Source organism: Dactylosporangium sp. NPDC051087, assembly GCF_055586325.1.
In genome coordinates, this window is record NZ_JBVJIJ010000030.1 from 1 (window position 1) to 57,224 (window position 57,224).

The following is a 57,224-nucleotide window of genomic DNA, read 5'->3' on the forward strand; positions in this document are numbered from 1 at the left end:
GCCGCGGCCACCAGCGACGGGTTGTCGCTCTGCTCGGCGAAGTTGGTGAGCCGGTCGGTGACGTCGCCGACCCGGTCCTGCACGGCCGTCACGGCGCGGCGGCCCAGCGCGGAGGCGAAGTTCCGTGACTCCTGCACCAGCAGCCGGGACAGGTGGGCGCCGATCCCGCCGCCGGGTGCGGCGCCCGCTTTGGCGTTCATCGTCGCCCCGCTGGGCGCCGGCGGCGGACCGGCGGCTCGGCCTCGGGCTCCTCGTCGGTGTCCTCGTCGTCGGCGCTCTCCTCACGCGTCTGCCGCGCGCGGGACCGGCGGCGGGCCGCAGGGGGTGGCGGCGCCTCCTCGGGCTCCTCCGGCTCCTCAAGGTCCTCGTCCTCGTAGTCGGCGTCGTAGTCCTCGTCCCGGCCGCGGTCCTCCTCCTCGTCGCGGCGGCCGCGCCGGCCACCCGAGCGCAGCGTCTCGCTGCGGTCCCGGAGCCGGTCACTGACGGAGTCGATGCGCTGCGACACGGCGGTGCGGGCGGCCGCCCGGCCGGCGTCGACGAGCGGGCGGGCAAGTCCGGACAGCTCGCCGAGGACCGGCGAACCGCCGACGAGCTTCCGTCCGCGAGCCAGCAGTTCGGTCGGGTTGCCGCCGTAGCGCCCGGCCGCGGCGGCGGCGCCGAGCAGCATCGCCGTGCGCAGCTGGCGGCGCCGGCCCAGTACGTAGCCGACCATGATGGCCAGCGTCATCTGCAGTGCTCGTTTCATGATGCGACCCTCCGGGCGCTGTCGCGGGGTGGTTGCGCCCTTTGGGCGGCCCTACCCGGATGTCGGGCGGCAAACCCGCCCGCACCGAGTCGACCGAAATCCCCCGGGAATTCGCCGGGACCCGCGCCGCCGACGACACCGCGGGCCGGCGGCCACGTCCCGATCGTCTCCCTGGCCCCGTCCGCGGTGCCGCGACGCGCGTCGTGACGGCGGCCCGGGTGCCGCGCCCTACTTCTTCACCACGGGCTTGCCGTCGGGGCGCACGACGCTCCAGTTGCCGCCGACGCCCTCGCCCTTGGTGTCGGCGGGCGAATCGTCCTGCTTGTAGAGGTACAACGGCCAGCCGTCGAGCGTGACCTGGATGAGGCCGTCGGCGCGCCGGACGGTGCCGACGAGAGCCTGGTCGACGCCGGTGAGCTTGACCGGGCTGCCGTCGGTGAGCAGCGGCGGCCAGATCACGAGGCAGTCGCCGGCGCAGTTCACCTTCGGCGGCCTGTTCTCGTCGGCCTCGAAGCGGTAGACGACGCGGTCCTTGAAGCGCACGACGGCGGCGTCGGCGCCGGCGACCTCGGCCCTGCCCGCGGTCAGCGCGATCGGTTCGGGCTTCGGCGTCGGTACCGCCACCGCCGGGCCATCGGTCAGGTCCACATCGGACGGTGCGACGGCCGGCGGGTTCGCGGCGGGCGGCGCGTCCGACCCGCATGCGGCCAGGCCGCCGAGCGCGACGGCGAACACGAGTGCGGCGGTAACGGCTCTCACTGGAATTCTCCTCGGGTGGGTTCGGTGCGTTGCCCGTACACACGCGGCATCCCGAGGACCGGTTTGACCGGCCGCGGTCAGCTAGCCGACATGACTCCTCAACTCGTGCCAGCACCACATCGCCGGTGAACCGGGCGGCCGACGCGGGCCGTGTCTGGTCGCGAACCGCCCTTTCCCATTCGCCAGAAAGCGAGCAGACACCATGCGTACCAACACCTTCCGCCGGACCGTCACCCTCATCGGCGGCGCGGCCCTCGCCTCCGGGCTCCTCGCCGGCCTCAACGCCGCGCCGGCCGCCGCGGAGGACGTCCTGCCGCCGGTGAAGAGCCAGGTCATCGAGCCCTTCCAGACCGCGGACGTGCTGCAGCCGGACGGCGCCAGGGCAGGCTCCCGGATCGTGTCGAGGCCGCGCGTCGGCAAGGCCGGGCAGACGCCTGACTCGCAGGTGTGGACGAAGCTGTTCCCGAAGGTCATCGACGCCAACGGCAAGGTGATCCGGGGCGCGACGTCCTACGCCTTCCAGCCCAGCCTGCAGCCGGGCGGCCGGCCGCTGTGCATCGACGTCACCGGCGACTCGCAGCAGGCGGGCGCGGCGCTGGAGCTGCGCCCGTGCGACGGCACGCCGAGCCAGGCGTGGGTGTTCCTGAACAACGCGATCCCCGGCTTCGTGCAGAACGTGGGCAGCGGCCTGGAGATGACCGTCGAGACGAACGGCACGGTGGTGCAGCGCGGGTTCTTCAAGCGGGTCCCGAACGAGAGCCGCGAGCAGACCCGTGAGCGCAACCGGCTCACCAACACCCAGCTCTTCCGGGTCGGCCCGCGTGAGGTCGGCGTCGGCGGCGCGTGACCGTCCACAGTAGAAAGGCCCGGTCCCTGGCGGGGGCCGGGCCTTTCGCCGTCCCTGCTACTGGAAACGCCAGGTCTGGTTGGACTGCGCGGTGCCGCAGTCCCAGATGATGAGCTGGGTGCCGTTGGCGGTGCCCCAGTTGTCGGCGTCGAGGCACTTGCCGGACTGCGGGTTGCGCAGGTTGCCGTTGACGAGCTGCCACTGCTGCGCGCCGTTGTTCAGGCAGCCCCACAGCTGCACCTTCGTGCCCGCGGCGGTGCGGCCGCCGGCCACGTCGAGGCACTTGCCGGTCCTGCTGTTGACCAGCGTGCCGCCCTGCCAGCGCCAGCGGACCTCGGGCCCGCCGTGGCAGTCCCACAGCTGGATCTTCGTGCCGTCGTCGGCGCGGCCGCCGGACACGTCGACGCAGCGGTTCGAGCCCGCGCCGACGATCATCTGACCGGCCGGGGTGTCGTTGACGCCCCGCCGGTTGCCCCGGCTCCACGCCTTCAGGCCCAGGCCGAGGTTGCCCTGGATGGTGCCGTTGAGGTAGTCGCGGTACCAGCCGAGCCAGAACGGCAGGCCGCCGCTGTTCTGGTTGTACCCGTAGGCGCCGCCGTCGTGCACGGCGACCTCACCGGGCACGCGCAGCTGCTGGAAGTAGAACTGCTCGCCGAGCTGGTGCAGCATCTCGTGCACCCACCCCGCCACGGCGTCCTGGTTGTAGCCCAGGTCGTCACGGGCGTTGATGCTGGTCCACCCGGTGTTGTACGGGCCGGGCGAGCCGCTGGAGAAGTACGCGTGCGGGCGGAACGCGTTGTAGACGAAGACGCCGTCCCATTCCTGCGGGTGGACGTACTGCGCGACGTCGTCGGGCACGTTGCCGGGCTCGACCATCAGCCCCTGGTAGCCGATCGACGTCAGCGGGCGGGACGACACGGCCACGGACGTGTTCAGGTCGACGACGCCGCCGGTCATGTCCTCGACCATCCGCGGGAACGTGGACAGGAACGCGGTGCGGGCCGCGTCGATCTGGGCCTGGTTGAGCGTGGCGTTCAGGCCGGGCACCTGCGACACCGGCTTGATGATCATCAGGAAGCGGAGCGTGACCGCCGGGGCGGCGGCGGCCTGCGCGGCCGGCATCGCCGCCGCGCCGGTGAACCCCAGCAGCACGCTCAGCGCCGCCAGGATCATCGACAGCCGGGTCCGTCTGGGCCGTGCTCGGTGCATATGGACAACCTCCGATCGGGTGACCGCCAGCATCGGCGACGGCGTGACAGAACCCATAGAGGTTTCGCAAAGGTTTCGATGCCGCGACCTGCGACGAGTCCCGATCGTTGAGCCCGCGGACCCACGCGAAGGAGGCAGTCGATGCAGCTGCAGCACGCCGACGTGTACCGCTACTGCGTCGTCCTCGCGTGCGGCGACGAGGCGGTCGCCCGCACCGCCACCGCGGCGGCGACCACCGACGCGGCGACCGCGGGCGGGCCGGCGGCGGTGTTCGCGGCGGCGAGGGCCGCGGTCAAGGAGGAGCTGCGGGGCCGGCCGGCGGGACCGGCACCGGACGCGCTCTACGCCGCGCGGCCGCTGCTGGAGGAGCAGCACTGGGCGCTGCTCGCCCTGGTGCTGCCGGAGTACGCCCAGCGCCCCCGCCACCGGCAGGTCGACCTCAGCGTGGTCGCGGCCGCGCTCGGCAAGAAGGCCGACGTCACCCGGAAGGCGGTCGACCGGCTGGTGGAACCCGGCGGTTACCTGGACGTCGCCCTGTTCACCGCCGGCGCGGCGGCCCGGTCCGGCGAGGGCTGCCCGGAGCTGGCGGGGATCATCGCCGGGTCGAAGCGGCTGCGTCCCGCCGTCCGCAAGGCCGTGGCGGCGCACCTGCCCGCCTGCGCCGCGTGCGCCGAGGCCCGGGAAGCGCGCCCGTCCGCCGTCACCGTGCTGGGCGCATTCCCGATGCCGGCACCGCCCGCGGATCTGACCGGCACCCCGGCTCCGGACGAAACCGCGACCGTGACACCCGCGGACCCGACCGGCGCGCCCGCTCCGGGCGAGGCCGTGACACCCGCGGACCCGACCGGCACACCGCCTCTGGACGAGACCGCCGTCGCGGTGCCCGCCGATCCGGCCGGCGCCCCGGCTCCGGACGAGACCGATGCCGCCGTGCCCGCGGACCGGGACGGCGACGAGCGGGGACCCGTCCGCTCGGACGACGTCCCGGCGACGGACCCGGAGCCCTGGGAACGTGGCGCCGTCCCGGCCGTCGAGGGCACCGCGGCGACCGACGTCACCGTGGAGCTGGCGATCGTGGATCAGGCGCCCCCGGGGCACGTCCCGGTGGCCGCCGTCTACCGCACGACACCCGCCGTTCCCGTGGCCCGGGTGCCGTGGCTGCGGCGGCCGCCGGTGCTGCTCGCCGTCATCGCCGTCCTGCTCCTGACCGCCGCCACCGCGGGGATCCTCGGCGTGCGGACCGGGTCGCCCGGCGGCCTCGCGGGCCCGCCGGCCACGACCGCGGCGGCCGCGGCCGCACCGGCACCGGCGTTGTCACCGCCCGCCGCGGCGGTGTCCGGGTCGGTGGGCGCCGGCCGTACACCTGCCGCATCCGGACACGCGAAACCGTCGACGGCACCGTCCGCCTCGCCGGCCGCCTCCGCGCCGGGTGCCGGCGCGCCGCTCGTCCCCGCCGCGGACCGGCTGCGCGAGGTGCTGCCGCTGGTGGTGAGGGCACCCGGGTGCCCGGGGCAGACGTTCGGCGGGGCGTGCTACTCGATCCAGCCGTTCACGCTGCCGCTGTCGGTGGCGGTCCCGGCCGGGTTCGACGAGGGCCGGCTCGCCGACGCTCTGCAGTGGACGGTGCGGACGGAGACGGTGCTCGGGCCGGTCGCGTTCCACGCGCGGGGCAACCACGCCCGCGTCACGGTCACCGACAACGGCCAGGCCACCCCGCCCACGGTGTGGGTCGTGCGGGCGGCGCTGACCGTCAACGGCGAGACGCACCTGAGCGACGAGGTCACCCTGCGCGTGTACGCGACGACCTGAGCCTGTCAGGCGAGCTGCGTCAGCTTCCACCAGTTCACGTCGAAGCCCCCGGCGGAGGCGTAGAGCCCGAACTGGTGGGTGCCGGCGGGCACCTGCACCTCCCGTGACACGGTCCGCCACTGCGTGGCGCCGCCGGTGTTCGGCAGCGTCACCTCGCCGAGCGGGGTGGCGCCGGCGTTGATGTCCAGCGACAGCCGGGTGTTGCTGTTCGGCGTCGCGACGCGGTACTCGACGAGGTAACGCGCCGCCTTGGGGACGCTGACGTTGCCGAACGCGATCCAGTCGCCCGTGTCGAACCGGGTCGCCTGTCCGCCGCCGGTGTCGGTGGTGGCGACGTTCGTGACGCCGCTCATCTGCGTGTACGCCTCGGCCTGGAAGCTGCGGGCGTGGCAGCCGCCGCTGAGCTCGCAGATGTCGGTGCGGGCCGTGGAGACCTTCAGGTCGTCGTACCAGATCCAGGAGTCGTTGGCGGGGGCGAACGACGCGGTGGCACCGCCGGCGAACGACGAGAAGTACGCCTTGTCGACCTGGTCGGTGTTGGTGACGAAGCGCAGCCCGCGGATCGCGGCCGCCTGGACGCCGTTGTACCAGATGTCGATCTCACCGTCGGCGTTGGCGGCGCCGGCGGTGACCGTGTTGACCCGCAGCCGCTGGACCAGGTTCACCCATTGACCGCGCGGGTAGTAGATGAGCGAGCCGTCAGGGCGGGTCAGGTCGACGAAGTCGCCGTACTGACCGGCGTGGCCCATGTGGTAGTAGTAGATCGCGGCCTTCCCGCCGGACCGCCAGATCATGCGGGAGCTGAAGCCGTTGCGCCCGTCGCAGACCTGCCCGCCGGAGCAGGCGCCGCCACCGGCGAGCCCGAGGCCGACCTTCCCGGCGAATTCGGTGGTGCCCCAGCTGAAGTCGCTGCTGAAGCGGACCCAGTAGGACATGAAGTATTCGCGGCCCTTGGTGAGCTGCAGCGGCGCCTGCGCGCCGGAGTCCTCCGGGCCGATCTTCCCCTTCGGGTAGAAGACCCGCAGCGACTGCCCGCCGGAGTGGCTGAAGTTGTAGCCGTCGATCCAGGTGCGGGTGCTCATGCCGAGCTCCCACGGCGCCGTCCAGCCGTCCTGGGCCCAGGCGCCCAACGTGTAGGCGCTGCCCCGCTCGGGGCGTTCGAAGGTGTTGTACCGCAGGCTGCCGCTCGCCGCGGCGGCCGGCGGGGCGATGCCGAGCGCCAGCAGCAGGCAGGTGACGAGCGCGATTCGGAGCATTCGCATGGTTCACTCCTCGGTCAAGGTGTGACGTCGCGGATGAGGGTGCTTCCCCAGGCGTGGCGGTACGCCTCGGTGAAGCCGAGCGCGGTGTAGAAGGCGACGGCCCGCGTGTTCGCCCCCGCCACGCCCAGGTGCACACCCGCGACGCCACGGCGGTGGAGCGTCGCGAGGACGGTGCCGATGAGCCGCCGGCCGCAGCCCTGACCCTGCAGCCGGTCCGCGACCTTGATGTGCAGGTGCGCGGGATGGGTGTCGAACCACGGCCGGTGCGGGCCCGGCCCGGCGTGGAACGGGTGGTCCGGTTGTGGATAGCGCCGGCGCAGCCTGGGCCACCAGTGCGACTCCAGCCACGCGTTGAAGCGCACCGTGTCGGCGGTCGCGCTGATGTAGCCGCCGACGCCGGCGCCGTCCTCGACGACGAACGTCAGGTCCGGGTCGGCGGCCAGGTACGGCCCGGCGTAGAGGTGCCCGGGCAGCTCCGGGGGTCCGGGCCCGGGCGGGAGGCCGCGGCCGGTCGCGTCGGTCGTCGCGCAGATCCGGTACACGGCCGCGATGTCGGCCCGGCGGCACGGCCGCACCCACGCGTCCCGCCCGACCACGCCGCGTGTTCCGCCGGGGGTCATGGCCGGCTCATGACGCCGACCGGTTGCGGGCTGCCGCCGGAGGCGGCGGAGGCGTAGACGGCCAGGACCGTCGCGACGACCGAGCGGCCGTAGTCGCCGCCGGTCTCGGGCGGGCGCCGGTCGCGGCACGCGGCGACGAAGTCCCCGAGCTGCGCGGCGAACGCCGCCCCCGGGCCGTCGCCGGGTGCGGTGAGGCGCGTCTCGGCGGCACCGTCGCGGCTCACCCAGGTGCCGTCGGTCGCCGACCAGCGCAGCGTGCCGCGTTCGCACACGACGGTGGTCTCGTCGTGGAAGCGGCCGCCGGCGCTCGTGAGGAGGAACCCGGCCCGCACACCGCTGGACAGCGTGACCGTCCCCATCGCGTCGGTCTCCACGGCGAGGCCGTCGCGGTGCCACACGTGCGCGGCGGCCGTCCCGGCGGTGCCGGCGCCGGTCCACTGGATGCGGTCCAGGCCGTGGATCCCGACGTTCATCACGATGCCGCCGCCGGCCGCCACCGGGTCGAAGAACCACGCGGGCCGGGACCCGCGCCGGTAGTGGGCGGTGCGATGGTGGTGGACGGCCAGGACGTCGCCGAGCTCCCCCGCGCGCAGGAGCCGCCCGACGCGGCGCGCGGCCGGGTCGTGCCGCACGACGTGCCCGACGGCGAGGACGACCCCGGCGGCCGCGCAGGCCTCGAGCATCGCGGTGCAGTCGGCGACCGCCGTGGCCATCGGCTTCTCGACGAGGACGTGGACCCCGGCGGCCGCGGCGTCGAGGGTCATGCCCGCGTGCAGGGCGTGCGGCGCGGTGATGACCACGCCGTCGAGGGGCTCGCGGGTCAGCATCCGGCGGTGATCGGTGTAGGGCACCGCGCCCGCCCCGGCGGCGGCCCGCCGGGCGGCGTCCTCCTGGATGTCGCAGACCGCGGTCACCCGCACGCCGGGCACCGCCCGCGCCGCCTCCAGGTGCAGCTTCGCGACGATCCCGGTGCCGATGACGCCGAGCCGGAAGTCGCTCACGTCCGGGCCCCGGCGCGGGCGCGGCGCGGGGTGCCGCACGAGCCGCGGACCGTGAGCCTGGGCTGCAGCTCGATGCGGTGCGCCGGCGTGGTGGGGTCGTCGATGAGCCGCAGCAGCAGCCCGGCCGCGAGCGCGCCGAGCTCGGCCCTGGGCGGGGCGACCGCCGTCAGCGGAGGGTCGGCGAGCTCCGCGACGTCGTCGTCGTACGCGACGAGCGCCAGGTCCTGCGGCACCCGCAGCCCGAGCCGGCGGGCCGCGGTCACCAGGGCCACCGCGTCGCGGTCGCCGTGGCAGAAGACGGCGGTGACCCGGTGCGCGTGACAGGTCCTGGCGTACTGCGCGATCTGCTCGGGCGTCCACTCCTCGTGCAGCACCCGGGCCTCGGGCACCGCCGCGGCGCCGAGCGCGGCGGCGGCCCGGTCGAAGCCTTCGGTGACGACCGCGGACGTGCCGGTGCGGATCCGGCCGAGGAACCCGATGCGGGTGTGGCCGAGGCTGACCAGGTGCCGGACCGCCGTGTGCACGCCGCCGAGGTGATGGGTGGTCACGAACGACACCGGGTCGTCCGGGTCCGGCGCCGGGGGCCGCCGCTCGACGAGCACGTACGGCACCGGCAGCGCCCGCAGCGCGTCGACGTGCGCCTGCGGGTCGTCGGCGACGTGCAGGTTGGGCACGAGGATCAGCCCTTCGACGCCACTGTCGAGCAGCCGCCGGATCTGGGAGCGTTCGAGGTCGGGGCGGTTCTCGGAGCCGGCGAGCATGACACCGACGTGGGCGGCGGTCAGCGCGCGTTCGATGCCCTCGACGACCTTCGGGTAGTAGTACGACGTCGAGGGCACGACCACGCCGACGGTCCGGCGGGAGCCGGTGGTCACGGTCGCGACGTAGGTGCCCGAGCCCTGCCGCCGCACGACGACGCCCTCGGCGACCAGCAGGCCGACGGCGCGCCGCACGGTGTTGAGCCCGACGCCGTAGCGGGACACGAGCTCCGGCTCGGTCGGCAGCCTGGCGCCGACGGGCTGGCCGCTGTCGGCGATCCAGCGCCGCAGCCGCTCCGCCACCGCCTCGGTTTTCATTCCTCTATGGAATGACTCGCTCTCCGGGTGTACCGCCATGCCGGAATGATGCCCGCTCTCATGGGCGGCGTCAATGCATCAACTTCGATGGCATGAATTCATTCCTTGAGGTGGACGACCTTCGCCCAGTCGGGCGGCGGCTCCGGGATGTAGTCCGGGTCCTCCTCGTCCCAGCCGCCCTCCCTGGCGAACAGCCCGACCACCGTGCGGCACCGCGGCCGGACGGTAGGCCACGGCGTCTGCCCGTCGGTCAGGACCACGACGACGTCCGGGGGCGGCGTCGTGCGCAGCGCCCGCTCGAAACCGGCGCGCAGGTCCGTCCCGCCACCACCGATCAGCGGGATCCCCTCGGCCTGGCACAGCGGGTACGCGACCCCGGCCGCCGCGTCGCACGACAGCACCCGCACCAGGTCGCGGCGGCCACCGACGGCCCGGCCGATCGCGGCCACCTCCAGCAGCGCGCCGCCCAGCTCGGCGTCGCTGACCGACCCCGAGGTGTCGATGACGACGCTGACCTGCGGCGGGTGGCGGCGCAGGCTCGGCAGCACCACCCCGGGCAGACCCGCGGAGCGCCGCGCCGGCCGCCCGTACGTGTAGTCGTCCGCCCCGGCGGCGCTCGCGGCGGAGCGGACCGCGGCGCCGAGCAGGTCCCGCCACGCCTGCGGCGGGTGGAACGCCTCCTCCGCCCAGCGCCGCCAGCCCCTCGGGACCTCGCCGGGCCGCGCCTTGATCGCCTCCGCGACCCGGAACCGGACCGCGTCCAGCTCGTGGCCGCGCAGCCCGCGGGCGCAGTCCCCGCCCTCGCCCAGCTCCCACTCGCGTTCGAGGCCGTCGGCGCCGCTGCCGCAGTCCAGCCACACCATGCCGGCGGTGTGCGCGCCGAGCCGGAACCGCCGCAGGTAGTCCTCCATCAGCTGCCCGTCGCCGAGGCCCAGGTCCCCGGCGGCGATCGCGCCTTCGGGGCGGGCGAGGCCGTCGCCGTAGATGTCGTCGTTGATCTCGCAGTCGGCGGCGATGTTCATCCGCAGCCGCTCGCCCGGCCCGTGCAGGTCGCGTTCGGCCGCCACCCGGTCGCTGCGGCCGTGGTGGTCGCGCAGCAGGTGGGAGACCTCGTGGACCCACACCCCGGCGAGCTCCTCGACGGGGGTCATGTCGACGAACGCCGGCGACGCGTAACAGCGCCACTGCCGGTCGACGGCCATCGTCGGCACCCGCCGCGACTCGACGACGTGCAGGGCGAACAGCGCCGTCGCCAGGTACGGCCGGACCTTCGCCGCGTGCAGCCGCGCGGTGTACAGCTTGTCCAGGTCCAGGGTCATGCGGCCACCCGGTCGGCGCGCTGCGAGATGGCCACCGCGCCGGCGAGCCGCTCGATCAGGTCGGGCACGTCCCAGTCGACGCGGCGCTGCGCGGCGAGCGTCGCCGCCGGCACGACGACGAGGTCCGGGGCGCCGGTGTCGACCGCCAGGGCCAGGATCGCCCACGCGGCGTCCCACCGGGCCTTGTCGGGGCGCTGGCGGACCGCCTCGACGACGCCGTCGAGGACGGCCTGGCGCAGGTCGCCCCGCTCCGGCAGGGTCGCGGCCGCCGGGTCCGCCAGCAGCGTCTCGGGATCCGGCAGGTCGAGCCGGTCCAGGCCGGCCAGGAGCTCCAGGCCCGGGCCGTCGCCGACGGTGCCGCGCACCAGCATGGAGAGCACGTCCCGGGACGTACCGGCAGCGGTGGCGAACGCTGTCAGCCGCAGCGCCATGTCCCAGCTTCTCGGCGAGGGCCACGGGCCGCCGCGGCGCGCCTCGCTGCCGGGCAGCTGGTGCACCAGGCGCGGGCGGGCGGTGAGCAGCCCGCACACGGCCCGCCGGGCGAACGCGACCGCGGCGCCGAGCCGCTTCGGGTCCAGGCGCGGCAGCGACGCGCGGGGCCAGGTGCCGCCGAGCCCGCGGACGACGACGTCGTGGTCGTGCACCCATTGCAGGTGCACGAACCGGTTGGCCAGGGGCGCGCTGAGCTCCCAGCCGTCGGCGGCCGAGGACCGGGGGTTGGCGGCGGCGACGATCCGCACGCCCGGCGGCAGCCGCAACGCGCCGACCCGCCGCTCCAGGACCAGCCGCAGCAACGCCGCCTGGACCGCGGGCGGGGCGGTGGACAGCTCGTCGAGGAACAGCAGGCCGCGCCCGGCCTTGACGAGGCGCACCGCCCAGTCCGGCGGGGCCATCGGGACGCCCTGCGCCGCGGGGTCGTCGCCGACGACGGGCAGCCCGGAGAAGTCCGACGGCTCGTGGACGCTGGCGATGACGGTGGTCAGCGGCAGGTCGAGCTCCTCGGCGAGCTGGGTCAGGGCGGCGGTCTTGCCGATGCCGGGCTCGCCCCACAGCAGGACGGGCAGGTCCGCGGCGACGGCGAGGGTCAGCGCCTCCAGCTGCGTGTCGGGGCGCGGCTCGGTGTCGGTGTCGTGCAGCAGCGCGAGAAGTTCGGCTGCGACGTCGAGCTGGTCAGCGAACAAAGACATGGGTCATCACCTTTCGTGTGGGAGGTCGTTCCGGCGCACCGCATACGGCGGCGCGACGGGATTCGGCAAGCGGCGGTCCCGGTCACCGCATGCGGCGGCGCGACGGGGGGGTCAGCGAGTGGCTTCGCGGCGGGTCCGGCGGGCCCGGCGGTCCTGGCGGGCCGGCGCCGGGCCCGTTCCGGCCAGTCCGGCGCGGAACAGTCCGTGCGCGACCTTCCGCCGCGCCGCGTCCTCCAGCGCTTCGCGCAGCGCGCCGTGGCGGAGCAGCGCGTCGGCGCCGAGCAGCCCTTCGACCGCCCTGAGGGCACCTTCGGCGTCGCCGTGCTCGAGCCGGGCCCGCACGTCGAGGAGGCACTCCGGCCGGCGGTGCGCGTCGTCGATCGCCTGCAGGCACGGCAACGGCGTCCCGCCGAGGGCGGCCAGAAGCTCCTCCCGGCGCACCTCGGCAGGATCGTGGTCGAACGCGACCAGCACGCCGCCCACGAGCCCGATCCGGTGCCGGGCGCCACGACAGTCGACGATCCGTGGCGCGCCGGGATCGTCCGGCCGGCGCGCGGTGTCCGGTGGCTGCCGCGGTACCAACGCCGCGGCGACCAACGGGTGCAACCGGTCCGCGCCGATCAGCCCCGCACCCAGCAGCTCCAGGTCGGGCAGCACCCACGTCGCCGCGTCCGGCAGCACCGGCCCCGCACCGCCGCCCCGCCCGCGGATCGGCGTGACGCTCGGCGCCGCACCGTGCCCGGCGCGGACGACGACGCGGCGGCGGGCGCCGAGCCGCACGGTCACGGCGCCGTCCCCGCCGTCCAGCAGGATCGCGGCCTCGGCCGCCCACCGGTCGGTGGCGCACCCGAGCCCCGGTGGCACCGCCGGGTGCCGGCCGCCGCGTCCCGCCCGGACCCGCAGCTCACCGGCCCTGCGCGCGTCCCAGAGGTGGCGGTGCAGGTCGAGCCGGAACCGCTGGTCCGGGTGTGGATGCGGATGTCGTACGCGCAGCGAACCGTCCCACAACGCGAGGCTGATCCGCTGCCCGGCGGCCGCCCACGCCGGCGGCGTCCGGGCGACGAGGTGCGTGCCGCCGTACCGCGCGAGCGGCACGGTCAGCCCGGGCCGCAGCAACCCGTCGGGGGCGATCCGCGGCATGTGCCAGCGCAGCAGGTCGGGGGCGAGATGTCGCAGGTCGGCCCGGATCCGCGCGGCGAGCTCCGCGCCACCGCCCCGGGCGACCGCCTTGAGGTCGAGATCGACGTCGACCCGCGCGGCGGCGCACGCCCCGGCCCAGTCACCGGCGTGCCGGCGGGCGGTCGCGGACTCGATCATTGTGTGCGGCACGGCGAACTCGCGCACGCGCTGCCAGAAACTGCGGCGGGTGTCCCCACTCGCGTCAGGAGAATGCATCAGCACTCACCTTGCGCGGATGGGACCCCCAATCTACGACGAGAGGTAGTCATCGGCGCGAGCATACAACATCCGCACCGCGTCGGGACGGGGTTGCAGGCTTCGACGGGCTTCAGTACGTTGCACGCATTCCGTCTTCAGCAGCCACGGGGGGCTCATGTTGACCAAACGGTTCCGCACGCTCGCGTTCGCCCTGGGCGCGGTGCTGCTTCTGCAGATGTTCCGGCCGGTCCCGGCCGTCGCGGTCGCCGAGCCGGTCGCCGACGACTATCAGTACGCGCTCGGCTTCGCCGAGACCAAGCACACCAACGAATGGTCCTACCTGCAGTGGAACGGCTCCGCCTACAGCGAGATGGAGTGGCGGGCGCAGGAGCACCGGTGGCGCGGCGACTGCCAGTTCTGCATCATCGCCCGCGACGGGATGCATCCTGACGTCAACGACGCCGTGATCGGCTGGACGGCTCCGCGCGGCGGCACGGTCACCGTGCGCGGCACCATCGACAGCCGCGACTACGGCGACCCGGCCAACGCGAGCATCGACGGCATCCACGCGTTCGTCCGCCTGCGGCACGAGGGCGCGCTCACCAAGGTCTGGCCGTCCGACGACTTCCAGGTGGTGCGGACCGGATTCATGGCGCAGCACATCTTCCAGGTCACCGTCGCGGCCGGCGACCAGCTGCTGTTCCACGTCAACAAGAACGACACGACGTACAACGACAGCACGGCCTGGTTCCCGCGGATCAGCTACGACTACCAGCCGCGGTTCACCCTCGACCAGGCCGAGCTGGTGATGGACCCGGCCGCGTTCGGGCACGTCGGGATCGACGACGCGCTGGACGGCAGCGTCTCCGTGCTGCCGCACGGCACCGAGTTCGACTTCTACCACTCCTCCGGCGGGCGGGCGCAGAAGTGGCGCGGCGACCTGCGGCACCCCGCGCAGACCCCGGTCTACCACGAGCCGGTCGCCAACCGGTTCCGCAACCCGCACGGCCTCGACGGCACCTGGTGGATCGAGAACATCTACCGCACGTCCGAGGGTCACCTGCTCGCGTTCTGCCACATCGAGAACGCCAACCCGGCCACGGCCGGCTGGTGGGCCGGCGGCCTGGCCTACTCCACCGACGACGGCGAGCACTTCACGCTGCTGGGCAAGACGATCGCCGCCGAGGTCAAGCAGCCCAACGGCAACGCCGGCAACATCGGCGGCATGCCGTTCGTCGAGAAGGACGGCTACTTCTACGTCTACTTCACCGAGCCCGGCGTGCCGTCCGCGGCCCGGGCACCGGTCGACGAGGTCCTGGCGGCCGCCCGCAACGGCACCGTGAGTGAGTGGAAGAAGATCGACGGTGCGGGCAACTTCACCTCGCCCGGCCTGAACGGCCCGGCCGGCAACGTCGTCCAGGCCGGCGAGACCAACGACTACGGCACGCACGGCGACGCCGCCTACAGCACCTACCTCGACAAGTACGTGCTCACCGGCAGCAGCGAAGGTGCCGGGCAGGGCGTGTTCCTGGCCTTCGGCGACGACCCGGCACACTTCGAGGTGCCGCACTGGATGCTCAACAGCGACGCGACCAACAAGCAGGTGCTGTCGCCGTACGAGACGATCGTCAACATCGACGGCTCCGACAACGGCATCGTCGGCCGGGAGTTCTACGTCTACTTCGGCTACTACTTCGTGTGGCCCCGCAACGAGCAGACCACGGACATCAGCAAGGAGTTCCGCTGGCTGTACCGGCAGAAGGTGACGCTGCACGCGGCCGGCTTCGACCGCTCCGCCGTCAGCCTCGGCACCGACTACACCAGCAAGCAGAACGAGAACGGGCTGCAGTACCTGACGTACTCCTCGCCCGGCTTCCCGTACGGCAACATGCAATGGAACGACCAGGACAAGCGCTGGCACGGCGCGGAGCAGTTCCTGCTCGTCGACTCCTACGGCATGCACCCGGGCAACTACAACGACGCGGTCCGCGCCTGGCAGGCACCGCGGACGGGCACGGTGCGCGTCACGGCGGGCGGCGGCGCCATCCGCACCAGCACCGGCCCCGGCGCCGACGGCGTGGGGGTCAGCATCCGCAAGACGTCCGGGGCGTCGACCACCAGGGTCTGGCCGGAGACCATCTCGTTGTCCGGCTACGAGTTCGTCTCGCCCGGCACCGCGCTGCCATTCGCACCGATCGACGTCTCGGTCGACAAGGGCCAATGGCTCTACTTCCACGTCAACAAGTGGGGCAACACCGGCTACGACACCACCCTGTGGGTGCCGCAGATCGCGTACCTGCCTGCCTGAGCACCACGCACCGCCTGACGGGCGGCGGGCAACACTGCGCCCGCCGCCCCCGCGGCCGGGGTATGTTCGCAGGCATTGGAGGCGAACATGCGGACGGTGACGCGACGGACGGCGTTGCGGCGGGCTGACCTGGACGGCGGCGGGTGCGACGTGCCCGACGAGTGCGTCGAGGCGCTGCGCCGGCTGTCGAGTGTCCCGGTCGCGCTGGAGCACAAGGTGCACGGGGTCACCGCCACCCGGCAGGTGTTCGCCGCGACGCTGGAGCAGGAGATCGGCTGGCGGTTCACCGGCATCGAGTGGCCGCAGGACGTGCACGCCGGGGTGCTCGTCACCGTCATCTGGCGGGCGGCGAAGGACGAGGTGGTGGTGCGCACCGCGCCGCTGCCCGAGCCGATGCGGGTCGACGGCGTCACCTACTTCCACGACTACGACCCGAAGGTCGTCACCCGCGAGCACCGGCCGGGCGCCGCGAACTGGTCGAAGGTCCTGTACACGATCCGGCACTCAGGCAACGTCCTGCCCGACGGCAGCGCCGTGTTCGCCGAGGCGGACCTGGCCAAGCGCAGCGGGCTGGGCAAGGGCAACCGCGGCGCGTTCCTGCTGCGCAACGCCGTCGACCAGCTGCTCCGCGAAGGGTACGTCACCCGGGTCGAGGGCAGCGTCGACGCCACCGGCCACCCGTCCTACCCCGCGGTCGGCGGCGACGAGCCCGCGCAGATGCTGCTGTACGCGCCGCTGGTCGAGCCCGGCTCGGTCCCCGACGGGCCGCCCGGCGAGGGCAGCGACCGCCGCGAGCACTGGGTCAACGGCTTCCTGCGCCGGCTCCCGCCCGGCGCGCAGCCCTCGGAGCGGCAGCTGAGCCTGCACCAGCAGACCGTGGAGCACGAGGAGCTCGACGACGCCCCGCTGCCGCCCGGGTACACGTTCGTGAAGAAGCACCACCGCAACGGTTAGCGGACCCGCAGCGCCGGGGTGTAGTCCGGCAGGTCGAACGCGCCGGCCTTCGCGAACTGGCCGGCGAGCAGCTGCTTCACCGGCCAGCGGGTCATCATCCGCATCGACAGGGCGCGCAGCCGGATCATCGTCGCGGAGTCCGGCGCGTACCCGCGGATCCCGCCCGGCGGCAGTTCGGTGCCGGCGTCCACGTAGCGCTGCAGCCGCTCCTGATACGCGGCGCACCCGGCCCGGACGCCGCCCGAGGCCAGCTCACCGGCCAGGACGTAGGCGCCGACGAGCGCCATGCTGGTGCCGAGGCCCGCGAGGGGTGAGCCGCAGTAGCCCGCGTCGCCGAGCAGGACCACGTGCCCGCGGGTCCAGCGCTCGACGCGCACCTGGCTGAGGGAGTCGAAGACGAAGTCCGGCGCGGCCGGCATCGCGGCGAGCAGCGCCGGCACCCGCCAGCCCGCCCCGGACAGCCGCTCGGCCACCAGCCGCTGCTGCTCGCCGACCGGGAGCCGTTCGAGGCCCACCTCGCCGGACAGGAAGCTCAGGTACGCCTTCGCGACACCGCCCCGCTCCGGCCGGATGCCCGCGGCGAGACCACCGGGCGCGTTGTACATCAGGTACCAGTGCTCCAGGTCGCCCGGGTCGGGGACGCTGAAGTACGAGATGTAGCCGCCGATCGGCCGTATATAGGCCGCCTCCGGGCCGAAGGCGAGCGCACGCACCCCCGAGTGCACGCCGTCCGCCCCGACGACGAGGTCGTAGTGCCCGGCCGTCCCGCCGGCGAACTCGGCCGTGACGCCGCCGGGCTCCTGGTGCAGCGCGGTGATCCGGTCGCCGAAGCGGTATTCGACGTCGTCGCGGGTCGCCTCGTGCAGCAGCCGCGTCAGGTCGCCGCGCGAGATCTCGACCTCCGCGACGAACCCCTCCCCGTCGAACGCGTCGGCGGGCATCTCGGAGGTCCGCCGGCCCTTCGCGTCGACGGTGGCGATGCCGCGCTCGTCGATGCGCTCGGCCTTGATCCGGTCCATGAGTCCCATCCGGCGCACGACGTCCTTCGCGGCGCCCCGGACGTCGACGGCCTGCCCGCCGGGGCGCGGCCCGGCGGCCAGCTCGACGACGGTCGCGTCGATCCCGTGCCGGTGCAGCCAGAACGCGAGGGCCGGGCCGGCGATCCCCGCCCCGGAGATGAGCACGCGCATCCGTCGCTCCTTCGTCGTGTGTACTGCGTACGCCGAAGCTAGCGGCAGCGCTCGAAGTAAGGCAATCGCTACTAGTACACCTGCCACTTTGCAGGGCCTCGACCGTCTGGTGTACTAGTAGCGTGACCGACCAGCCCCCGTATCGAAAGGTCGCGGCGGACATCCGGGAGCGCATCGACGGCGGCGAGCTGGCGCCCGGCGACCTGGTGCCGTCCGCCCGGCAGATCACCCGCGACTGGGGTGTCGCGATCGCCACCGCGACCAAGGCCCTCGCCGTCCTGCGGCAGGAGGGGCTGACGACCGTCCGGCCCGGCATCGGCACCGTCGTCGCCGCCCGCGCCCACCCGCCGTCCGGCGCACCGCCGTCCAGGGCGCCCGAGCTGACCCGCGCCCGGATCGTCGCCACGGCGATCGGCATCGCCGACCGGGAGGGCTTCGCCGAGGTGTCGATGCGCCGGGTCGCCGCCGAGCTCGGCGCCGCCACGATGGCGCTGTACCGGCACGTCGCGAGCAAGGACCACCTCGTGCTGTACATGATCGACGCGGCGTTCGCGGGCGCGCCGCTGCCCACCGTGCCGGCGGCCGGCTGGCGACCGCGGCTCGAAGCGGCCGCCGTCCTGCTGTGGCGGCTGTTCCGCAGGCACCCGTGGCTGGCGCCGACGATGTCGCTGACCCGGCCGCAGCCGACGCTGCACGGCCTCAGGTTCACCGAGTGGGTGCTCGCCTCGTTCGATGCCGTCGAGGGCACCCCGCTGCGGATGGCCGACCGGATGCACGTCCACCTGCTGCTGTTCGCCTACGTCCGCGGCCTCGCCACCACCCTCGAGCTCGAGGCGGACGCCGAGCGGGAGACCGGGATCACCGGCGCCGAGTGGATGGACCAGGGCTTCGGCGGCGCCGAGCTCCCGCCGGACGCGCCGATCTTCCAGCGGCTGGTCGAGGTCGGCGACTTCGACTTCGACCTGGACCGGTTGTTCGTCTTCGGCCTGGACCGGCTCCTCGACGGGCTGACGGTCTTCATCGCCGGCGCGGACGCCGCACCGCGCGGCACCGGGCGGCCGCCGGCAAGGCCCACCTGACGGATCCCCGCCGGCGAGGCGCGCCGCTACGGGCGCGCCGACGCGGGGTGGGGCACCCCCGCCACCAGGTCCCAGAAGCCCAGGAACCGCAGGCGGGGGTCAGCGCTCAGGAGCTGGTGCAGCTCCACCATCAGGCCCTTCCACAAGACCGCGGTCGGCCGGCACTCCAGCACGACCTGGACCACGCCCTGGCCGGCCGGTTCGACGGCCGGCGGGGTCGCGAACTCGGTTGCCGCGTCGAGCCGGTCGCGGTCTGCCTTCACCGCGATCCAGGCCGACACGCCGTCCTGGATCGCGGTGGTCGCGTCGCCGTCCGGCACTGCGTACCGGATGGCGACCGCGAAACTGCCGTCGGCCCGCCGCTGCGGGAAGAGCGTCGCGTCCATGTCCATCCAGCCTCCGCTCGTCGTGATCGTCACGCCCAGCCGCGCGGCGTCATCCCTGATCCGGATGCCATTGTCCCGCCGGACGGCAATGGGCTTGCGTGGAGACGAACGGTCGTGCTTTTCTTGTCGGGTGGGTAAGGGCGAGGAGACCAGGCTCGCGGTGCTCGACGAGGCCGCCAGTGTCGCGCGGGCCGTCGGGCTCGGCGGGCTGACCATCGGCACTCTCGCCGAGCGCACGTCGCTGTCCAAGAGCGGGCTCTTCGGTCACTTCAAGTCGAAGGAGTCGCTGCAGGTGCAGGTGCTGCAGCACGCCCGGGCGCGGTTCGTCGACCGGGTGGTGCGGCCCGCGCTGGGCGCGCCGCGCGGTGAGCCGCGGCTGCGGGTGCTCTTCGACGGGTGGCTGCGGTGGGAGGCGGCGCCCGGCGGGTGCCTGTTCGTCACCGCCGCCGCCGAGTTCCACCACCAGCCCGGCGTCGTGCGCGAGGAGGTCGTCCGGGGTGAGCGCGACATGCTGGAGATGATCTCCACCATGTTCCGCGCCGGGATCGCCGACGGGGCGTTCCGCGCGGACCTGGATCCCGACCGGGCCGCGTTCGACTACGACGGCATCCTTCTCGCCTTCCATCAGGCGTTCCACCTGCTCGAGGACGAGCGGGCCGAGGCGCACGCCCGGGCCGCCCTCGACGCCCTGTTCGCCCACTGCTCCTGACTCACTGCTCCCGACCCGCCGCTCCTGAGGAGAGTCCCCCGATGACCGCTGCCGCAGTGTCGGTACAAAAAAGCACGAACGATCGGTTTTTTCGAGCCCCGCAGCCGCTCCGGCTCGCGTTCCGGTTCCTCGACCACGCCGCGCCCGCCCTCGGTGCCCGGTGGGCGGAGCGGATCTGGTTCCGGCTTCCGACCAGGGCCGCGCCGAGCACGACGACCGGGGAGCCCTTCGTGCTCGGCGGCATCGCCGGCGCCACCTCGGGCGACGGGCCCAACGTCTACCTGCTGCACGGCTGGGCCGGGCACCGCGGGCAGCTGGAGCCGTTCGTCCCCGGGCTCGTCGAGCGCGGCTACCGGGTGATCGCGTTCGACGCGCCCAGCCACGGCGCGTCCGCACCCGGCGCGTTCGGCCCGCACTCCTCGTCCATCCCCGAGTTCGCCGACGCGCTGAACGCCGTCGTCGCCGAGCACGGTCCCGCGGAGAGCATCGTCGCGCACTCCCTCGGCTCGGTCGCCGCCGCCGTGGCGCTGTGCGACGGACTCCGGACCGACCGGCTCGCCATGATCGCCCCGATGGCGTCGATGGCGTCCTACGCCCGGCACTTCGCCGACGTCCTCGGCTTCGGCGAGCGGACCCTGACCAGGCTCACCCGGCGGGTCGAGCGCCGCGTCGGGGCGCCGCTGCACCACTTCGACGTCCCTGCGATCGGCGGCGCCGTAAGGATGCCGCCGACGCTGATCGTGCACGACCGCGAGGACCGGTCGATCCCCGTCGGCAACGGCATCGCGATCGCCGAGGCGTGGCCGTCGGCGCGGCTGCACGTCACCACCGGCCTCGGGCACCGCCGGCTGCTGCGCGAGCCCGCCGTGGTCGCCGAGGTGGTGGAGTTCATCAGCGCGAGCACCTGACGCGCACGCAGTGGTGCGGCTCATATACCCTCGGTGCCGACGACGAGGGTCTATGAAAAGGGACGGTTCCGGGTCTTGACGCACCTCTCCGACGCGCGCCGGTCGCGTGTGGTGCTCGTCGGCTCCAGCACCTACGACAACTTCCCGGCCATCCCCGCCGTCACCAACAACCTCACCGCGCTGCGGGACGTGCTGATCGACCCGGACCGCTGGGGGCTCGACCCCGACGCGTGCCGGGTCGTGCACAACCCCGAGACCCCGCGCGACGTGCACGCCGTCATGCGCCGCGCCGCCGCCGAGGTCGACGTGTCCGGCCTGCTGCTGCTCTATTTCGCCGGGCACGGCGTCATCGACCCCGACACCGGCGTGCTGCACCTCGCGGTCGGGCAGACCATGCCCGACTCGGCGTATTCCAGCGCCGTGCCGTTCGACTGGGTGCGCCGCCTCGTGCAGGGCAGCCGCAGCGCGCACCGGGTCGTCATCCTCGACTGCTGCTACGCCGGGCGGGCCATCCCCGGCCTCGGCGCCGGCGACGACGCGGCGCTCGCCACCCAGGTCGAGATCGACCGCAGCTGCGTGCTCGTCGCCGCGTCCGGCAACCGGATCGCGCTCGCGCCGCCGGACGAGCCGCTCACCGCGTTCACCGGCGTGCTCGTCGACCTGCTCCGCGACGGCGTCGAGGGCGGGCCGGCGCTGCTGGACCTGGGCACCCTGCACGAGGAGATCCGGCGGGTGCAGCGGGCCCGCGGCCGCCCCATCCCGGAGCTGCGCGCCCGCAACGGCGGCGACCACATCCCCATCGTGCACAACGCCGCCGCGCCGCTGCCGACCGCCGCGCCCCCGCAGCCGCCCCGGCCTCAGCCGCCGCGGCCCGACAGCTCCCTCGTCGGGCGGGTCCTGCGCGGGGCGCCGGGCGCCGTCGACCCCGAGCTCGCCGGGGACGTGGCGATCCTCGCCCACTCGCCGATCGAGGGCGCCATCGGCGTGCGCCTGGACCGGCCCGCGACCCGCTCCCCCGCGCACGTGCTCGGCGACCAGCTCGCCGGGTCGCTGCACGTCCACGCGGTCCTCGACGGCGGCCCGGTCCGCGACGTCATCCTGCTGCTCGGCGTGCTGCGGCCCGGGTTCAGCGCCCCGGACGGGTGGCGGGTCGTCGGCGGCGGGCTCGTCGTCGTGCCGCAGGACGCGCATCCGGTCCTGGCGGAGACCGTCGTCGACGCGGCGTACCTGTTCGTCGGCTACCTCGGCTGGCGCCCGCAGCAGCTGGAGGCCGAGCTGGCCGCCGGCGACCTCACCGACGCCGACACCGACCTCGTCACCTGGCTCGACGACCCGCAGCACGCGAGGTGAGGCGATGACAGGCACCGAGCAGAGCCTCGTGAACCGGCTGGTCACCACGATCCGCAAGGGGCGGGACATCACGCTCGTCCTCGGGTCGGGGCTCACCGCCCGGGTCGTGCCCGGCGTGGACCGGATGGTCGACCTCGCCGACGAGTTCGTCGGGCAGACCCTGCAGAACACCGACCTGCAGGCCGCCCTCGCCGGGCTGCGCGCCACCCGCCGCGACGCGGCCCTCTACGCCGCCTACCGGCGCGCGTTCACCGAGTGGCTGTCGCCGGTCGAGTTCGACATCGTCGTGCAGCGCGCCGCCCTGGAGGCGTACCGGCCCGCGCGCGCCGCCACCCCCTCCTGGGAGCGGGTCGGCTACCACCGCGGGGTACAGCTGGAGGACGACCGCGACGCGTGGACCCTGCCGCCGGGCGTGATCGCCGTCGGTGAGCTGCTCGCCGGGCTGCCGGACCGGTTCCAGCGCCGGGTCGTCACCACCAACTTCGACCCGCTCATCGAGATCGCGGTCCGCCGCGCCGGTGGCACCGCACGGGCGCTGACCCTCAACCGCGACGGCACCTTCGCCGGCCCGCTCGGTCCGGCCGACGGCATCGACGTCCTGCATCTGCACGGGTACTGGCGGCCGACGTCCGAATCCGACGAACGCGCGCTGCTGCACGACCCCGAGCCGCTGCGCGCCGACGACCCGGTCGTCACCGCCGCGCTCGCCGAGGCCCTGCGCGGCGACACGATCTGCGTCGCCGGCTACCCGCCGGGCCGCAACGACGCGCTCACCCGGGCGGTGCACGAGCAGGCCGACGTCCTGTGGGCCAGGCACGACGACGACGCGTCCCCCGCCGGTGCCGCCCTGATCTACACCGGCGTCGACGTGGACCGGCTGTTCCCGGCGGTACGCCGCGGCCTCGCCACCCTGCCGCCCTCACCCCCACCGGCCGCCGCACCCGCCGCACCCGCACCGCCCGGCGTCGCGCCCGCGGGCACCGCGCTGCACCGGGTCCACCTGCCCACCCTCGAGGCCGTCCTCGGCGCGCGGCCGTCGGCGGTGGAGCTGCTGCGCCAGCTCGACTACGAGTTCCGCTGGCGGCGCTTCGACGACACCCCCGACACCCCGCTCGACCTGGTGTTCTGGCCGGTACGGCTGCGCCAGCCGACCCTCATCTACGCCGTGCAGGCGACCGTCGCGGCGGCCCTGTCCGCGCGCGGCGTCCGGGTCGTGCTGTGCTTCGACGACCTCGCCGGCGACCAGCACACCCGCAGCTGGCGGGCCAGGTTCACCGACGAGGTCGAGCGCTGGTTCGCCCTCGTCGAGGGCGCCCGGCCGCCCGAGGTCGACTCGCTCATGTCGTTCTGCTCGCCCGGCCGGGTCGCCGAACGCCTCCAGGACCCGGAGCTGCTGCGCCGCCCGACCCACCCGTGGGCGGTGCAGCTGGAGTACTACCGCGGCGACCGGATGATCCTCGACGTCGCCCGCGCGGCGAAGGCGTTCCCCGGCATCGGCGACCTGGACCTCGACGACGCCCTGGTCGGCGCGCAGATCCGCACCACCCGCGCCGAGCGGCTGATGAGCACCCCGGCGATCTGGGCCTACCTGCAGTACCTGCTGCGCGACACCCGCCCCGAGGCCGTCATGACCCTCGGCGGCGAGGACGAGTCGGTCATGTGGGACCAGTGGCACGACACGTTCCCCGACGCGGTCGGTCACCTCTTCCACCCGGTCATGGCCAACGTCCGGCAGGACGCGCGGATGCTCGGCGCCCGCAGCTACCGCGAGGTCGAGGACCACCTGCGCAAGGCGATGCGGCTGGAGAGCTGGGACCGCGAGGACCATTACCTGCACTGGATCGTGCAGCACGCGGTCGTGCTGCACCGGTACCTGCGCAACCGGCCGCCGCTGTCCTTCGACGGGCGGCTGCTCGACTCGTGGGAGACGATCCGCGCCGCGCTGATCGACCCGAGGCAGCGCGCCGGCACGGTCAGGGTCATCGCCCGCGAGGTGGCGGCGCTGCTCATGCACGAGTCGGTCTGATCGGCCCATGCGCGGCACCGCGCCCGGAGGTACCGTCGAAACCATGGGCGCTTCCCCCGCCGACCTGGACGAGCACACCAGCCTGGACGAGCACACCGACCTCGACGAGCACGCCGGCCTCGCCATGCTCGATACCGCGGAGCAGGTCTGGGGTCCGGACCTGCTGGCCTATCTGCTCGGCGCGGGCCTGGACGCGCCCCTGGCGGGCTGGTCCGCCGAGGTCGCCGTCCACGAGCCCGCCACCCGCCGCCGGCTGCGGTGCGTGCTGGAGGTGCAGCGGCTGTTCGACCTCGGCAGCGTCGCCCGCGCCTGGGCCCGTGACCTGCACCCGGCCCTGGGCCTGCGCAGCCCGGCGAGCGTGATCCGCACCGGCGACGAGGACGAGCGCCGGGCGGTGCTCGAGCTCGCCGAACGCGACTCGCTCAAGCCGCGCTGACCGGTTCGGCCACGGACGGGGGCGGGGCGGTGGCATGATTCGCCGCGTGACCCGGCTTTCCGCCCCGGACCGTGTGCTCTCGGCGTCGGACTTCAAGCTCGAGAGCATCGACCTGTACATCACGTCGCGCTGCAACCGGCGCTGCACGTACTGTTTCCTGCCCGACGCCTACTTCGACCGCACCCGGCACATGCCGCCGTCGACGGTCGCCGCGATCGCCGCGTGGGCGGCCGGATCCGCCACCGAGATCACCGTGCTGGGCGGCGAACCGGCGCTGCACCCGCAGTTCACGGCCATCGTCCGGGACACCGCGGCCACCCCGGTCCGGGTCCGGACCGTCACCAACGGCAGCCGGCACTTCCGGGCCGCCCTGCCCGCCGTGCACGAGGCGCTCAGCCGGGTCGCCGTCAGCCTCGACGCCCCGTCCGCCGCCGTCGTCGACCGGCTGCGCGGCCGCGGCGCGTTCGCCGACGCCGTCGCGACCGTCGACGAGCTGCGCGCCGCCGGGGTGCCGTTCGACCTCAACTGCACCGTCCTGAAGGACACCGTCGCCCTGGTGCCGCAGATGCTCGCGTACGCCGAGGCCAGCGGCGCCGGCCGGCTCAACATGCACTGGTTCTCACCCGTCGGCCGGGGCGCCGAGCACGCCGCCGACCAGTCCGTGCCCGCCGGCGTGTGGCGGCGCGAGGTGCTCGACGTGGTCGCCGGCTACCGCCCGGCCCGGCAGTCGTTCACCGTCGACTGCCAGGTCGCCTTCGACTTCCCGGTGCCCGGCGCGGACCGCGGGGTGTGCGCCGTCCGTGACCGCACCAACCTGCAGTTCCTGCCCAGCGGCGCCGTCTTCGCGTGCGGGATGCTGCTGGAGGACGAGGACCTCGCCGCGTACCGGTGGCACGACGGCCGGCTGATCCGCCGCGGCGGCGACACCGAGCTGGCCCGCACCGCCGGGCGCTGTCACGGGTGCCCGCTGCGGCAGGAGGACGGCGGGCACCGGCCGATCTGCATCTACAACCGGCTGGCCGTCTAGCTGATCAACGAACGGAGGGGACGAGCTCCTCACGGATCCAGCTCCGCAGTAGGGTCGGGGTGGTGGTCAGCACCGAACGGTCCTGCTCGGGCACGAAGTCGTCGCGCAGGCCGGTGGACATTCCGAGCACCGCGTCCGCCATGGCGGGCGGCATGCCCGCCCGCAGGTACTGCTCGCGCATCTGCTCGTCGGCGATCCGCTCGACGCGCACCTCCCGGCCGAGCTCGTCCGTGAGGATCTTCGCGACCTGGGTCCAGGTCAGGTCCTCGGGGCCGTGGACGGCCTGGACGCGGCGGCCGCTCCACCGGTCGCTCAGCAGGGCGAGCGCGGCCACCTCGGCGACGTCCCGCGGGGCGACCCAGCTCATCGGGGCGTCGAGGGGCAGCACGGTCTGCAGCAGCCCGGTCCTCACCGACTCCACCTCGAACAGCAGGTTGGTGAAGAAGTAGCCGCACCGCAGGTGCGTGACGTCAGCGCCGCAGTTGTCGAGGGCGACCTCCGTCTCCGAGAGGCCGTCGATCTCACCCGCGCCGTGCCGCTTCTCCGCGCCGACGCTGCTCTGGAACACGACCCGTCCGATCCGGTTCGCCTCGACCGCGGCGACGACGGACTCCGTCGCGCGGCGGTAGTCGGCCAACGGGTCGGCGGACTCGGCGGGCGGGTCGACCCAGTAGACGGCATCGGCACCGGCGGTGGCCGAGATGACCTGGCTCGGCTCGCGCGAGTCGGTCGCCACCAGGTCGGCGTGCCCGGCGACGGCGGCGGGGATGTTCTCCGGGTGGCGGGTGAGCAGCACCGGCGTGACGCCGGCCCGGATGAGCATGCGCGTCAGATGCCGGCCCACGTTGCCCTGAGGTGTTGTGACGGCGATTCTCATAACCTCCACGCTAGCCACAGATGCGGCCTGTTACTGGCCGTATCCCAGGGGATCCTGGACTCATGGACTCCCCCTCGACACGGTCACTGGAACTCCTGGCGCTCCTGCAGTCAGGGCGGGAGTGGAGCGTCCACGACCTCGCGGCCCGCTTGCGGGTCAGCGGGCGCACCGTTCGCCGGGACGCGATGCGCCTGCGCGACATGGGCTACGACGTCAGCTCCCGCCCGGGCCCGGGCGCTGCCTACGCGCTGCGGCCGAGCGTGAAGATCCCGCCGTTGCTGCTCGGCGCGGACGAGGTCTCGACGATCATCACGAGCCTGCTGGTCCTCGAAGCGTGGCTGCCCGGCGACGCCACGGCCGCGACCGCGCGCACGAAGCTCGAACAGGTACTGCCCGAGAGCCTGCGGCGGCGTGCCGCAGCGGTGGCGCTGTCGACCCAGGTCCTGCGCGAGGCTCCCACGTCAGTGGACTGGGAGCTCGTCGGCACCATCGCGGACGCCGTCGCGACGGGTGCGCGCCTCGCGTTCGACTACGCGGACCGGCACGGCCGCCGTTCGCGCCGCACGGTCGAGCCGTATCGGCATCTCCTGCGCCGGCGGCACTGGTACCTCGTCGCCTACGACCTCGACCGCGACGACTGGCGTCTCTTCCGGCTCGACCGGATGCGGGCCTGCACAACCTTGCCCGGACCACATGAGGGTCGCGCCTTCCCCTGGGACTCGATCGAAGACTGGCTCACGAGCGACTCCGGCACCGGCGACGCGCACCGCTAGAACAGCAGCTCCCTGGCGTCGGGCAGACCCTGGGAGCGCAGCCAGGAGCGGGCCAGCTCCGCGTAGTTTCGCGGCTCCGGCGCGGCGATGAGACCGGCGACCTGCGAGCGGGCCGCGGCGATCTGCGGTGGCGGGCCCTCGAACTCCGCATACGTCCCCAGCCGGGGCAGCTCGTCGACCGCGACGACCAGGGCGCCGCGGCGGAACTCGCGGCGGCGCTTCGCCAGGCGCCACACCAGGGTGAGACCTTGGGCGGCGAACGCCGCCCGGACGAACGCGGCCTCGACGGGGAACTCGACCTCGACCCGGCGGTAGGTGCCGTCGGGCGCGTGCGTGCGGGGGCCCTTGAAGCCGGCCGTCGCGAGGCCTGCCACCACCCGCAGGCGGCTCACGAGGTCCTGCCCGCGCAGCCGGCCGTCAGGGGTGTCGTAATACTCGTCGAGCTGCTCCTGCACCGGCCCGTGCGCGAACCCGAGCGTCGCGAGCCTGGCCCGCAGCGCCGCGGGGTCGGGCACGGGATGCTTGCTCTCGACCTCGTCCACCCCGCCGGCCACGCCGTCAATGCTACGGGCCGCCGGGGTGGCGACGACGTCCTCGAATGTGTCAGGACGCGGCGGCCAGCCACAGGTCGGCGGGGCTGCCGAGCCGGGTGGACTCGACGCAGACCTGGCGATACGCGGTGGCCGTGGTCGAGTGGGCCAGCATGCCGCGCACCCCGTGCAGCTGCAGCGCCGTCCGGCTGGCCGTCTGCGCGTGTTCGGCCAGCGCGGCCAGTACACCTGCCGCCGGCACCGCGTCGCCGGGCTCGAACCCCTTGTCGAACTTCCACGCCGCCTCGTGCAGGACGAGCCGCCAGCCGTCGCCCTCCCCGATCAGGGTGGCCAGCCGGTGCGCGACCGTCTGCCGCTCGACCAGGGGCTTGCCGGACTGGACGCGGGTGTTGACGTGTGCGCGGGCGACCTCGAGGATGCGGTCCGCGGTGCCGAGCAGCACCGCGGCCTGACGGATCCGGGCCGCGGTGAGCGCGCGCAGCCAGTGCTCCGGCGTGATGGTCAGCGGGGTGGCGGGCGCGCCGTCGAAGTGGATCCGGGTCGCGGGCGTGCCGAAGTGTTCGACGGACTCCGTGAGGCAGGTGGCGGGGTCGGCGACGACTAGGTGCCACGCGTCGTCCTCGGTGCGCACCACGCACAGCCCGACGGTGGCGCGCGGCAGCGGCTCCGACTCGCCCCACAGGGTGCCGTCGGCCTTGGCGCGGATGCCGGACGGGGTGCGGGCGCCGATCACGACGGCCTGCTTCGCGCCCTCCAGCAGTTCCGCGACGGTGTCCGCGGGCACGTCCGGCAGGCCGTCGAGGAGGTCGAGCGCGAACGCGGTGTCGCGGTAGGCGGCGAGGGGCTGCAGTGCGTGGCCGAGACGGTCGTTGACGACGATGTCGGCGCCGAGTCCGAGCGCGGCGCCGCCGAGGTCCGCCGGCGCGCCGAGCGCGGGCACGCCGATCGTGCCGAGCTGCGCGGACAGGTCGCCGGTGCGGGTGAGCACGGCGTCGACCGCGTCGTGCAGGCGCTGCTGCAGGGCGTCCAGGCGCGGCCCGCCGGGAGCGGCGACACCGCCTGTGTCGAAGACCCGGGCGCTGCTCAGGATGTCGATCATCACTTCGGACGCGCCGCCGGAGATCGTGACGCCGGGCGACTCGCGCAGCGCCGCCTCCAGGATCCGGTCCCCCGCGCCGGGTCCCGGCACGAGCACGTCGGGTCCGAGCGCGTCCAGGGCCCACCAGGCGATGCGCTGGCCGGTCTCGCTGCAGTGCCACTTCGCGAACGACGACTCGGCGATGTCGGCGTTGCCGTCCTGCAGGTTCTGCATGACCTGGCAGCTGAGCAGCTTGCTGGCGGCGAGGCGGGTGCGGTGCCGGGCCAGCCCGACCCGCGTGACGTCGCCGGGCCGGCGGCCGTCGGCGTCGAGGCGCTCGGCGATCATGTTCAGCCAGTGCCGGCCGCGCGCGTAGTAGTCCAGGCCGGTGCGTTCCGCGGCGAACATCTGCGTGATCAGCGACCAGCCCGCGCCGGGCGGGCCGAAGACCGCGTCGTCGCCGACGTGCACGTCGCTGAACCAGATGTCGTGGAACTGCTCGTTGGCGAGGCTCGGGATGGGCCTGATCGTCACCCCCGGCGTGTCCAGCGGCACCAGGAAGAGGGTGATGCCCTCGTAGACGCTGGCCTGCGGGTCGGTGCGCACCGCGATCAGCGCGAAGTCGGCGTAGGCGCTCTTGAGGTTGTAGGTCTTGCGCCCGTTGAGGACCCAGCCGTCGCCGTCCCGGACGGCGGTCGTGGTGAGGGCCGCGAGGTCGGAGCCGTTGGTCGGCTCGGTGAACAGGATGCAGGCCGTCGTCTCGGCGCTCGCCATCGCCGGCAGCAGGTCCTTGCGCTGCCGCTCGCTGCCGGACGCCAGGATCAGCGAGCCGACGTTCTGCACCGAGATGCAGTACAGGTTCTGCGGGATGCCGTGCGCGACGAGCTGCTCCAGCAGCGTCACCGTCGCGGTGTGGTCGAGGTCGCGGCCGCCGTACTCGGCCGGCCACGAGGGCGCGAGGATGCCGGCGGCGCCGAGGTGCCGGTACAGGGGGCGGACGTCGCCGTCCATCCCGTCCCTGCGGGCATGGACGTCCTGCAGCAGCCGCGCCGTCTCCGGCGAACGCAGCACCTGCTCGACCTCGGCGGCGAAGTCGAGGGTGTCCTGGGGAACATCGAAATCCATGCTCAGGCTCCTAAAGTCAGACGCCCCGCAGGGCGGCGTGGACCTCCCGCACGACCCGGGCGTGGTGCTCGGTGAGGAAGAAGTGCCCGCCGGGCAGCACGGACAGCGCGAACGGTCCCGAGGTCTGCTCGCCCCACGGGGCCATCGCCGCCGGCGGCACCCCCGGGTCGTCGTCGCCGCACCACGCGGTGACCGGGCACGACAGCAGCGGTCCCGGCTGCATGCGGTAGCTCTCGATCATCGAGAAGTCCGCCCTGAGCATCGGCATGAGCAGGTCGAGCAGGTCGTCGTGCTCGAAGACGGTCTCGTCCGCCGCGCCGTAGTCGCGCAGCATGTCGATGAACTCGGCGCGGGGCAGGTCGCTGACTGGCTCCCGCGGCCGGACGATCGGCGGCGCGGGCCGGCCCGTCACGAACAGGTGCCGCACGGGCCGGTCGGCGGTCCTGAGCCGCCGGGCGACCTCGAACGCGAGGATGCCGCCCATGCTGTGGCCGAACAGCACGATCTCGGTCGGCTCCGCGGCGATCGCCTCGGCGAGCTGGTCGGCGAGGCCGCCCAGGTCGGTGGCGGGCGGCTCGGCCATCCGGGCACCGCGCCCCGGCAGCTGCACCGGCACGAGCTCGACCCGGCCGGTGAAGTACCGCTCCCAGGCGGCGTAGTAGGTGGCCGAGCCGCCGGCGAACGGGAAGCAGTAGAGGCTGTGCGTGGCGGTGACCGACCGGAACCGCTGGTCGAACCACGAGCCGGCCTGCGTCGTCTGCTGGATGCTCACAGCGCGGCCGCCACCTTCCGCGGCGTGAACCGCACCGGCAGGCTCTTGTAGCCCGGCACGAAGTGCGACGCGACGTGCTGGACCTCGCCGGCGATCTCGACGGTGTCCACCATGTCGAGCATCTCCTCGATGAAGATCTGCAGCGTCACCTTCGCCATGCCCGCCCCGATGCAGTAGTGCGGGCCGATCCCGAACGCGAGGTGCTTGTTGGGCCGGCGGTTCAGGTCGAACGTGTAGGGGTCGTCGAAGACCCGCTCGTCGCGGTTGGCGGAGCCGAGCCAGGCGCTGACGGGGTCGCCGGCCTTGATGGTCTGGCCCTGCAGCTCGACGTCCTGGATGGCGTACCGCATCAGCGCGGTCACCGGGGACGCCCAGCGCAGCACCTCGGCGAGGGCGATCTGGATGTCGTCGCGGTTGTCGCGCAGCCGCTCGAACTGCTCCGGATGCTGCGCCCACTGCGAGAACAGGGTGCACAGCGTGTGCGGCGTGGTCACGTTGGCGCCGATGAGCAGCACGTAGCCGTTGACCATCGCCTGCTGCTCCGACATGGGCCCCTCGGACAGGTCCATGTTGCGCATGACGCCGATCGCGTCGGGGTGCTCGGCGCCGCGCTCGCGCAGCGCGAACTGCTCCCGGAACGCCTCGAACATCTGGTGCCGGGCCTGCCGCACCGTGGCCATCGCGTTGCCGGAGGCGTAGGTCGGGTCCTCGTAGGCGATCGTCATCATCACCACGTGCATGAGGTGCTCCCAGTCCTCCTTGGGCAGCCCCATCAGCGTTCCGGTGATCGACATCGCGAACATCATCGTGTCGTGCGCGATGTCGTGGACGTCCTTGTCGATGGCCCGCCGGATCGCGTCGCGCGCCAGCCCGCGGATCAGCTCGTCGTGCGTCTCGACCAGCTCCGGCGCGAACGCCGGGTTGAGCGGCTTGCGCAGCTCGCCGTGGCGCGGCGGGTCGGTGTCGGCGAGCATGTCGTCGGTGGCGATGTCCGGCGTGTTCAGGTCCAGGACGCTGAGGATCGTGCCGCGCCGCGACGAGAACTCGGTCGGGGTGCGCAGCACCCTGGTGACGTCCTCGTGCCGGGTCACCACCCAGAACGGTTCGCGGTCGCCGCCCGGGTCGGCCTTGTAGACCGGCGCCACATCGCGCAGGTGCGCCCACAGCGCGTGCATGTCCGTCACGGCGTGGAACGCGGAGTTGAGCAGGTCGGGGTCGTCGAACTGCACCGGACAGAACGGCGGCGTTGAGATAATCATCAACCATGCCTTTCGCTGGCGGAGTGTCGTATGTGTCGACTGTCGCCCAAGGCCACAGTAACTGCGGAGTCTGCAGGCGGCAACCCGAGCTGGACCTCAGCAGATCCGGATCCGTCGATCCCACAGCTGCTCGTAGAACGGCAGGTGGTGCTCGTAATAGCGGCGCAGCAACGGATCCGTCTCGATCGTCCGCTCGTACGAGCGCTCCGTGCGCCGGACGGTGGAGCTCTCGCTGACGTCGGTGTGCCAGCGTGCGGACTGCCGCCACTCGGGCCGCTCCCCCGGCTGCCACCGCAGTATGTCCTCGCTGAAGGGCAGACCCACCGCCGCGCAGTACGCGCGCACCGTGGCCTCGGGGCGGTCGACGAGGTCGTCGGAGTCCACGACCAGGGGTTCGCCACCGGCGTCGAGCACCGCCTGGTGGATGCGGTGCAGATACTGCACGCCGACCTCGTGCAGCGCGATGTCGGGCTTGATCGCCGCGTACGACGGGATGATCTCCTTCGGGTGCCGCAGCAGGAACGCGTGCCGGGCGCCCTTGAGGAAGTCCTCGCGGGCGAAGAGGTCGTCGTAGCGGCAGTCGGTGGTGTCCTTGAAGAACACCGTCGCGCCCGCCGACTGCTCCAGCAGCGCGTCCATCAGCGCGTCGTAGGAGTCGGCCTCGCGGTCGCCGGCCCCGGTGCGGCCGTCGTTGGCGATGTTGCAGAACGGCTCGTGGACGGCGAGGAGGTCGTCGCGCTCCAGCATCATCCGGAAGAACACGGTGGAGCGGGACCGCGGCGCGCTCCACAGGGCGAGCAGCCCGCTCATGTCGACTCCACCTCCTCGAGGGTGCCGACGAGCCAGTCGACGATGCACCCGGCGACGTCGACGTCGGTGGCGTCGATCGCGCCGTGGAACTCCGGCGTGTGGTTGACCTCGTTGGCGTAGAGGCGCTCCTCCTGGTCGATCAGCAGGTCGACGCCGAGGAACCCGCCGCCGACCGCGTTCGCCGCGGCCACCGCGAGGTCGTTGAGCTCGTCGGTGATCGGGCAGGGCGTGGGCGCGCCGCCGATGGCGGTGTTGGTGCGCCAGTCGTCGACCGCGTTCTTGTAGATCGCGCACACGACCCGGTCACCGGCGACGTAGGACTTGATGTCGCGGCCCGGCTTGTCGATGTGCTCCTGCAGGTAGTACACGTGCTGCTGCGGGTTGGGCAGCGCGGCACGGTGCTCCAGGATCGCCCGGCCCTGCTCCTCGTCGTGGACCCGCGCCGTCAGGTTGCCCCACGACCCGGTCACCGGCTTCACGACCAGCGGGTAGCCGATCTTCGGCATGGCGTCCAGCGCGGCGGGGGTCCCCCACGCGACCGCCGCCTGCGGGATCGGCAGGCCGGCGTTGTGGAAGGCGAGGGTGGTGCGCAGCTTGTCGCCGCACGTCTCCAGCACCGGCGGCCGGTTGAGCGTCGGCACCCCGAGCGCGTCCAGCGTCGACGCGACCGACGAGGAGCGGCTGTGGCTGACCTCGCGCATGAGCGCCGCGCGGTACGGCGGCCGCCCGTCGGCGAGCATGACCGTCAGCTTCCGGGGGTCGACGTACTCGTGGCGCAGCCCGCGCCGCTGCATGGTTTCGAGGATCAGCCGCTCCTCCCGCCGGACCCGGGAGGCGACGACGGCGATCGGCATGTCTGTGATGTCCACGATGGCCCTTCTGTGTTCGGCCCGGCGGGCGTGACCCTGTGCGGTCACCCCTGCCGGGACACGGCGTCCGCGGTGTTTCCGGCCCAGCGGGTCACGCCTGCCGGGCCACGGCGTCGGCGGTGCGGTCGAGCTGGTCGAGCGCGACCTCGAGACGGCGCAGGAGCTCGGCGCTGTGCTCGCGCAGCTCGGCCGGGCGGTGCCGGTCCCAGACCCGCGAGTGCGCGCCGGTCATCCGCACGCCCGTCCAGCCGTGCGCGACGGCGTCGACCCGGGCCGCGGCCTCGGCGAGGTCGGGGATGCGCCATTCGACGCCCCGCCGGCGCAGGAACTCCGCGTGCAGGCCCGTCTGCGCCTGGATGTTCCAGCTGATGACGTAGAGCTCGCTCAGCGCGACCTCGGCCGCGCCGGACGCGGGCGGCAGCGCGCACAGCTCGCCGAGGTAGTCCCGCAGGCCCTGCACCCCGGACAGGGTGTCGCCCTCGGACGGCCGGCGGTAGCGGGCCACGTTCTCCCGGATGGCGCTCGCCACCCATTCGCGGTCCGGCTCCGGTACCTCACCCCGCATGCGGGCGTGCAGCCAGCGGCGGTCGCTCGGACTGGCGCTGAAGAACACGTCGCCGTCGTCCGCCGGGTTCGCCGAGCCCCAGCTGGCCAGGAAGTCCGCGATCGGGATCGGGCCCTGGAACGCCGGCGGCTGGGCGTCGGACACGAACACCTCGGTGTCGGTGATCCGGTACACCACCAGCAGGTGCGCGGCGTGCACGTCGTGGAAGGCGGGCCGGAACGGCAGGTGGAAGTTGTCCACCGCGGCGATCGGCAGCACCCCGGCGGCGAGCGCGTCGCGCAGCTCGTCGAGCCCCGCCTCCTTGCTCTGGTGCCACGTCGATTCGAACGGGTGGTAGAGCGCGAGCCGCTTGGCGAGGGAGTCGGGCGCCGCGTGGTAGTAGTACTCCTCGGTCGTCCAGGCGCCGGCCTTGCGGCGGAACTCCCACGGCGCGCCCAGCACGGTGACCGGGTCGTGCCCGTCGTGCAGGAGCACGGTCGCCATGGTGCCGTGCAGACAGCTGCCGAGGTCGCGGGTCCACAACTGGACCTGGTTGAGGGTGCTGGCTGTGATCATGCCGTCGCACCCTCCGCGAGGCGCACCTCGACGCCGGTCACCAGCGTGACCGCGAAGACGTGCAGGGCGACCAGCCGGGGCAGCCGCAGCGCCTGGGCGGTGCCGTGCCGCGGCATCCCGATCCGGGACAGCCACATCGTGGTGGGCAGGCCCTGCTGGACGTGGTGCGGGTAGTGCATCTTCGCGGTCTTGAACGCGGGCTCCTCACCGAACGCGGGTGTGCCGTCGAGGAAGTCCGAGACACCCACCCGCAGCGGGTCGGCGTAGCCGTCGTCGTAGTGCACCCACAGGATGTCCTCGCTGCGCCGCTCGGAGGCGGCCAGCAGGTAGATCCAGTCGTAGCGGCCCGGCGGGACGTCGATGACCTGCCCCTCGGCGCGGACGTTGTCGCCGTCGGCGCCGGCGTCCGGCCACATGAACGGGATGCCGGCGACCTCGACCAGGGCGCGCGGCGCGGGCAGCTCCTCGGCGGGGAACGAGTTGCCCCACGCGTTGATGCGGCCGGCGGTCAGCTCGCCGGCGCCGCTCGTCGCCCGGTTGTTGAGCAGATCGTCGATGTTGATCAGGCAGAACTCCGGGCGCGTCGTCGTGGCGGGCAGCCGCTGCACGACGCGGCCGGGCGCGCTGGATACCTGGCTGCTCATCGAACCCTCCAATCAGTACAGCGAGAGAGCCTGCAGGGAGCTGTGCGTCCGCCCGTTCACCTCGGCGAGGTCCGGCACGGTGTTGAAGTCGACGATCATCGTGTCCCGCCAGCCGGGCACGTCGCGGTCCTCGGTGCGGATCTCGCTGACGGCGTGCTCCATCGTCGTGTCGGACAGCACCAGCGCCTCGAGCGGCTCGGTCATCGTGACCCGGTGCCGGGCCCGCTCCTCGCCGCGGCGGAAGACCTGGCTCTCGCCGCCGACGCAGTGGTGCCGGCCGATGAGGTGGATCGCCACGTATTCGTGACCGTCGGAGTGCCGGCCCTCGGGTGCGGGCTCGGAGACCTCGTCGGGCTCGGCGATGACGCGGATCATGTGGATGCCGAGCTCCCAGTCGCGGCTGCCGGCCGCGTCGTTGACCAGGCCGACGGACTCCTGCAGGATTTCGCTGAAGCGGCAGCTGGTGAGGGCGTCGTCGGTCAGCGGCTCGAAGACGCGCAGCTGGTCGCCGAACGCCCGGTTGATCTTCTTGCTCTGGAAGAACTCGGTGCCGAGCAGCGGTTCCAGGGTGCCGTCGCGGTGGGCGAGCACCCGGCCGTACCGCCGGTTGCGCCGGCACCTGGCGGGGCCGAGATAGGCGTCCGGGACGAGGTCGTCCCAGGCGGCCGTGAAGCGTTGCCAGTCATGTCCCTCGGTCGGCAGCGGCAGGCGGCCGTGTGCCCAACCGAGCTGCGCGACGTCACCGGCGCGGAGGTCTTCTGAGTTGTCCATCAGCGGCTTTCCCCTCGATGGGTCAACGTGAACGAGTGCGGACACTCGGGGCCTTGTCCAAAGAATACTGTGCACCCGACACCGCGTCCTGTCGAGTGTCGCTCGCCCACGACGAGTTCAACACTGTTTCCGCAGCTCAAACCACCAAAAAGGAAAATAGGAGTGTTTGTAGAGTCTGCGGAACACGACGGGCCCGGGACGGGTGGATCGCACCGTCCCGGGCCCGGGCGGACCGGGGCGGCGAGGTCATCGCCGCACCCGGTCCGATCTCATGCGGCGGCTACCGGGGTCTCCACCCGGACCTGAGGCACCTGCCGGGTCAGGCTGGGCGTCTCGTCCGTGCCGGGCTCCTCGGCAGGAGGCGTCTCCGAGGCGCCCCCGGTTGCCACGTCTTCCGCCGCGCCGCCGACCTCACCGGCGAGGAACTCGGCGAGGGCGCGGACCGTCGGGTTGCTCCACAGGATCGTCGGCGGCAGGTCCACCGCGAAGCAGCGGTGCAGCCGCACCCGCAGCGCCACGGTGAGCACCGAGTCGACCCCGAGCTCCAGCAGCGGCCGGTCGATCGCGATGTCCTCCGGCGCGAGGTTGAGCTCGGCGGCGACCTGCTCGTGCGTCTCCGCCGTCACCTTCTCCACCAGCTCGTCCGCCGGGACCGTCGACCAGTCCACGGCGCCGCTACCGGTGTCCGCCGCCTCCGCGTCGGTCACCGACAGGTCCGAGAACACGGGCAGGGTGTGCCCGGGCATGACCCGCATGACGGCGACGTACGGCAGCGCGTAGCGGTCCGCGTAGCTCCAGCTGCGCAGCGCCTCGCTGACGGTGATGCCGCCGAGGCCACGCGACTCGGCCTCGAGGATCGTCGCCTTGCCGGTCGTCTCCCCCATGCCGCGGCCGATCCACTGCGCCCACGCGAAGCTCGTCGAGCCGGTCTCGCCCTGGGCGTGCCGCAGCGCGGCGAGGGCGTCCAGGAACGAGTTCGCCGAGGCGTAGCTGACCTGGCCGGTGAGCCGGGCGAACTGGCCGCAGGAGGAGAACATGGTGAAGAAGTCGAGCGTGCCGGCCGGGTACAGCCGGTGCAGGACCATCGCGCCGTCGGCCTTCGGGCCGAACGTGATGTCGAGGTTCTCCGCGCCGGTCTTCTCCACCAGCGCGTCGGAGACGACACCGGCGCAGTGCACGATGCCGCGGATCTGCGGCATGTCGAGGTTGGCCGGGTCCAGCGCCTTCGCGGTCGCGTCGGCGTCGGAGATGTCCAGCCGCAGCACCCGTACCGTCGCACCGGCCGCCTCCAGGGCGACCACCTCGGCGACCTGAGCGGCCACCGCCGGGTCGGACACGGTGTCCCACTCCGAGCGCGGCGGCAGCCCCCGGCGGCCGACCAGGACCAGCCGGCGGGCGCCCTGCTCGACCAGGTACCGCGCGGCCTCCAGACCCAGCGCACCGAGACCACCGGTGACCAGGTAGGTGCCGTCGGGACGGCAGTCGACCGGCTCCCGCTCGGCGGGCCGCTCCAGCTTGCGCAGCCGGGCCGCGAAGAGCCCGTCGGCGGTGCTGGACAGCACGTCCTCGTTCGGCGGCAGCGCGCCGATGACGGCCGCCACCGAGGCGACGTCGGCGCCGCTGTCGACGTCGACGGTGCCGCCCCACAGGTCGGGACGCTCACCGGCGACGATGCGGCCGGCGCCCCACAGCGGGGCGTGGGCGAGGGCGGCTTCCGTGGTGCCCTCGCGGACACCCCGGGTCAGCGCCCAGATGGTGGGCCTGCGCTGCTCGTCATCGATCCCGGCGACCCGCTGGGTGGCGTCGACGAGCGCCTGCGCGCACCGCCGGGCCGCCTGCTCGGGTGCCTCGCCGGGCAGCAGGGCCGGCGGTGCCACGATCACCACGTCACCGGCGGCCAGCAGGCCGTCGCTGATCGCGGCCGGGTCGGTGGCCGTGCGGGTCTGCACGCCGCGGGCGTTGAGCGCCTCGACCAGCGCCGCACCGCCCTCGGGCGGCCCGACGAGCAGCGCCTGCCGCGGCTGCGGCGCGTCGGCGCGGACCTCGACCGGCTCCCAGGCCAGCTCCTGCACCAGGTCGCGCGGGCCGACCGCGCCGGAGCCGATGTCCTGCACCTTGACGTAGCGCAGGCCGCGGGCCTCGCACACGACGGCGCCGGTCTCGTCGGCGACCCGCATGTTGATGGTGTCCGGGGTGCGCGGGTCCCGCGTGGTGTGCACGTAGATCCGCGCCGGCGACTCGCCCTTGAACTGCAGCGACTCCAGGTGCGAGCAGGTCCGCAGGACGGTCGAGTCCTCCGACATCACCAGCACGCCGCTGGCGGTGAGGGCGGCGTCGACGACCGCGGTCCAGCTCGACGGGTGCAGCTTCGGCGTGTGGTCGACGGTGACCGTGGCGATCTGCTCGTCGTCGCCGCGCAGCAGCTCCTCGACGACCCACGGGAACGTGTAGCCGTCCACACCCATGGCGCGGAAGATGCCGTCGACCTTCGCCCACGTCCACGACACCGGGCAGCGGGCGCGGATCGTGTCCACGTCCTCCAGCGGGGTGAGGCCGACCTCGGGCTCGGGCACGACGGTCGCGGTGGTGTGCGTCAGCCACTCGTTGTCGCTGACGCCGCCACCGCCGTCCTCGCGCTTGATGCGGCTGGCCAGCCGGACCTTGTCCTGCTCCATGACGACCTGCACGATGCGGGTCGGGTGCGCGGCCAGGGGGATGCGGAACACGATGTCGCGCAGCCCGTAGGGCACGTCGCCGTCGCCGGCGGCGGCACCGATGAACGAGTTGAGCACCACCGAGGCGGGGACCGTCTCCACGCCGACGACCTTGTGCGACTGGGCGTAGGGCCGGTTGTCCATGTTCAGCTCGGTCTGCCAGACCCGCTGCACGGGTGCGCTGGCGACGGTCGTGTGCCCGCCGATCAACGTGTGCTTCTCCGGGTCGTGCCCGATGCCCGCCGCCGGCTCCGCCGGGGTGTCCGGGAAGATCCAGAACGGGCGGTGCTGCCAGCGCACGGCCGGCACGTCGACGAGTTCGCCGGTGTACGACCAGCGCACCGGGCTGCCGAGGCAGTGCAGGCGGCCGAGGTTGGCCAGCACCGTGCGCTGCTCGGGCTGCTCGCGCTTGAGGGTGATCGCGACCTGCGCGTCGGAGACGCCGGCGTCGATGGCGGTCTCGCTGATCGAGTGCGCCACCACCGGGTGCGAGGACACCTCGAGGAACACCCGGGCGCCGTCGTCCAGCGAGGCGCGGACGGCCTGGTGGAAGCGCACCGGGTCGGCCAGGTTCGTGGCCCAGTAGTCGCCCTCGCGGGCGGCGCCGGAGCGCGGGTCGGTCATCGCCGTGCTGTACAGCGTCACCGTGGGCGGGACGGCGTGCAGCTCGGCCGCGGCCCGGGACACCTCGGCCAGGACCTCGCCCCGCACGTGCGGGCTGTGGAACGCGACGTCGGTGTTGACCTTGCGGGCCTGGATGCCGTCCTGCTCCAGCTCGGCGACGAAGGCCTCGACCGCGTCGATGTCGCCGGAGACCACGGTGGACAGCGGGCTGGCGGCGATCCCGGCGACGACGCCGCCGCGGCCCGCGAGCCGCTGCTCGACGTCGGCGAAGGACATCGGCACCATCGCCATCGCGCCCTGCCCGGCGACCCGTTCGAGGGCGCGGGCCCGGCGGCAGGCGAACCTGGCCGCCTCGATCCGGTCGAGGCTGCCGGCGACGACCGCCGCGGCGATCTCACCGACGGAGTGGCCGATGATCGCGCCGGGCGCGAGGCCCAGCTCCGACCACACCTCGGCGAGCGCGACCTGCATTGCGTAGGTCATCGCCTGGGTGCGGGTCACCGTCCACGGGCCGCCGGCGTCGATCGCCTCGCGCGGGGTCCAGCCCAGCTCCTCGGCGAAGACCGGGCCGAGCTCGTCGATGACGCGGGCGAACGCCGGCTCGGTGGTGAGCAGCTCCTGGCCCATCCCGGACCACTGCGCGCCGTGCCCGGAGAACACCCAGACCGGGCCGTCGGCACCGCTGTCGCCGAAGGCGCGGGCGGCGCCGGTAACGACGTCGGGCGAGTGCTCGCCGTCGGCGAGGGCCTCCAGCCCGTCGAGGAGCTCGTCGGTGCTGCCGGCCACCACGACGGCCCGGCGGGCCAGGTGCGAGCGGCGGGCGGTCAGCGTGTGGGCGAGGGAGTCGAGGTCGGCGCCGGGGTTGGTGCGCACCCAGTCGGCGACCGCGCCGGCCAGGCCGCGCACGCCCTGCTCCGAGGCGGCGGACACGGGGAACACCCAGGGGCGCCCGGGCTTGTCGTCACGCTCGGCCTTGGCGGACGGGTGCTTCGCCGGGGCCTGCTGCAGGATGGCGTGCGCGATCGAGCCGCCCACACCGTAGCTGGAGACACCGGCCCGGCGGCCGTGCTCACCGGCGCGCCACGGGGTCGGCTCGCCGACCAGGCGCATCCCGCCGTCCTCCAGGCCCAGCTCGGGGTTGACCTCCTCGTGCGGGCTCGGCGGCAGCTCACCGTGGCGCATGCCGAGCAGCACCTTGATGACGCCGGCGATGCCGGACGCGGCCTCGACGTGCCCCACGTTGGGCTTGAGCGTGCCGATCAGCAGCGGGTCGTCGCTGTCCCGGCTGGGACCGAAGACGCTGCCGATGGCCTTCGCCTCGGCGGCGTCGCCGAGCTGCGTGCCGGTGCCGTGCGCCTCGACGTACTGCACCGTGTTCGGGTCGATCCCGGCGCGCTCGTACGTCTCCTCCAGCATCCGCTGCTGGGCCTCCGGGTTGGGGGCCATCATGCCGTCGGAGCGGCCGTCCTGGAACACGCCGCTGCCCATGACGAGCCCGTAGATCGGGTCGCCGTCGCGGGTCGCGTCGGACAGGCGCTTGAGGATGACGACGCCGCCGCCCTCACCGCGGCCGTAGCCGTCGGCGGACTTGTCGAACGCCTTGCTGCGCCCGTCGGGCGACGTCGCCGACGCCGCGTCGAGGGCGACCACGAGGGCCGGCGACGACATGATGTTGATGCCGCCGACGATCGCGAGGCTGGTCTCACCGGAGCGCAGCGCCTGCGACGCCACGTGCAGCGCGGTCAGGGAGCCGGCGCAGGCGGTGTCGACGGCCATGCTCGGCCCGTGCGCGTCGAGGAAGTACGAGATGCGGTTGGCGATGCCGTAGAACGTGGTGCCGTTGACGGCCCACGCGCCGGTGCGGTCCAGGTCCTCCAGGAGCCGGCGGCCGTAGTCGTTGGTGTTCGCGGCCACGTAGACCCCGGCGTCGGTGCCGGCGAGGGACATGGGCGGCAGCCCGGCGTCGCAGAGCGCCTCCCAGGCCATCTCCAGCATGATGCGCTGCTGCGGGTCGATGTACTCGGCCTCGCGCGGGGTGATCTGGAAGAACTCCGCGTCGAAGCCCTCGATGTCCTGCATGAACGAGCCCTTGCGGGTCGTCTGGCGCAGGATCGCGCGGGTCTTCGGGTCGGCCTCGTAGGGGTCCCACCGCCGGGCGGGCATCTCGCCGACGGCGCTGCGCCCCGCCCGCAGGAACTCCCAGAGCTGGCCGGGTGTGTCGAGATCGGGGGCGAAGCGGCAGCTCATGCCGATCACCGCGAGCGGCTCTTCCGTGGTTTCGTGGTTCGTCTGTGGCGTGTGCACCATTTCAGCCAACGTGAACACCTCCTTCGGCGACGACCGCGCGGCGCAGGCTCAGCGGCCGCAGGTCGGTCCATACCTCCGCGATGTGCGCGAGGCAGTCGTCCTTCGGGCCCTGGAAAGCCCAGGAGCCCTCAGCGGCCCAGCCGTCCGGGACGTCCTGCCCGGCGGGCCAGATCGAGTACTGGTCCTCGTGGTTTCGCACCACGAGATACGTGCGCTCGTCCGTGCTCACTGTCACTCCCATCGTTTCGGTCTCGTCCGTTCAGCCGTGCAGGGGCAAGGGCCTGGGCTTTCCTCCCGGTCCGTTTGCGTCAGTTGCCGGTCTGGTCAGGACGCGTCGAGCGTCCGGATGTACCCGGCCAGGTGGGCCGGGGTGTGCAGTGCCCGCGTACGCAGCAGCTCGCCGAGTTCGCCCGCACCGGAAGGGGCGGTGCAGCGGCGCAGCGTGCGGGGCGCGGCGGCGGACGGATCCGCCGCCAGCTGTGCGGCGACCTGGCCGGCGATCCCGGCGACCCAGACCCGGTCGGGGTCCAGCTCGCCGACCCGCGCGTACCAGTCGCGGTCCGGGCAGGGCCGCAGCTCGTGCCCGGCGGCGCGGATCGCCGCCAGCAGGTCAGTGGTGCTCCCGACGGCCGCGGGCACGGCGTCGAGGTAGCGGGTGCCCGCCGTGGTGTGGCCGTCGGGAGCACCGTCGGCCAGCAGCACCGCCTTCGCGGCGGCGTCGGCGGGCAGCGCCTGGAAGAGCTCGTTGCCCTCCAGGGCGAAGCTCTCCGGGTGCTGGCCGGTCTCGGTCATCGCCCGGGACCAGCTCCACACGGCGTCGGCCGCGTTGATCTGGAAGCGGTCCTGGTCGCCGAAGACGCTCGGGATCCGCACCACGGCGGCGGGCACGTCGAGCTCCTCGGCGTGCGCCAGGTACAGCTCGGCGACCGCCTTGGAGCGCACGTAGCCGTTCGCCGTGGACGGCAGCGTGTGCAGCGGGCCGGGCGGCACCGGCTCGCCGACCGGGTAGCCGGCGGAGTCGAAGACGGAGCTGGTCGACACGACGGTCAGCGCGGCGCGGCGCCCGGCGGCGGCCAGTTCCAGCAGCCCGGCCAGGCTGTGCGTGTTGGCGTCGGCGAGCTGCTCGTACGGGTACACGTGGTTGACCCACGCGGCGGTGTGCACGATGCGTCCCGCCTCCCGCGCCAGCCGGTCGTGGTCGGCGGGGGACAGCCCGAGCCGCGGTGCGGCGATGTCACCGTCGACGAGCCGCACCCGGGCCGCGTGCCCGTCGCGCCACAGGCCGAGGGCGGTCATCCCGGCGACCAGGTCGTCGCGGCGACGCTCCCCGCCCCGGACCAGGCACACCACGCGGTTGCCGGCGTCGGCCAGCAGTTCGGCCAGGACGAACCGGCCGACGAACCCGGTCGCGCCGGTGAGCAGCACGACACCACGGTCGGCGTCGGCGCGCTCCCCCGGGCGCGGGATCCCGGCGACCCGTCCGGCGATCTCGGCGCGCATGGTCGCGATGTCGTCGCCGGTACCGGCGGGCCCGTGCGACGAGCCGGCGCGCACCTCGTCGACGGCGTCGGCCAGGGGCTGCAGCTGGGGCGTGCGGAACAGGGTCTCCATCGGCATCTCGACGCCGAGCGACGTGCGGATGCGGGCGACCAGGTGCATCACCATCAGCGAGTGCCCGCCGAGCTCGAAGAAGTTGTCCTCGCCGCCGACCGCGGGCACGCCGAGCAGGTCCTGCCAGATCCCGGCGAGCTGCGCCGCGGTGCCCTCGGTCGGCGTCTCGCCGCGCGGGCCGGTGGCGGCGCCCTGCTCGCGGCGGCCGGCGAGGGCCTGCCGGTCGAGCTTGCCGTTGCGGGTCAGCGGCAGCTCGTCGAGCACGGTGACGGTCGCGGGGACCATCCACTCGGGCAGCGTCCGCAGCAGTGCCCGGCGGATGCCGGAGCCGCTCGGGGTCGCGTCGGCGGCGGGGACCACGTAGCCGGCGAGGGTGGCGGCGCCGACCCGGTCGCGCTCCAGCACGACGGCGGCGCGGGCGATGTCGTCCAGGGCGGCGAGCGCGGCCTGGACCTCGCCGAGCTCGATCCGGTGGCCGCGGACCTTGACCTGGTCGTCGCCGCGGCCGAGGTACAGCAGTTCGCCGTCGGCGCGGCGGATCGCGAGGTCGCCGCTGCGGTACATGCGGGCGCCGGTCCGGCCGGTGAAGGGGTCGGGCAGCATCTTCTGCGCGGTGAGGCCGGGGTTGGCGACGTAGCCGTGGGTGACGCCGTCGCCGCCGACGAAGATCTCGCCGGGGACGCCGGGGCCGACCGGGTGCTGCGAGCCGTCGAGGAGGTACAGCGACAGGTCGTGCAGCGGCGGCCCGATCAGCGACACGGTCTCGGCCAGGTCGGCCGCGCGGACCCGCCGGTAGGTGACGTGCACGGTGGTCTCGGTGATCCCGTACATGTTGATCAGCTCGGGCTGTTCGTCGCCGTGCGCGTCGACCCACGAGCGCAGCGCGGCGTGGTTGAGCGCCTCGCCGCCGAAGACGACGTAGCGCAGCGCGGTGCCGCCGCCGCGTTCGAGCAGCGCGGCGCTCACCTGGCCGAACGCCGACGGCGTCTGGCTGAGCACGGTGACGCCCTCGGTCTGCACCAGCTCGGCGAACACGTCGGGGGCGCGGGTCGCCCACTGCGGCACGACCAGCAGACGGCCGCCGTGCAGCAGCGCGCCCCACAGCTCCCAGACGGAGAAGTCGAAGGCGTAGGAGTGGAACAGCGTCCATACGTCGTCGGGGCCGAAGGTCATGTGCTCGTCGCAGGCGGCCAGGAGCCGCAGCACGTGCCCGTGCCCGACGAGGACGCCCTTGGGCTTGCCGGTCGAGCCCGACGTGTAGATCACGTACGCGGGGGCGTTGCCGGGGACGTCGACGGTCACCGGCTCGGGTGCCTCGGCGAGCTCGGACCAGTCCAGCACCAGGGTCCGCGGGCCGCCGTCGCCCAGCGCGGGCGCCTTCGCGGTCGCGGGGGTGACCAGGACGGTGCCGACCTCGCACTCGGCGAACTGGTCGGCGGTGCGGTCGGCGGGGTTCTCCGGGTCGATCGGCAGGTACGCCGCACCGGCCTGGAGCACGCCGAGGATCGCGGCGGGCAGGTCGACGCCGCGCTCCAGGACGAGGCCGACGATGCTGCCGGGGCCTTCGCCGCGCTCGCGCAGGGCGGCCGCGATCCGGTTCGCCCGGCCGGCCAGCTCGGTGTAGGTGAGCTTCTCCTGGTCGTCTGCGGCCGCGACCGCCTCGGGGTGCAGCCGCACCTGCTCGGCGAACGCGCCGTGCAGGGTCGTCGCCGCCGGTTTTCCGGTGACGCCGAGCGCCGGGATGATCGCGGGCTCGTCCCCGGCCAGCATCGTCAGGTCGGCGACCGGGACGTCGGGGGTGGCCAGGCCGGCCCGCAGCAGGGTCTCCAGCCAGCGGGCCCAGCGGTCCACAGTGGACGCGTCGAGCAGCTCGTCGTCGAAGGGCAGGTAGCCGACGACCTCGCCGCCCTCGCACCACAGCTCGGCCATCAGGTCGTAGTGGGTGGCGCCGCCGTCGAGCTCGGCGAACGACACCTCGACGCCGGGCATCCTGGGCGGGGTCGGCGCGCCGTCGCGCAACGAGAACGACGTCTGGAAGATCGGGGTCACACCGGGCCGGCGGGAGGTCTGCAGCTCGCGGACCAGCATGTCGAACGGGATCTCCTGGTGCCCGAGCGCCTCGCCCAGGGCCACGCCGGTGCGGCGGACCAGGGTGTGGAAGTCGGGCCGGTCGCCGACCTTCACGTGGATCGGCAGCCAGTTGAGGAAGTAGCCGATCATCCGCTGGGTCTCCGCGCGGGGGCGGCCGGCGACCGGTACACCCACCACCAGCGAGTCGGAACGGACGATCCGCGACAGGAAGGCGATGTAGCCGGCGAGGAACGCGCCGAGCAGCGTCGTGTCGTGCCGCTTGGCGAGCTCGCGCAGCCCGTCGACGAGGTCGGCGCCGAACCGCACGTGCTGGAACTGGCCCTGGCTGCCGCGGATCGCCGGGCGGGGCCGGTCGGTGGGCAGGTCGAGGGCCTCGGGGGCGCCGTCGAGCCGCTCCCGCCAGTGCTCCAGCAGCCGCTGCATCGACGCGCCGTCCACGGTGGCCCGCTGCCACTCGGCGAAGTCCGGGTAGTGCACGTCGAGGGGCGTGAGCTCGACCGGCACGCCGCGTTCCCTGGCGTACAGGCGGCCGAGGTCGTCCAGCAGGATCCCCAGCGACCAGTTGTCGGACACGATGTGGTGCTGGACGAGGGCGAGCAGGTGGGTGCGCTCGTCGACGCGGTAGAGGGTGCAGCGCACCAGCGGCCCCTCGGCCAGGTCGAAGTCCTCGACGACCAGCCCGGAGGCGTGCTTCCGCGCGGCGCCGGCCGGGTCGGCCTCCCCGGTGCAGTCGACCTCGTCCAGCGGCAGCGCCATGCTGTCCAGGACCAGCTGGTAGGGCTTGCCGTCGCGCTGCCGGAAGACGGTGCGCAGCGACTCGTGCCGCAGGGCGAGCTGCTGCAGCGCGTCGCGCAGCGACCCGGGGTGCAGGTCGCCGTCGACGCGCAGCGCGACCGGGACGTGGAAGATCTCGCGGCGGGTCAGCAGCTCGTACATGAACCAGAGCCGCTCCTGCTCGAACGAGCACGGCGCCTCGTCGCTGCCTGCGGCGCGCCGGGTGATGCCGAGGTCGGCGCCGCGGCGGGCGAGCATCCGCTCCACCAGCCGGCGCTTCTGCGGGGGCAGCGACGCCAGCCGCGTCCGCAGCGCGGCGAGGTCGGCCGGCGCGGCGTCCGGCTGCCCGTTCGACGGGGTCTCCGGCGCGGCGGCGAGGCTCGCGTCCGGCCGCGTCTGCAGCTCGGTCGGCTGGTCCATGGCAGGCAACTCCTTGTCCGTCGGATCCGGTGCTGATCTGGGTGCGGTGCGCGTCAGCGAGCGGTGAAGCCGCCGTCGACCACGAGTTCGGTGCCGGTGACGCCGCCGGAGTTCGGGCTGGCCAGCCACAGGCAGGCGGCGGACACCTCGGCGGCGGTGACGAGCCGGCCGAGCGCGTGCAGGCCGGCGGACGTGCTCTCGTAGTCGTCCAGCCCGGAGCCCAGGGACTCGGCGACGGCGCGGGTGCTGCGGGTGCCCAGGTCCGCGTCGTCGGCGACGGTGCTCGGGCTGACGGCGTTGGCGCGCACGCCGTGCCGGCCGTACTCCAGGGCGATCGACTTGGTCAGCCCGACCACGCCGTGCTTGGAGGCGACGTAGTTGGCGTACAGCTCGAACGCGACCCGGCCGCCGGTCGACGCGGTGTTGACGATCCGCCCGCCGCCCTGGCTGACCATGTGCGGCAGCACCGCGCGGCAGCAGCGCCAGGTGCCGCTGAGGTTGACGTCGAGCGCCAGCTGCCACTGCTCCTCGGTCAGCTCGTGCGCCCGCACCCCGCCGGGGCCGAGCACGCCCGCGTTGTTGACCAGCACGTCGATCTGCCCGAACTCCTCCATGCCCTGGTCGACGACCTTGTCGACGCCGGCCTGGTCGCGCACGTCGGCGACGCCGGTGAGCACCCGGCTGCCGAAGCGGCGGCACTTGTCGGCGGTCTCCTCCAGGTCGCGCCGGCCGGCCATCTCGTAGGGACCGGCCTGCGGGTCGCAGTGGTCGACGAGGATCAGGTCGGCGCCCTCCCGGGCGAAGGTCAGCGCGTGGGAGCGGCCCAGCGCCCGGGCCGCGCCGGTGATCATGGCGACGTTCCCGTCGAGCAACATCATGCCTCCAGGGGTCGGGAGCCGGTCAGGGCCGGCGTCTTCAGCTGCCGCCCGAGCCGGGGCAGGGCGAGCGTGAGGACGTCGATCGCGCGGTACAGCTCGCTGATCGGGATGTGTTCGTCGGTGGTGTGGTCCAGGTGGGCGTCGCCCGGCCCGTACGCGGCCATCGGCACCCCCCACGGGTCGAGGGTGTTCATGTCGGACGTGCCGGCCTTGCGCTTGAACGTCGCCCGGCCGCCCTGCGCGGCGATCGCCGCGCGCAGCGTGCTGACCACCGGGTCGGACCGGGTCCGGGTCACCCCGGGCACCCGCTCGTCGACCCAGATCCGGCTGTGCGTGCGGCCGCGGGCGAACGCCTCCAGGGCCGCGAAGTCGAAGCCCGGCGGCACCCGGCAGGTCAGGAACGCCTCGGCGTCGGCGATGTCGCCGCGCAGGCTGATCAGCGTGCCGGCGGCGACGCCGAACGCGACCGGGTCCTGCTCCTCGGACAGCCCCCGCAGGTAGTCCTGCACGTCGTGGGCCCAGCGGGCGGCGCGCTCCACGGCGGTCGGCTCCGGGCTGCTGGTGTGCAGCGGCGGCTGGTGCATCTCGTACCCGAGGCCGATGCGCCCCTTGTAGCCGAGGCAGACCCCGTCCCAGCCGCTCGGCTCGCCGATGATGACGGCGGCCGGCTTCGGCACGGTGTCCATCACGTGCAGCGCGCCGAGCCCTCCGGCGACCTCCTCGCCGACCGCGCCGATGACGTGCACGCGCACGTCCTGGCTGCGGGCGGCGGCGCAGATCATGGTGACGAAGGCGCCCTTCGCGTCGACGGATCCGCGTCCGTACAGCAGGTCGCCGATCTGGCAGACGGGCACCTGGCCGGGCACGGTGTCGATGTGCCCGAGCAGCATCACGGTCGGGCCGTCGTCCGGGCCGATGACGCCGTGGACGTTGCCGACCTCGTCGACGTGCGCGGTGAAGCCCAGCGTGTCCAGCTGCTCGGCGAGGAACCCGGCGAGCGGCAGCTCCTGGCCCGACACGGACGGGATGCTCAGCGCGGCGCGCAGCAGCCACGCCGGGTAGTCCTCGCTCAGCGCCACCGGCGGTGAACCGGCCGATGCCCGGCGCGCGGCCCAGGCGGCGGCCTGCTGCCGCTGCTCCGCCACACTCATGCCGTCACCTCCCCGACGCTTCCGTGCAGTTCGCTCCGCTGGCCGCTCACGCCGCCACCTCCGCTGCGCTCCGGCGCCGGCCTGAGCCCAAACTGCGCCCACGGTGAGCGGCCCAAGACGCTCCGCTGGCCGCTCACGCCGCCACCTCCGCTGCGCTCCGGCGTCGGCCCGAGCCCAAACTGCTCCCACGGTGAGCGGCCCAAGACGCTCCGCTGGCCGCTCACGCCGCCACCTCCGCTGCGCTCCGGCGTCGGCCCGAGCCCAAACTGCGCCCACGGTGAGCGGCCCAAGACGCTCCGCTGGCCGCTCACGCCGCGCCGCTCTCACGGACCTTCGAGCCACGGCCGGCGAGGGCCTGGCGGATCGGGCGCTTCTGGCTCGCGGCGCCGATGGCGACCCGGGCGACGGTCAGGCTGGCGCGCAGCCCGGCCCGCACCTTGTGCCGCATCCGCCCGCGGACGGTGTCGCCCTCGAGGTGCTGCGGGCCGACCTCGGCGATCCTGGTGGCCGGGTCGTCAGGGTCGGCGTAGACCCCGGAGACGTCGGTGAGCAGGACGAGCGCGTCGGCGTCCAGCGCGACGGCGAGCTGGGCGGCCATCTCGTCGGCGTCGACGTTGAGCAGGTTGCCGTCGGCGTCGCTGGCCGGCGGGGACACGACGGGCACCTCACCACGGTCGAGGATCGCCTGCACCGGTGCGGGGTCGACGTGCTCGATCCGGCCCGACTGGTCGTCGCGGATCAGCACCGTCTTGCCGTCCTGCACCGACCGGATGGCCGGCTTGCGCGACGCGGTCGCCAGCGCGCCGTCCGCGCCGCTCAGGCCCACCGCCCGGGCGCCCCGCGCCCGCAGCCCGCTGACCAGCTCCGGCTTGACCCGCCCGAGCAGCGCCATCGTGATGACGGCGAGCATGTTGCGGTCGGTGCGCCGGCTCTGGGTGCCGTCCGGCGACTTGATGACCTCACGTTGCACGCCGAGCTCGTCGGCGAGCTGGTCGGCGACGGCTCCGCCGCCGTGGACCAGGACCGTGGGCGTGCCGGCGGCGGCCAGCTCGGCCACCTCGTCCAGCACCGGCCCCGGGTCGGCGCCACCACCGATCTTGACCACGATCACCCCGTCGGACGTGGGTGTGGCGTCCTGTGCCATGTCCCGTTCACCTCCTTTGCTGTTCCGCCGTCGTCCCGCCCGTGCCGCAGGGCTCAGGCCGGGTGCAGTCCCGTGAACTCCAGGCCGGTGTCCTCGGGCAGGCCGCGGGCCACGTTCAGGCTCTGCACGCCGCCGCCGGCGGCGCCCTTGACGAGGTTGTCGAGCGCGGCGACCACGACGATCCGGCCGCCGTCCTCGTCCACCGCGCAGCCGACGTCGACGAAGTTGGTCCCGGACAGGAACTGCGGGTCCGGCAGGCGGTGCACCCCGCGGCTGCGGGCCACCACCCGGACGAAGGGCCGGTCCCGGTACTCCCGCTGCAGCACCCGCAGCACGTCGCGGCGCTCGACCGGCGCCGGCGGCGTGACATGGCAGATCACCTGCGCGCCACGGACCGACGGGACGGCCGTGACGGTCATGCGGGCCCGGACGCCGGCGTGCGCGGCGATCTCCTTCTCGTGCCGGTGCCCGGCGGGCTTGTAGACCCGGAACGCGTTGCCGCGCTCCGCGTGGTGCGACGACGGGCCGGGTTCGGCGCCGGAGCCGGACGAGCCGGTCCGGGCGTCCACCACCACGTCGCCGGAGACGAGGCCGGCCCTGCTCAGCGGGGCGAGCGCCAGGATCGCGGCGGTCGCCATGCAGCCCGGGACGCTGATGCGCTCGGCACCGGGCAGCTCGTCGGCGTACAGCTCGGGCAGGCCGGTCCGGTAGACGTCGCCGGACGCGGAGCTCGCCCCGGCCCGGAAGTCGGGGCTGAGGTCGACGATCGTGCCGGCCAGCTCGCCGACGCCGGCCTCGACCTCGGCGGACGCGCCGGAGGGCAGCGCCAGGAAGGCGGTGTCGACCGGGGCCAGCTCCTGCGGCGGGTGGAAGGTCAGCCCGAGGTGGTGCAGGTTGGGGTGCACCTCGGCCACGGGCCGGCCGGCGTGCCGGCGCGAGATCGCCTGCACCAGGTCCAGTTCCGGGTGGGCGTGCACGAGCCGCAACAGCTCGCCGCCCGTGTAGCCGGCCGCACCGACAACGCTCACCTTCACCGTGCCGCCCCTTCCGCGTCGTTCAGGTCGTGCAGTCTTTGTCGTTTGTCTGTCGGGGTTCCGCGGTGGTGGAGGGGTTGCCTCGGCGCCCCCGCCACCACCGGCAAGCGGGCGGGCTACTCGCCCCAGTCCTCTTCGACCTCGGGTGCGAGCGCCAGCACGACGGGACCGGTCGTCACCACTTCGAGCTCGCTTGAGCAGTGCTGACAGATCACGATCTCGGCAACCATGAGTTCGTCGGACACGCCCACCGCGCCACCGCACTGGGGGCACTGCACGGTCAGTGCAGTAGTCATAAGTTGCCTCCTGCAGATTGTGTGATTACTGTTTGCCCAACACTGCAGAAGCTAACACATGCTTCACGGCCTCACATCCCGAGAGATTCCATGAAGTCGACATGGAAGACCGGTCCGCGAAACGCTCGCGCAGGTCACGGCAAGGGTGATCGAAATATCTGAGCAGATGAATCGACCTCCCTTCCCCACGTCGCGTTTTGTCGCACGGCACAGGTAGGAAGGAGCCGGTGATGATCGAGTTGCGGATCGCTCCGGCCGGGGTGATGCTGGCCTTCGACACTGTCCTGCCGACCCGGCGACACTGGATGAGAAGTACGCAGACTCTGCACCCAAGTCGCGGCAAAGTCTGCATCAGACGCCTACTCGCGTACGCCTTTCCGAGCGGCGACCCGGCATCCGAGAGCACCGTCCGGAGGTGTTTTGTCCATGTCTGACACCCGCACAGCGACCCGCGCCGACCTGGCGTTGCTCGGCGGGGACCGCGCCGTGCCCAAGGACGCCGCCGGCGGCGACTGGCCGATCGTCACCACCGACGACGAGCGGGCGGTCCTCCGCGTGCTGCGCGACCAGCCGCTGAACGCCGCGTCGCCCGGCGAGCCCGAGATCGGCCGGCTCGAGGCGGCCTGGGCGGAGCACACCGGCACCCGGCACTGCGTCGCCGTCGCCTCCGGCACCGTCGCGCTGCACCTGGCGCTGCGCGGCTGCGGGATCGGCCCCGGCGACGAGGTCGTCGTGCCGGCCCTGACGATGAACGCGACCGCACACGCCGTCCACGCGGCCGGCGGCACCGCCGTGTTCGGCGACATCGAGCCGGGCACCTACAACCTGGATCCCCGCTCCGCCGCCGAGGCGGCCGGTCCCAGGACGGCGGCGCTGCTGCCGGTACACCTGCACGGGCTGCCGGCGGACATGCCCGCACTGCACCGTCTCGCCACCCGGCTCGGCGTGCCGATCGTCGAGGACGCCGCGCAGGCGCACGGCGCGCGGCTCGAAGGACGCAGGGCCGGGGCGTTCGGCACGGCCGGCTGCTTCAGCCTGCACCCGCACAAGAACCTGCCGACGTGCGGCGAGGGCGGGCTCATCACCACCGACGAAGACGGCCTGCACGAGCAGCTCGTCAGTCTCCGCAACTTCGGCGAGCACGCGCCGTCCGGGACGCGCAGCTACATCAGCCACCGCGCCGCGTTCAACGCGCGGATGGCACCGGTCGCGGCCGCGTTCACCCACTCGCAGCTGGCCCGCTTCGACGACAACGCCCGGCGGCGCGAGCCGGGGATCCGCGCGTTCGTCGACCGGCTGGCGCAGCTGCCCGGCCTGCGGGTGCCGGGGATCCCGGCCGGGCGCACGCACGCCTGGCACATCCTGCGCCTGATGCCGCAGCCGGAGGCCCTCGGGCTCGCCCCCGAGCACCGCACCGGGCTGCGCGTCGCGCTGCACCGGGCGCTGCGCGCCGAGGGGGTGCCGGTCTCGCAGTACCAGGTCGCGCCGCTGCCCGCGCATCCCGCGTTCCGGCCCGCCGGGATGGCCGAGGCCGACGCCCTCGACTGGGTGGCCGAGCGCTTCCCCGTCACCGCCGCGGTCGTCGACGGATCGCTGTGCCTGCAACGCCGGCACCTCGACCCGGCGGCCGGGCCACTGCTGGCCCGCTACGCCGACGGCTTCGAGAAGGTCTGGCAGCACCTCGACCTGATCCGCCAGATGGCCCGCTCGCGCCCCGCGCCCGGCTGGCGGGAGGTGCTCCGCAAAGGCTGACGTCGCCCCGCAACCGCTGACGGCGGCCCCGCAACCCCTGACGTCGCTTCGCAAAGGCCGACGTCGCTTCGCAAAGGCCGACGTCGCTTCGCAAAGGCCGACGTCGCTTCGCAAAGCCGCGCTTCGCAAAGGCCGAACGAGAACGAGACCCACCGAAGGGAGCCAGACATGGCCGTGCCGACCACGACCGGCCCGCCGCACTCCCCTGTGCGGGCGGGTGCAACCCCCGTCTCCGGCGAGGACACGCCCGTGTCCGGAGAGGACCGCGACAGGTCCGGAGGAGACCCCGCCGCCACCGGCGAATCCACCGTGGACACGGATGGCGGGACGGGCTTCCCCGGCGGCGCGGCGGCGATGGCGCAGCGGATCCGGCAGGACGTGATCCGGATGGCGGGCGGGCCCGAGGGCGCGCACGCCGGCGGCAGCCTGTCCTGCGCCGACCTGATGGCCGTCCTGCACGCGGAGCTGCTGCGCCCCGGCGACTCGTTCGTGCTCAGCAAGGGCCACGCCGCGCCGGCGCTCTACAGCGCGCTGGTCCAGCTCGGCCGCCTGCCCGCCGAGGAGCTGGACAGCTACGCCCGGCCCGGCAGCCGGCTCTTCGGCCACCCCGCCCACGACCTGCCCGGCGTCGAGTTCGCCACCGGCTCCCTCGGCCACGGGCTCGGCCTGTCGATCGGGCTCGCGCTCGCCGAGCGGCTGCGCGGCGGCGACCGGCGCGTCTACACCGTCCTCGGCGACGGCGAGCTGCAGGAAGGCAGCGTGTGGGAGGCGGCGCTGCTGGCCGGCCACCGCAGGCTGTCCGGGCTGGTCGCGACCGTGGACCGCAACGGGCTGCAGATCACCGGCGGCACCGAGGGCACCGTCGCCCTGGAGCCGCTCGACGCCAAGTTCGCGGCGTTCGGCTGGCAGGTACGCAAGATCGATGGGCACGACCTGCCGGCGTTGCGCGAGGCGCTGCGCCCGGCCGCGGACGCGCCTGTGATGGTGCTCGCCGAGACCGTGAAGGGCCGCGGCGTGCCGTTCCTGGAGCGCAAGGTCGCCGGGCACTACGCCAAGCTCAAGCCCGCCCTGGTGCAGCGCGCCCTCGCGGCCCTCGCGAAGGGGGCACGGTCGTGACCCAGACCATCGCCGCCCCCGCCGCCGAGGAGACGCCCGAGCTGGGCCCGGACCCGCGCACGGCCTACCGTGACGCGCTCATCGACCTCGCGGAGTCCGACCCGCGGGTCATCTGCCTGGACTCCGACACCGGCGGGCTGGAGGACACGTTCGCCGAGCGGTTCCCGGACCGGTACATCAACGTCGGCATCGCCGAGGCCAACCTGATGACGGTCGCCGCCGGGCTCGCCCGCCGCGGCTTCATCCCCTACGTGCACACCATGGCGACCTTCGCCACCATGCGCGCGGCGGAGTTCCTGAAGGTCGACGTCGTCGGCAACCGGCTGCCGGTGCGGGTCATCGCCACCCACGGCGGGCTGTCCGCCGCGCACTTCGGCACGACCCACTTCGCCCTGGAGGACCTCGCGGTCGCCAGGGCCCTGGCCGACCTGGCCGTGGTCGTGCCCGGCGACGGCCGGCAGATCGCCGCCGCCACCCGGCAGCTGCACGAGCTGCCCGGCCCCGCATACCTGCGGCTCGGCCGCTCGGCCACGCCCGTTCCGCCCGGCCCGGCGCCCGAGTTCCGGCTCGGCGAGGTCAGGACGCTGCGCGAGGGCACGGACGTCACCGTCGTCGCGACCGGGCCGGTGCCGCTGCTGTTCGCGCTCGAGGCGGCCGAGCGGCTCGCCGGCGACGGCGTCGCCGCCGAGGTCCTCGACCTGCACACGCTGCACCCGCTGGACCGCGACGGGCTGCTCGCCGCGTGCCGCGGTCGCGCCGGGGTGGTGACGGTCGAGGAGCACCGGCCGCAGGGCGGCGCCGGCGACGCGACCGCCGAGGTGGTCTCCGCCGACCTGGCCGTGCCGATCCGCCGGATCGCCGTGCGCGGCCGGCCCGGTGCCCGCGTCGCCAGCCAGCGCGACGCCCTCGAAGCGCACGGGGTGAGCGCCGGCGCGGTCCTCGACGCCGTCCACGCCCTCCTCGCCCGCACAGACCACGACGACACAACGGCGCGCCACGGGGCCGCCGACCGGAAGACGAGGTGATGACGATGGCCGGGACGGCCCTGATCCATGACGAGGACCGGATCCGCTACGTGCAGAGCGTGTTCCAGCGCGTGCTCAAGGTCGAGAAGGGGGTGACGCCCGACGACGACTTCTTCGCCCTCGGCGGTACCTCGCTGACGGCGATGGAGGTGATCGACCTGATCGAGGCCGAACAGGGCCGGCGTCTGGCGGTGCGCAACTTCTACCAGGCGACCGTGGTCCGTGAACTCGCCGGCGAGCTCACGCCCGCCACCGACACAGACGGAGGTGCCGCATGATGCGGCCGAGAGCAGGACTCGCCGCCGAGGCGAGCACCGAAATGGCCGGAGGCGGCCGGGCGCCCGTGGAGACCACCGGCGCGCCGACGCCCGGGCAGTCGACATCCAAGCTGCACTCCCTGACCGGTCTGCGGTTCATCGCCGCGTTCCTCGTGGTGCTGTGCCACGTCGGGATCAACCTGCTGCCCAACGTGGCCAAGGACCAGGTCTTCGTCCTGCACGTCTTCTACGGCTTCGGATCCGTCGGGGTGTCGTTCTTCTTCATCCTCAGCGGTTTCGTGCTGACGTGGGTCGCCCGGCAGACCGACTCGGTGCCGCAGTTCTGGCGCCGCCGGTTCTTCAAGATCTACCCGAACCACCTGGTGACGTTCGTCGCGGCGATCATCCTCGCGGTCACCGCCGCGCACGCGCTGTCCACCCGCGACACCCTGGCGACGCTGTTCCTGGTGCACGCGTGGATCCCCGACCAGCAGCTGCTGTTCAACCTGTGGTCCAACACGCCGACCTGGTCGCTGTCCTGCGAGCTGCTGTTCTACCTGGCGTTCCCGTTCGTGCTCACGCTGCTGCGCAAGGTCCGCCCCGAGCGGCTGTGGCGCGGCTTCTGGCTCACGTTCGTGGCCATCTGCGCCGTGCCGTTCGTCGCGCTGCTGCTGCCCAGCGGCGGCGAGCTGCACCGCGGCACCGGCCTGCCCTGGCTGCACATGTGGTTCATGACGTTCTTCCCGCCGGTGCGGATGCTCGAGTTCGTGCTGGGCATCTTCACCGCGCTGATCGTCATCAACGGCCGCTGGAAGAAGTGGCCGATGCCGGTCGCCGTGATCGTCGCGTTCGTCGCGCTGATCGCCGCCGGTGGTGCCACCCCGCCGATCCTCGGCTTCGTCGCGGTCTCCGCGCTGCCCCTCGCGCTGCTGGTCGGCGCCACCGCCAACGCCGACATCAACGGCCGCGGCACCTCGTTCGGCAGCCGCGCCATGGTGTTCCTGGGTGAGATCTCCTTCGCCCTGTACCTGGTGCACTGGCTCGTCGTGGCGTACGGCTGGATCGGCCGGCACTCCGTGACCTGGGGCGCCGACCCGTCCGACGCGCCCACCACGTGGGGCACCGTGCTCGCCTATTCGGGGCTGACGATCGTCACCAGCCTCGTGCTCGCCTGGCTGCTGTACACGCTCGTGGAGCGCCCGATCATGCGGCGCTGGAGCCGTCCCGCGGTCAGACGCGACACGCCCGAGGCCGTGCAGGCCGACCGGGGCTGAACCGCCGACGAGGCTCCCACCCGCGCGGGTGGGAGCCTCGTCGCGTCTCATGCAGTGTGTTTCGGGTAAAGGTAGGGTGAGACCGACTGCAGAGGGGGCAACGTGAAAGTCACCTGGAAACAGGTCGCGACCTGGCGGATGCAGCGCCAATACGTGCACCCGCGCACGAAGCGGAGCGCGAGCGAGATCGTCGGCAGGCTGTGTGGTGTGCAGGCGCAGGTGTGGAGCGCCGCCGAGCTGGCTGTCGCCTTGCGACAGACGACACCCGACGGCGACGCCGTCGACCGGGACGTCGCCGACCTGACGCTGATGAAGACGTGGGCGATGCGCGGCACGCTGCACCTGCTGCGGCCCCAGGACGCCGGTGCGTTCCTCTCGCTGATGGCCGACGCGGGCAGCTGGCTCAAACCCTCGTGGACCAAGGCGTCCGGGGTCAGCCCGAAGCAGATCGACGAGCTGACCGAGGAGGTGTCGGGCATCCTCGAGGGCGGCGCGGAGTTCACCCGCGACCAGCTCGTCACGA

At 73.5% G+C, this 57,224-nt stretch carries 48 protein-coding genes and 1 pseudogene (1 of these 49 running past the window's edge); 18 read left to right on the forward strand and 31 right to left on the reverse strand.

The features are described 5' to 3' along the window. The 3 genes and pseudogenes from ACZ6TV_RS42825 to ACZ6TV_RS42835 form a co-directional block, all read right to left on the reverse strand. Positions 1-200 (reverse strand): annotated as a pseudogene (locus ACZ6TV_RS42825) (hypothetical protein); the annotation flags it as partial. Then, the gene (locus tag ACZ6TV_RS42830) at positions 197-745 is read right to left on the reverse strand and encodes a hypothetical protein (RefSeq protein ID WP_465305074.1); all 549 of its coding nucleotides are present in this window, start codon (positions 743-745) and stop codon (positions 197-199) included. The pseudogene ACZ6TV_RS42825 and the gene ACZ6TV_RS42830, both read right to left, overlap by 4 nt. 228 nt (positions 746-973) lie before the next feature. Next, entirely contained in the window at positions 974-1,504 is a 531-nt protein-coding gene (locus tag ACZ6TV_RS42835; RefSeq protein WP_465305075.1) for a COG4315 family predicted lipoprotein, read from the reverse strand. A gap of 202 nt (positions 1,505-1,706) precedes the next feature. On the opposite strand from ACZ6TV_RS42835, the gene ACZ6TV_RS42840 reads away from it, so the two are divergent. After that, on the forward strand, positions 1,707-2,351 hold the full coding sequence (locus ACZ6TV_RS42840) for an RICIN domain-containing protein (RefSeq protein ID WP_465305077.1): 645 nt from the start codon (positions 1,707-1,709) through the stop codon (positions 2,349-2,351). A 57-nt stretch (positions 2,352-2,408) separates the two neighbouring features. Here ACZ6TV_RS42840 and ACZ6TV_RS42845 read toward each other — a convergent pair whose 3' ends face one another. Next, positions 2,409-3,560 carry an RICIN domain-containing protein gene (locus tag ACZ6TV_RS42845; RefSeq protein WP_465305079.1) on the reverse strand — a complete coding sequence of 384 codons (1,152 nt, stop codon included), beginning with the start codon at positions 3,558-3,560 and terminating at the stop codon, positions 2,409-2,411. Positions 3,561-3,701: 141 nt separating this feature from the next. On the opposite strand from ACZ6TV_RS42845, the gene ACZ6TV_RS42850 reads away from it, so the two are divergent. Then, a complete protein-coding gene (locus ACZ6TV_RS42850; RefSeq protein ID WP_465305081.1) occupies positions 3,702-5,369 on the forward strand; it encodes a hypothetical protein in 1,668 nt (555 codons plus the stop codon). A 5-nt stretch (positions 5,370-5,374) separates the two neighbouring features. Here the strand turns inward: ACZ6TV_RS42850 and ACZ6TV_RS42855 are convergent, their stop codons facing one another. The 7 genes from ACZ6TV_RS42855 to ACZ6TV_RS42885 all read right to left on the reverse strand — a co-directional run bounded on the left by ACZ6TV_RS42855 (position 5,375) and on the right by ACZ6TV_RS42885 (position 13,229). After that, positions 5,375-6,631, reverse strand: a complete 1,257-nt coding sequence (locus ACZ6TV_RS42855; RefSeq protein WP_465305083.1) for a carbohydrate-binding protein — start codon at positions 6,629-6,631, stop codon at positions 5,375-5,377. 14 nt (positions 6,632-6,645) lie between these two features. Further along, complete coding sequence (locus tag ACZ6TV_RS42860; protein WP_465305085.1) at positions 6,646-7,251, reverse strand: GNAT family N-acetyltransferase; 606 nt, start codon at positions 7,249-7,251, stop codon at positions 6,646-6,648. Next, positions 7,248-8,252, reverse strand: coding sequence for a Gfo/Idh/MocA family protein (locus ACZ6TV_RS42865; RefSeq protein ID WP_465305087.1), 1,005 nt, complete (start codon positions 8,250-8,252; stop codon positions 7,248-7,250). Before ACZ6TV_RS42865 ends, ACZ6TV_RS42860 begins: the two co-directional genes overlap by 4 nt. Continuing rightward, positions 8,249-9,328 (reverse strand): GntR family transcriptional regulator, encoded by a 1,080-nt coding sequence (locus ACZ6TV_RS42870; protein WP_465305089.1) that lies wholly within the window; start codon positions 9,326-9,328, stop codon positions 8,249-8,251. The genes ACZ6TV_RS42865 and ACZ6TV_RS42870 overlap by 4 nt, the downstream gene beginning before the upstream one ends. Positions 9,329-9,426: 98 nt before the next feature. Further along, positions 9,427-10,647 carry a vWA domain-containing protein gene (locus ACZ6TV_RS42875; protein WP_465305091.1) on the reverse strand — a complete coding sequence of 407 codons (1,221 nt, stop codon included), beginning with the start codon at positions 10,645-10,647 and terminating at the stop codon, positions 9,427-9,429. Next, the gene (locus tag ACZ6TV_RS42880; RefSeq protein WP_465305093.1) at positions 10,644-11,834 is read right to left on the reverse strand and encodes an AAA family ATPase; all 1,191 of its coding nucleotides are present in this window, start codon (positions 11,832-11,834) and stop codon (positions 10,644-10,646) included. Before ACZ6TV_RS42880 ends, ACZ6TV_RS42875 begins: the two co-directional genes overlap by 4 nt. A 111-nt stretch (positions 11,835-11,945) precedes the next feature. After that, positions 11,946-13,229: a hypothetical protein gene (locus ACZ6TV_RS42885; RefSeq protein WP_465305095.1), complete on the reverse strand. Its 1,284-nt coding sequence runs from the start codon at positions 13,227-13,229 to the stop codon at positions 11,946-11,948. 157 nt (positions 13,230-13,386) lie between these two features. On the opposite strand from ACZ6TV_RS42885, the gene ACZ6TV_RS42890 reads away from it, so the two are divergent. Continuing rightward, complete coding sequence (locus ACZ6TV_RS42890) at positions 13,387-15,519, forward strand: hypothetical protein (RefSeq protein ID WP_465305097.1); 2,133 nt, start codon at positions 13,387-13,389, stop codon at positions 15,517-15,519. 87 nt (positions 15,520-15,606) lie between these two features. Then, complete coding sequence (locus tag ACZ6TV_RS42895) at positions 15,607-16,473, forward strand: hypothetical protein (protein WP_465305099.1); 867 nt, start codon at positions 15,607-15,609, stop codon at positions 16,471-16,473. Here the strand turns inward: ACZ6TV_RS42895 and ACZ6TV_RS42900 are convergent. After that, positions 16,470-17,663, reverse strand: coding sequence for an FAD-dependent monooxygenase (locus tag ACZ6TV_RS42900; protein ID WP_465305101.1), 1,194 nt, complete (start codon positions 17,661-17,663; stop codon positions 16,470-16,472). The two genes, ACZ6TV_RS42895 and ACZ6TV_RS42900, sit on opposite strands and share 4 nt — an antisense overlap. Before the next feature lie 122 nt (positions 17,664-17,785). Between ACZ6TV_RS42900 and ACZ6TV_RS42905 the strand changes: the two genes are divergently transcribed. Then, positions 17,786-18,742, forward strand: a complete 957-nt coding sequence (locus tag ACZ6TV_RS42905; protein WP_465305103.1) for a GntR family transcriptional regulator — start codon at positions 17,786-17,788, stop codon at positions 18,740-18,742. 26 nt (positions 18,743-18,768) lie between these two features. Here ACZ6TV_RS42905 and ACZ6TV_RS42910 read toward each other — a convergent pair whose 3' ends face one another. Continuing rightward, a complete protein-coding gene (locus ACZ6TV_RS42910; RefSeq protein ID WP_465305105.1) occupies positions 18,769-19,134 on the reverse strand; it encodes a hypothetical protein in 366 nt (121 codons plus the stop codon). A gap of 124 nt (positions 19,135-19,258) precedes the next feature. On the opposite strand from ACZ6TV_RS42910, the gene ACZ6TV_RS42915 reads away from it, so the two are divergent. The 6 genes from ACZ6TV_RS42915 (at position 19,259) to ACZ6TV_RS42940 (ending at position 25,584) form a co-directional block, all read left to right on the forward strand. After that, a complete protein-coding gene (locus ACZ6TV_RS42915; RefSeq protein ID WP_465305106.1) occupies positions 19,259-19,837 on the forward strand; it encodes a TetR/AcrR family transcriptional regulator in 579 nt (192 codons plus the stop codon). Positions 19,838-19,878: 41 nt separating this feature from the next. Next, positions 19,879-20,745, forward strand: a complete 867-nt coding sequence (locus ACZ6TV_RS42920) for an alpha/beta fold hydrolase (protein ID WP_465305108.1) — start codon at positions 19,879-19,881, stop codon at positions 20,743-20,745. Between the two features lie 75 nt (positions 20,746-20,820). Then, a complete protein-coding gene (locus ACZ6TV_RS42925; RefSeq protein ID WP_465305110.1) occupies positions 20,821-22,095 on the forward strand; it encodes a YqgE/AlgH family protein in 1,275 nt (424 codons plus the stop codon). Between the two features lie 4 nt (positions 22,096-22,099). Further along, positions 22,100-24,121 carry a hypothetical protein gene (locus ACZ6TV_RS42930; RefSeq protein ID WP_465305112.1) on the forward strand — a complete coding sequence of 674 codons (2,022 nt, stop codon included), beginning with the start codon at positions 22,100-22,102 and terminating at the stop codon, positions 24,119-24,121. Positions 24,122-24,164: 43 nt separating this feature from the next. Continuing rightward, positions 24,165-24,557, forward strand: coding sequence for a hypothetical protein (locus ACZ6TV_RS42935; protein ID WP_465305114.1), 393 nt, complete (start codon positions 24,165-24,167; stop codon positions 24,555-24,557). A gap of 46 nt (positions 24,558-24,603) precedes the next feature. After that, positions 24,604-25,584 carry a radical SAM protein gene (locus tag ACZ6TV_RS42940; protein WP_465305116.1) on the forward strand — a complete coding sequence of 327 codons (981 nt, stop codon included), beginning with the start codon at positions 24,604-24,606 and terminating at the stop codon, positions 25,582-25,584. Between the two features lie 4 nt (positions 25,585-25,588). On the opposite strand, the gene ACZ6TV_RS42945 is transcribed toward ACZ6TV_RS42940, so the two are convergent. Then, positions 25,589-26,461 carry an NAD(P)H-binding protein gene (locus ACZ6TV_RS42945; RefSeq protein WP_465305118.1) on the reverse strand — a complete coding sequence of 291 codons (873 nt, stop codon included), beginning with the start codon at positions 26,459-26,461 and terminating at the stop codon, positions 25,589-25,591. Between the two features lie 62 nt (positions 26,462-26,523). On the opposite strand from ACZ6TV_RS42945, the gene ACZ6TV_RS42950 reads away from it, so the two are divergent. Further along, complete coding sequence (locus tag ACZ6TV_RS42950; protein WP_465305120.1) at positions 26,524-27,234, forward strand: helix-turn-helix transcriptional regulator; 711 nt, start codon at positions 26,524-26,526, stop codon at positions 27,232-27,234. Here ACZ6TV_RS42950 and ACZ6TV_RS42955 read toward each other — a convergent pair. The 17 genes from ACZ6TV_RS42955 to ACZ6TV_RS43035 form a co-directional block, all read right to left on the reverse strand. Beyond that, positions 27,231-27,788, reverse strand: a complete 558-nt coding sequence (locus ACZ6TV_RS42955; RefSeq protein ID WP_465305122.1) for a class IV adenylate cyclase — start codon at positions 27,786-27,788, stop codon at positions 27,231-27,233. The genes ACZ6TV_RS42950 and ACZ6TV_RS42955 overlap by 4 nt on opposite strands. A gap of 49 nt (positions 27,789-27,837) precedes the next feature. Then, on the reverse strand, positions 27,838-29,988 hold the full coding sequence (locus tag ACZ6TV_RS42960) for an acyl-CoA dehydrogenase (RefSeq protein ID WP_465305124.1): 2,151 nt from the start codon (positions 29,986-29,988) through the stop codon (positions 27,838-27,840). A gap of 16 nt (positions 29,989-30,004) precedes the next feature. Further along, entirely contained in the window at positions 30,005-30,760 is a 756-nt protein-coding gene (locus ACZ6TV_RS42965; RefSeq protein ID WP_465305126.1) for a thioesterase II family protein, read from the reverse strand. After that, positions 30,757-32,019, reverse strand: coding sequence for a cytochrome P450 (locus ACZ6TV_RS42970; protein WP_465305128.1), 1,263 nt, complete (start codon positions 32,017-32,019; stop codon positions 30,757-30,759). The genes ACZ6TV_RS42965 and ACZ6TV_RS42970 overlap by 4 nt, the downstream gene beginning before the upstream one ends. Positions 32,020-32,115: 96 nt before the next feature. Continuing rightward, complete coding sequence (locus ACZ6TV_RS42975; protein ID WP_465305130.1) at positions 32,116-32,829, reverse strand: sulfotransferase-like domain-containing protein; 714 nt, start codon at positions 32,827-32,829, stop codon at positions 32,116-32,118. Continuing rightward, a complete protein-coding gene (lysX, locus tag ACZ6TV_RS42980; protein WP_465305132.1) occupies positions 32,826-33,698 on the reverse strand; it encodes a lysine biosynthesis protein LysX in 873 nt (290 codons plus the stop codon). Before lysX ends, ACZ6TV_RS42975 begins: the two co-directional genes overlap by 4 nt. 91 nt (positions 33,699-33,789) lie before the next feature. After that, on the reverse strand, positions 33,790-34,818 hold the full coding sequence (locus ACZ6TV_RS42985; protein WP_465305134.1) for a BtrH N-terminal domain-containing protein: 1,029 nt from the start codon (positions 34,816-34,818) through the stop codon (positions 33,790-33,792). Further along, positions 34,815-35,462 (reverse strand): hypothetical protein, encoded by a 648-nt coding sequence (locus ACZ6TV_RS42990; RefSeq protein ID WP_465305136.1) that lies wholly within the window; start codon positions 35,460-35,462, stop codon positions 34,815-34,817. The genes ACZ6TV_RS42985 and ACZ6TV_RS42990 overlap by 4 nt, the downstream gene beginning before the upstream one ends. 12 nt (positions 35,463-35,474) lie before the next feature. Beyond that, the gene (locus ACZ6TV_RS42995; RefSeq protein ID WP_465305138.1) at positions 35,475-36,233 is read right to left on the reverse strand and encodes a 2OG-Fe dioxygenase family protein; all 759 of its coding nucleotides are present in this window, start codon (positions 36,231-36,233) and stop codon (positions 35,475-35,477) included. 269 nt (positions 36,234-36,502) lie between these two features. Then, positions 36,503-41,878 carry a type I polyketide synthase gene (locus ACZ6TV_RS43000; RefSeq protein WP_465305140.1) on the reverse strand — a complete coding sequence of 1,792 codons (5,376 nt, stop codon included), beginning with the start codon at positions 41,876-41,878 and terminating at the stop codon, positions 36,503-36,505. 1 nt (position 41,879) lies between these two features. Beyond that, complete coding sequence (locus ACZ6TV_RS43005) at positions 41,880-42,113, reverse strand: MbtH family protein (protein ID WP_465305295.1); 234 nt, start codon at positions 42,111-42,113, stop codon at positions 41,880-41,882. A gap of 89 nt (positions 42,114-42,202) precedes the next feature. Further along, positions 42,203-46,774, reverse strand: coding sequence for an amino acid adenylation domain-containing protein (locus tag ACZ6TV_RS43010; RefSeq protein ID WP_465305142.1), 4,572 nt, complete (start codon positions 46,772-46,774; stop codon positions 42,203-42,205). Between the two features lie 53 nt (positions 46,775-46,827). Beyond that, positions 46,828-47,652, reverse strand: a complete 825-nt coding sequence (locus ACZ6TV_RS43015; RefSeq protein ID WP_465305144.1) for an SDR family oxidoreductase — start codon at positions 47,650-47,652, stop codon at positions 46,828-46,830. Beyond that, the gene (locus ACZ6TV_RS43020) at positions 47,649-48,803 is read right to left on the reverse strand and encodes a M20/M25/M40 family metallo-hydrolase (protein ID WP_465305146.1); all 1,155 of its coding nucleotides are present in this window, start codon (positions 48,801-48,803) and stop codon (positions 47,649-47,651) included. The genes ACZ6TV_RS43015 and ACZ6TV_RS43020 overlap by 4 nt, the downstream gene beginning before the upstream one ends. A gap of 307 nt (positions 48,804-49,110) precedes the next feature. Continuing rightward, positions 49,111-49,947 (reverse strand): acetylglutamate kinase, encoded by an 837-nt coding sequence (argB, locus tag ACZ6TV_RS43025; RefSeq protein WP_465305148.1) that lies wholly within the window; start codon positions 49,945-49,947, stop codon positions 49,111-49,113. 53 nt (positions 49,948-50,000) lie between these two features. Beyond that, on the reverse strand, positions 50,001-50,981 hold the full coding sequence (argC, locus tag ACZ6TV_RS43030) for an N-acetyl-gamma-glutamyl-phosphate reductase (protein ID WP_465305149.1): 981 nt from the start codon (positions 50,979-50,981) through the stop codon (positions 50,001-50,003). Positions 50,982-51,097: 116 nt separating this feature from the next. Next, complete coding sequence (locus ACZ6TV_RS43035) at positions 51,098-51,277, reverse strand: lysine biosynthesis protein LysW (RefSeq protein WP_465305151.1); 180 nt, start codon at positions 51,275-51,277, stop codon at positions 51,098-51,100. Between the two features lie 426 nt (positions 51,278-51,703). Between ACZ6TV_RS43035 and ACZ6TV_RS43040 the strand changes: the two genes are divergently transcribed. The 6 genes from ACZ6TV_RS43040 to ACZ6TV_RS43065 form a co-directional block, all read left to right on the forward strand. Further along, a complete protein-coding gene (locus tag ACZ6TV_RS43040; protein ID WP_465305153.1) occupies positions 51,704-53,029 on the forward strand; it encodes a DegT/DnrJ/EryC1/StrS family aminotransferase in 1,326 nt (441 codons plus the stop codon). 168 nt (positions 53,030-53,197) lie between these two features. Further along, positions 53,198-54,145, forward strand: coding sequence for a transketolase (locus ACZ6TV_RS43045; protein WP_465305155.1), 948 nt, complete (start codon positions 53,198-53,200; stop codon positions 54,143-54,145). Beyond that, positions 54,142-55,170, forward strand: coding sequence for a transketolase family protein (locus tag ACZ6TV_RS43050; protein ID WP_465305157.1), 1,029 nt, complete (start codon positions 54,142-54,144; stop codon positions 55,168-55,170). Before ACZ6TV_RS43045 ends, ACZ6TV_RS43050 begins: the two co-directional genes overlap by 4 nt. 5 nt (positions 55,171-55,175) lie before the next feature. Further along, complete coding sequence (locus ACZ6TV_RS43055) at positions 55,176-55,448, forward strand: acyl carrier protein (RefSeq protein ID WP_354778646.1); 273 nt, start codon at positions 55,176-55,178, stop codon at positions 55,446-55,448. Beyond that, complete coding sequence (locus ACZ6TV_RS43060) at positions 55,445-56,701, forward strand: acyltransferase family protein (protein WP_465305159.1); 1,257 nt, start codon at positions 55,445-55,447, stop codon at positions 56,699-56,701. Before ACZ6TV_RS43055 ends, ACZ6TV_RS43060 begins: the two co-directional genes overlap by 4 nt. Before the next feature lie 102 nt (positions 56,702-56,803). Beyond that, a protein-coding gene (locus ACZ6TV_RS43065; RefSeq protein ID WP_465305161.1) for a winged helix DNA-binding domain-containing protein crosses the window boundary here: on the forward strand, positions 56,804-57,224 show its start. 695 nt of this gene lie beyond the right edge of the window; the window shows 421 of its 1,116 coding nt (coding positions 1-421); the start codon lies at positions 56,804-56,806; its stop codon lies off the right edge, out of view.

Excerpts from the sequence above, each read along its gene's own strand:
- argB (WP_465305148.1), bottom strand. The coding sequence starts at position 49,947 with ATGGCACAGGACGCCACACCCACGTCCGACGGGGTGATCGTGGTCAAG.
- ACZ6TV_RS43060 (WP_465305159.1), top strand. The coding sequence starts at position 55,445 with ATGATGCGGCCGAGAGCAGGACTCGCCGCCGAGGCGAGCACCGAAATG.
- ACZ6TV_RS42830 (WP_465305074.1), bottom strand. The coding sequence starts at position 745 with ATGAAACGAGCACTGCAGATGACGCTGGCCATCATGGTCGGCTACGTA.
- ACZ6TV_RS42990 (WP_465305136.1), bottom strand. The coding sequence starts at position 35,462 with ATGAGCAGCCAGGTATCCAGCGCGCCCGGCCGCGTCGTGCAGCGGCTG.
- ACZ6TV_RS42950 (WP_465305120.1), top strand. The coding sequence starts at position 26,524 with ATGGACTCCCCCTCGACACGGTCACTGGAACTCCTGGCGCTCCTGCAG.
- ACZ6TV_RS42960 (WP_465305124.1), bottom strand. The coding sequence starts at position 29,988 with ATGGATTTCGATGTTCCCCAGGACACCCTCGACTTCGCCGCCGAGGTC.
- ACZ6TV_RS42890 (WP_465305097.1), top strand. The coding sequence starts at position 13,387 with ATGTTGACCAAACGGTTCCGCACGCTCGCGTTCGCCCTGGGCGCGGTG.
- ACZ6TV_RS42895 (WP_465305099.1), top strand. The coding sequence starts at position 15,607 with ATGCGGACGGTGACGCGACGGACGGCGTTGCGGCGGGCTGACCTGGAC.
- ACZ6TV_RS42945 (WP_465305118.1), bottom strand. The coding sequence starts at position 26,461 with ATGAGAATCGCCGTCACAACACCTCAGGGCAACGTGGGCCGGCATCTG.
- ACZ6TV_RS43015 (WP_465305144.1), bottom strand. The coding sequence starts at position 47,652 with ATGATGTTGCTCGACGGGAACGTCGCCATGATCACCGGCGCGGCCCGG.
- ACZ6TV_RS42885 (WP_465305095.1), bottom strand. The coding sequence starts at position 13,229 with ATGCATTCTCCTGACGCGAGTGGGGACACCCGCCGCAGTTTCTGGCAG.
- ACZ6TV_RS42975 (WP_465305130.1), bottom strand. The coding sequence starts at position 32,829 with ATGAGCGGGCTGCTCGCCCTGTGGAGCGCGCCGCGGTCCCGCTCCACC.
- ACZ6TV_RS42840 (WP_465305077.1), top strand. The coding sequence starts at position 1,707 with ATGCGTACCAACACCTTCCGCCGGACCGTCACCCTCATCGGCGGCGCG.
- ACZ6TV_RS42985 (WP_465305134.1), bottom strand. The coding sequence starts at position 34,818 with ATGATCACAGCCAGCACCCTCAACCAGGTCCAGTTGTGGACCCGCGAC.
- ACZ6TV_RS42860 (WP_465305085.1), bottom strand. The coding sequence starts at position 7,251 with ATGACCCCCGGCGGAACACGCGGCGTGGTCGGGCGGGACGCGTGGGTG.
- ACZ6TV_RS43040 (WP_465305153.1), top strand. The coding sequence starts at position 51,704 with ATGTCTGACACCCGCACAGCGACCCGCGCCGACCTGGCGTTGCTCGGC.
- ACZ6TV_RS42880 (WP_465305093.1), bottom strand. The coding sequence starts at position 11,834 with ATGTCTTTGTTCGCTGACCAGCTCGACGTCGCAGCCGAACTTCTCGCG.
- ACZ6TV_RS42930 (WP_465305112.1), top strand. The coding sequence starts at position 22,100 with ATGACAGGCACCGAGCAGAGCCTCGTGAACCGGCTGGTCACCACGATC.
- ACZ6TV_RS42845 (WP_465305079.1), bottom strand. The coding sequence starts at position 3,560 with ATGCACCGAGCACGGCCCAGACGGACCCGGCTGTCGATGATCCTGGCG.
- ACZ6TV_RS42900 (WP_465305101.1), bottom strand. The coding sequence starts at position 17,663 with ATGCGCGTGCTCATCTCCGGGGCGGGGATCGCCGGCCCGGCCCTCGCG.
- ACZ6TV_RS42910 (WP_465305105.1), bottom strand. The coding sequence starts at position 19,134 with ATGGACATGGACGCGACGCTCTTCCCGCAGCGGCGGGCCGACGGCAGT.
- ACZ6TV_RS43035 (WP_465305151.1), bottom strand. The coding sequence starts at position 51,277 with ATGACTACTGCACTGACCGTGCAGTGCCCCCAGTGCGGTGGCGCGGTG.
- ACZ6TV_RS42855 (WP_465305083.1), bottom strand. The coding sequence starts at position 6,631 with ATGCGAATGCTCCGAATCGCGCTCGTCACCTGCCTGCTGCTGGCGCTC.
- ACZ6TV_RS42995 (WP_465305138.1), bottom strand. The coding sequence starts at position 36,233 with ATGGACAACTCAGAAGACCTCCGCGCCGGTGACGTCGCGCAGCTCGGT.
- ACZ6TV_RS42935 (WP_465305114.1), top strand. The coding sequence starts at position 24,165 with ATGGGCGCTTCCCCCGCCGACCTGGACGAGCACACCAGCCTGGACGAG.
- ACZ6TV_RS43045 (WP_465305155.1), top strand. The coding sequence starts at position 53,198 with ATGGCCGTGCCGACCACGACCGGCCCGCCGCACTCCCCTGTGCGGGCG.
- ACZ6TV_RS42875 (WP_465305091.1), bottom strand. The coding sequence starts at position 10,647 with ATGACCCTGGACCTGGACAAGCTGTACACCGCGCGGCTGCACGCGGCG.
- ACZ6TV_RS43020 (WP_465305146.1), bottom strand. The coding sequence starts at position 48,803 with ATGAGTGTGGCGGAGCAGCGGCAGCAGGCCGCCGCCTGGGCCGCGCGC.
- ACZ6TV_RS43000 (WP_465305140.1), bottom strand. The coding sequence starts at position 41,878 with ATGGTGCACACGCCACAGACGAACCACGAAACCACGGAAGAGCCGCTC.
- ACZ6TV_RS42970 (WP_465305128.1), bottom strand. The coding sequence starts at position 32,019 with ATGATTATCTCAACGCCGCCGTTCTGTCCGGTGCAGTTCGACGACCCC.
- ACZ6TV_RS42870 (WP_465305089.1), bottom strand. The coding sequence starts at position 9,328 with ATGAAAACCGAGGCGGTGGCGGAGCGGCTGCGGCGCTGGATCGCCGAC.
- ACZ6TV_RS42920 (WP_465305108.1), top strand. The coding sequence starts at position 19,879 with ATGACCGCTGCCGCAGTGTCGGTACAAAAAAGCACGAACGATCGGTTT.
- ACZ6TV_RS43010 (WP_465305142.1), bottom strand. The coding sequence starts at position 46,774 with ATGGACCAGCCGACCGAGCTGCAGACGCGGCCGGACGCGAGCCTCGCC.
- ACZ6TV_RS43055 (WP_354778646.1), top strand. The coding sequence starts at position 55,176 with ATGGCCGGGACGGCCCTGATCCATGACGAGGACCGGATCCGCTACGTG.
- ACZ6TV_RS42850 (WP_465305081.1), top strand. The coding sequence starts at position 3,702 with ATGCAGCTGCAGCACGCCGACGTGTACCGCTACTGCGTCGTCCTCGCG.